The 48,347-nt window shown below is 66.4% G+C and carries 42 protein-coding genes, 1 tRNA gene and 1 riboswitch; of the genes, 26 read left to right on the top strand and 17 right to left on the bottom strand.

Going from position 1 to position 48,347, the window contains the following annotated elements; translation table 11 throughout:
- Window positions 1–479 (bottom strand): contractile injection system protein, VgrG/Pvc8 family (locus IN820_RS12040; RefSeq protein WP_268939452.1); only part of this gene is annotated, 479 nt, incomplete at its 3' end.
- 389 nt (window positions 480–868) lie between these two features.
- Window positions 869–971: riboswitch (guanidine-I (ykkC/yxkD leader) on the top strand.
- A gap of 48 nt (window positions 972–1,019) precedes the next feature.
- Between IN820_RS12040 and IN820_RS12035 the strand changes: the two genes are divergently transcribed.
- Genes IN820_RS12035 through IN820_RS11985 form a run of 11 tightly spaced genes read left to right on the top strand, consistent with a single transcriptional unit; the run spans window position 1,020 to window position 10,227 of the window.
- Window positions 1,020–2,021 carry an ABC transporter substrate-binding protein gene (locus IN820_RS12035; protein ID WP_193681212.1) on the top strand — a complete coding sequence of 334 codons (1,002 nt, stop codon included), beginning with the start codon at window positions 1,020–1,022 and terminating at the stop codon, window positions 2,019–2,021.
- Between the two features lie 44 nt (window positions 2,022–2,065).
- Window positions 2,066–3,088: a fatty acid desaturase family protein gene (locus IN820_RS12030; RefSeq protein ID WP_193681211.1), complete on the top strand. Its 1,023-nt coding sequence runs from the start codon at window positions 2,066–2,068 to the stop codon at window positions 3,086–3,088.
- A gap of 1 nt (window position 3,089) precedes the next feature.
- Window positions 3,090–3,878 (top strand): SDR family NAD(P)-dependent oxidoreductase, encoded by a 789-nt coding sequence (locus tag IN820_RS12025; protein WP_193681210.1) that lies wholly within the window; start codon window positions 3,090–3,092, stop codon window positions 3,876–3,878.
- Complete coding sequence (locus IN820_RS12020; RefSeq protein WP_193681209.1) at window positions 3,878–4,636, top strand: SDR family NAD(P)-dependent oxidoreductase; 759 nt, start codon at window positions 3,878–3,880, stop codon at window positions 4,634–4,636. Before IN820_RS12025 ends, IN820_RS12020 begins: the two co-directional genes overlap by 1 nt.
- Window positions 4,633–5,517 carry a DMT family transporter gene (locus IN820_RS12015; protein ID WP_193681208.1) on the top strand — a complete coding sequence of 295 codons (885 nt, stop codon included), beginning with the start codon at window positions 4,633–4,635 and terminating at the stop codon, window positions 5,515–5,517. The genes IN820_RS12020 and IN820_RS12015 overlap by 4 nt, the downstream gene beginning before the upstream one ends.
- A complete protein-coding gene (locus tag IN820_RS12010) occupies window positions 5,514–6,275 on the top strand; it encodes a creatininase (protein ID WP_193681207.1) in 762 nt (253 codons plus the stop codon). Before IN820_RS12015 ends, IN820_RS12010 begins: the two co-directional genes overlap by 4 nt.
- A complete protein-coding gene (locus IN820_RS12005; protein ID WP_193681206.1) occupies window positions 6,272–6,928 on the top strand; it encodes a cysteine hydrolase family protein in 657 nt (218 codons plus the stop codon). Before IN820_RS12010 ends, IN820_RS12005 begins: the two co-directional genes overlap by 4 nt.
- Window positions 6,925–7,707, top strand: a complete 783-nt coding sequence (locus IN820_RS12000) for an N-acyl homoserine lactonase family protein (RefSeq protein ID WP_193681205.1) — start codon at window positions 6,925–6,927, stop codon at window positions 7,705–7,707. The genes IN820_RS12005 and IN820_RS12000 overlap by 4 nt, the downstream gene beginning before the upstream one ends.
- On the top strand, window positions 7,704–8,513 hold the full coding sequence (locus IN820_RS11995; RefSeq protein WP_193681204.1) for a hypothetical protein: 810 nt from the start codon (window positions 7,704–7,706) through the stop codon (window positions 8,511–8,513). Before IN820_RS12000 ends, IN820_RS11995 begins: the two co-directional genes overlap by 4 nt.
- On the top strand, window positions 8,510–9,385 hold the full coding sequence (locus IN820_RS11990) for an ABC transporter permease (RefSeq protein WP_193681203.1): 876 nt from the start codon (window positions 8,510–8,512) through the stop codon (window positions 9,383–9,385). Before IN820_RS11995 ends, IN820_RS11990 begins: the two co-directional genes overlap by 4 nt.
- Before the next feature lie 2 nt (window positions 9,386–9,387).
- The gene (locus IN820_RS11985) at window positions 9,388–10,227 is read left to right on the top strand and encodes an ABC transporter ATP-binding protein (protein WP_193681202.1); all 840 of its coding nucleotides are present in this window, start codon (window positions 9,388–9,390) and stop codon (window positions 10,225–10,227) included.
- A gap of 21 nt (window positions 10,228–10,248) precedes the next feature.
- On the opposite strand, the gene amt is transcribed toward IN820_RS11985, so the two are convergent.
- Window positions 10,249–13,644 carry an ammonium transporter gene (amt, locus tag IN820_RS11980; RefSeq protein WP_193681201.1) on the bottom strand — a complete coding sequence of 1,132 codons (3,396 nt, stop codon included), beginning with the start codon at window positions 13,642–13,644 and terminating at the stop codon, window positions 10,249–10,251.
- Window positions 13,645–13,841: 197 nt separating this feature from the next.
- A complete protein-coding gene (locus tag IN820_RS11975; protein WP_193681200.1) occupies window positions 13,842–14,867 on the bottom strand; it encodes an alpha/beta fold hydrolase in 1,026 nt (341 codons plus the stop codon).
- 145 nt (window positions 14,868–15,012) lie between these two features.
- Here IN820_RS11975 and glnT point away from each other — a divergent pair, with 145 nt between their 5' ends.
- The 3 genes from glnT to IN820_RS11960 all read left to right on the top strand — a co-directional run bounded on the left by glnT (window position 15,013) and on the right by IN820_RS11960 (window position 18,150).
- Window positions 15,013–16,377 (top strand): type III glutamate--ammonia ligase, encoded by a 1,365-nt coding sequence (gene glnT, locus IN820_RS11970; RefSeq protein ID WP_193681199.1) that lies wholly within the window; start codon window positions 15,013–15,015, stop codon window positions 16,375–16,377.
- 14 nt (window positions 16,378–16,391) lie between these two features.
- The gene (locus IN820_RS11965; protein ID WP_193681198.1) at window positions 16,392–17,459 is read left to right on the top strand and encodes a putative urea ABC transporter substrate-binding protein; all 1,068 of its coding nucleotides are present in this window, start codon (window positions 16,392–16,394) and stop codon (window positions 17,457–17,459) included.
- Between the two features lie 64 nt (window positions 17,460–17,523).
- Complete coding sequence (locus IN820_RS11960) at window positions 17,524–18,150, top strand: TetR family transcriptional regulator (protein ID WP_193681197.1); 627 nt, start codon at window positions 17,524–17,526, stop codon at window positions 18,148–18,150.
- 32 nt (window positions 18,151–18,182) lie between these two features.
- On the opposite strand, the gene IN820_RS11955 is transcribed toward IN820_RS11960, so the two are convergent.
- The 3 genes from IN820_RS11955 to IN820_RS11945 all read right to left on the bottom strand — a co-directional run bounded on the left by IN820_RS11955 (window position 18,183) and on the right by IN820_RS11945 (window position 19,206).
- A complete protein-coding gene (locus IN820_RS11955) occupies window positions 18,183–18,584 on the bottom strand; it encodes a helix-turn-helix domain-containing protein (protein ID WP_193681196.1) in 402 nt (133 codons plus the stop codon).
- A 10-nt stretch (window positions 18,585–18,594) separates the two neighbouring features.
- On the bottom strand, window positions 18,595–18,876 hold the full coding sequence (locus tag IN820_RS11950) for a type II toxin-antitoxin system HigB family toxin (RefSeq protein ID WP_193681195.1): 282 nt from the start codon (window positions 18,874–18,876) through the stop codon (window positions 18,595–18,597).
- Window positions 18,877–19,116: 240 nt separating this feature from the next.
- Window positions 19,117–19,206, bottom strand: a tRNA-Ser gene (locus tag IN820_RS11945).
- 127 nt (window positions 19,207–19,333) lie between these two features.
- Here IN820_RS11945 and IN820_RS11940 point away from each other — a divergent pair.
- From IN820_RS11940 to IN820_RS11910, 7 genes are all read left to right on the top strand, one after another.
- Entirely contained in the window at window positions 19,334–20,002 is a 669-nt protein-coding gene (locus IN820_RS11940; protein WP_038660536.1) for a Bax inhibitor-1/YccA family protein, read from the top strand.
- A gap of 89 nt (window positions 20,003–20,091) precedes the next feature.
- Entirely contained in the window at window positions 20,092–20,484 is a 393-nt protein-coding gene (gene tusD, locus IN820_RS11935; protein WP_193681194.1) for a sulfurtransferase complex subunit TusD, read from the top strand.
- The gene (tusC, locus tag IN820_RS11930; RefSeq protein ID WP_193681193.1) at window positions 20,484–20,843 is read left to right on the top strand and encodes a sulfurtransferase complex subunit TusC; all 360 of its coding nucleotides are present in this window, start codon (window positions 20,484–20,486) and stop codon (window positions 20,841–20,843) included. Before tusD ends, tusC begins: the two co-directional genes overlap by 1 nt.
- Window positions 20,843–21,145, top strand: a complete 303-nt coding sequence (tusB, locus tag IN820_RS11925; RefSeq protein ID WP_193681192.1) for a sulfurtransferase complex subunit TusB — start codon at window positions 20,843–20,845, stop codon at window positions 21,143–21,145. Before tusC ends, tusB begins: the two co-directional genes overlap by 1 nt.
- A complete protein-coding gene (locus IN820_RS11920) occupies window positions 21,142–21,477 on the top strand; it encodes a TusE/DsrC/DsvC family sulfur relay protein (protein WP_193681191.1) in 336 nt (111 codons plus the stop codon). Before tusB ends, IN820_RS11920 begins: the two co-directional genes overlap by 4 nt.
- Window positions 21,474–22,457, top strand: coding sequence for a glycosyl transferase family protein (locus tag IN820_RS11915; protein WP_193681190.1), 984 nt, complete (start codon window positions 21,474–21,476; stop codon window positions 22,455–22,457). Before IN820_RS11920 ends, IN820_RS11915 begins: the two co-directional genes overlap by 4 nt.
- Before the next feature lie 84 nt (window positions 22,458–22,541).
- A complete protein-coding gene (locus IN820_RS11910) occupies window positions 22,542–23,546 on the top strand; it encodes a glutathione S-transferase family protein (RefSeq protein ID WP_193681189.1) in 1,005 nt (334 codons plus the stop codon).
- Window positions 23,547–23,664: 118 nt separating this feature from the next.
- Here the strand turns inward: IN820_RS11910 and nahK are convergent, their stop codons facing one another.
- The 5 genes from nahK to IN820_RS11885 form a co-directional block, all read right to left on the bottom strand.
- Complete coding sequence (nahK, locus tag IN820_RS11905) at window positions 23,665–26,304, bottom strand: hybrid sensor histidine kinase/response regulator NahK/ErcS' (protein ID WP_193681188.1); 2,640 nt, start codon at window positions 26,302–26,304, stop codon at window positions 23,665–23,667.
- Window positions 26,234–27,397: a nitric oxide-sensing protein NosP gene (gene nosP / locus IN820_RS11900; protein WP_193681187.1), complete on the bottom strand. Its 1,164-nt coding sequence runs from the start codon at window positions 27,395–27,397 to the stop codon at window positions 26,234–26,236. Before nosP ends, nahK begins: the two co-directional genes overlap by 71 nt.
- A 401-nt stretch (window positions 27,398–27,798) precedes the next feature.
- Window positions 27,799–28,986, bottom strand: coding sequence for a porin (locus tag IN820_RS11895; RefSeq protein WP_193681186.1), 1,188 nt, complete (start codon window positions 28,984–28,986; stop codon window positions 27,799–27,801).
- A gap of 237 nt (window positions 28,987–29,223) precedes the next feature.
- Window positions 29,224–31,755, bottom strand: a complete 2,532-nt coding sequence (gene pqqF / locus IN820_RS11890) for a pyrroloquinoline quinone biosynthesis protein PqqF (protein WP_193681185.1) — start codon at window positions 31,753–31,755, stop codon at window positions 29,224–29,226.
- 39 nt (window positions 31,756–31,794) lie between these two features.
- The gene (locus IN820_RS11885) at window positions 31,795–32,736 is read right to left on the bottom strand and encodes a MerR family transcriptional regulator (RefSeq protein ID WP_193681184.1); all 942 of its coding nucleotides are present in this window, start codon (window positions 32,734–32,736) and stop codon (window positions 31,795–31,797) included.
- Between the two features lie 156 nt (window positions 32,737–32,892).
- Here IN820_RS11885 and IN820_RS11880 point away from each other — a divergent pair, with 156 nt between their 5' ends.
- Both IN820_RS11880 and IN820_RS11875 read left to right on the top strand, forming a co-directional pair.
- On the top strand, window positions 32,893–33,336 hold the full coding sequence (locus tag IN820_RS11880) for a PAS domain-containing protein (protein ID WP_193681183.1): 444 nt from the start codon (window positions 32,893–32,895) through the stop codon (window positions 33,334–33,336).
- Between the two features lie 125 nt (window positions 33,337–33,461).
- Complete coding sequence (locus IN820_RS11875) at window positions 33,462–36,116, top strand: EAL domain-containing protein (protein WP_193681182.1); 2,655 nt, start codon at window positions 33,462–33,464, stop codon at window positions 36,114–36,116.
- Window positions 36,117–36,295: 179 nt separating this feature from the next.
- Here IN820_RS11875 and hemH read toward each other — a convergent pair whose 3' ends face one another.
- Together hemH and IN820_RS11865 are read right to left on the bottom strand one after the other, a co-directional pair.
- Entirely contained in the window at window positions 36,296–37,321 is a 1,026-nt protein-coding gene (gene hemH, locus IN820_RS11870; protein WP_193681181.1) for a ferrochelatase, read from the bottom strand.
- Between the two features lie 410 nt (window positions 37,322–37,731).
- The gene (locus IN820_RS11865; protein ID WP_193681180.1) at window positions 37,732–38,640 is read right to left on the bottom strand and encodes a TIGR01777 family oxidoreductase; all 909 of its coding nucleotides are present in this window, start codon (window positions 38,638–38,640) and stop codon (window positions 37,732–37,734) included.
- 238 nt (window positions 38,641–38,878) lie between these two features.
- Between IN820_RS11865 and IN820_RS11860 the strand changes: the two genes are divergently transcribed.
- Entirely contained in the window at window positions 38,879–39,838 is a 960-nt protein-coding gene (locus IN820_RS11860) for a YbgA family protein (protein WP_193681179.1), read from the top strand.
- A 97-nt stretch (window positions 39,839–39,935) separates the two neighbouring features.
- The gene (gene phrB / locus IN820_RS11855) at window positions 39,936–41,366 is read left to right on the top strand and encodes a deoxyribodipyrimidine photo-lyase (protein WP_193681178.1); all 1,431 of its coding nucleotides are present in this window, start codon (window positions 39,936–39,938) and stop codon (window positions 41,364–41,366) included.
- A 14-nt stretch (window positions 41,367–41,380) separates the two neighbouring features.
- Here the strand turns inward: phrB and IN820_RS11850 are convergent, their stop codons facing one another.
- Window positions 41,381–42,715, bottom strand: a complete 1,335-nt coding sequence (locus tag IN820_RS11850) for an oxygen-independent coproporphyrinogen III oxidase (RefSeq protein WP_193681177.1) — start codon at window positions 42,713–42,715, stop codon at window positions 41,381–41,383.
- 433 nt (window positions 42,716–43,148) lie between these two features.
- On the opposite strand from IN820_RS11850, the gene IN820_RS11845 reads away from it, so the two are divergent.
- Window positions 43,149–43,925 carry an SIR2 family NAD-dependent protein deacylase gene (locus IN820_RS11845; protein ID WP_193681176.1) on the top strand — a complete coding sequence of 259 codons (777 nt, stop codon included), beginning with the start codon at window positions 43,149–43,151 and terminating at the stop codon, window positions 43,923–43,925.
- 45 nt (window positions 43,926–43,970) lie between these two features.
- Here the strand turns inward: IN820_RS11845 and IN820_RS11840 are convergent, their stop codons facing one another.
- From IN820_RS11840 to IN820_RS22645, 3 genes are all read right to left on the bottom strand, one after another.
- Window positions 43,971–45,920, bottom strand: coding sequence for a DEAD/DEAH box helicase (locus IN820_RS11840; RefSeq protein WP_193681175.1), 1,950 nt, complete (start codon window positions 45,918–45,920; stop codon window positions 43,971–43,973).
- Window positions 45,921–46,088: 168 nt separating this feature from the next.
- Window positions 46,089–48,050: a PhoX family protein gene (locus tag IN820_RS11835; RefSeq protein ID WP_193681174.1), complete on the bottom strand. Its 1,962-nt coding sequence runs from the start codon at window positions 48,048–48,050 to the stop codon at window positions 46,089–46,091.
- Window positions 48,051–48,070: 20 nt separating this feature from the next.
- Window positions 48,071–48,347, bottom strand: a 277-nt coding sequence (locus IN820_RS22645) for an energy transducer TonB (RefSeq protein WP_235989146.1), incomplete at its 5' end; no start/stop codon positions are given.

Below are 48,347 nucleotides of genomic sequence, written 5' to 3'. Positions count from 1 at the left end.
CGCTGGATGAAGTGCAGGTCGGATTCGTCGTACTGCACGCAGTAATCGCGTTCGGGGTAGACGTAGGGGCCGAGCTGGAAGCGGTAGTCGGTGCCGTCGAGCAGGCCATGGTCTTCGAGCACCTCGGCGATGATCTGCGGTGCCGTCAGGTGCTGGAAGATGCGCTGGTCGACGCTCTGGCCGAGGTAGGCGAGGACCGGCCGCAGGCTGATGGCATAGTGGGTCAGGCGTTTGCCCGAGTCGCCCTGTTCGATGCTGTAGATGATGCCGTGCACGCCTTTGCCGGAGGGGCCGAAGGCGAGGTAGGCGGGCTGGTTGATCAGCGCATCGAGGTCCAGGTCGGGACGCTCGCTGACCAGTTCGATGTCGAAGCGATAGGGGTGGTTGAGCGCCTCCCGGCCTTCGAAGGCCACTACCTGCAGATCGGTTTCCTGGTTGGCGATGGCGAAAGTGATATGCGCCTGGTTGGCATCCTGCATGCCTTGGCCTCCTTCCTTGAGTTCGGCGAAGGCCGGAGGGTGAGCGATGATGGCGTTCGGTTCAATCACGGAGGGGCGACAGCATGACTGGGATCACGTTCTTCGGGAGCGGAGGACGCAATGGGCACCCAGCCGAAAATAACCGGCCAGCGCCACCTGACAAGGCAGCCCATCACTGCCAACCGGCACCATCGCGGCGCACCCCTCCCCATTTGTGCGCACACGGCTCATGCCCCGGCGGCGCTACAAAACCGCCTCATCGATCCCAAGCCAATGAATCCAAACGATAAACAGCAAAAAACGAAAAATGGCACGCAACCTGCTCTATCACAGGTGAACGGGATGAGTCGCCTCCGGCACTCATGACGCTTGGCACAATCAGGAGTTGCTTCAAGGAGAACTAGGGTTCCGGCTCACAGGGAGTGGGCGCTGGTCCGAGAGTTCTCCGGTCCCAGGGACGGGACTACACGGAGGGATAAAAGCCCGGGAGACGCGATGTCATCCCGTGCCTGTCATTCCAATGTGTAGGGAAATCACGCCATGTCCACACTGCGCTCGCTGAACAAGACCCTCATTGCTGCCAGCCTCGCGGCTGCCGCTCTGTTCTCGCCGCTGGTCACCCAGGCCGCCGAGAAGCTGAAGATCGGCACCGTCGTCTGGGCCGGTTACGGCCCCTTCTACGTCGCGGACAAGCTCGACCTGTTCAAGCCCCATGGCCTGGACGTCGACCTGCAGTTCTTCAACGACCCGGCACTGATTCCCACCGCCATGGTCAGCCGCGCGCTGGATGGCGGCATGCTCACCTACGACCAGGTGGTCGCCTCGGTGGCCAAGGGCCTCAAGCACCGCGTGGTGATGCCCATCGACTTCTCCAACGGCGGCGACGCCATCGTCGCCGATGCATCGGTTCAGTCCATCGCCGACTTCAAGGGCAAGAAGATCGGCTTCAACCCGCTGTCGCCATCGGATTTCCTGCTGGCCTACGCGCTGCAACAGAACGGCATGAGCGAGAAGGATATCGATGCGGTCAACATGACCCCCGAAGGCATCCCCGGCGCCATGGCCTCGGGCAACCTGCCGATCGGCGTGACCTATGAACCCAACGTCTCGCAGATTCTCTCCATGGGCACTGGCGACAAGTTCAAGGTGGTCTATTCGTCCAAGGATGCGCCGGGCCTGATCACCGACGTGCTGGTCTTCGACGAGGCGGTGATCGCCAGGAAACCCGCCGCCATCAAGGCAATGATCCAGGGCTACCTGGACGGCCTGGCCTACATGCAGGCCCACCCGGACGAGTCAGCCAAGATCATCGGCGAGGTGCTCGGCGTCAGCGCCGAAGAAGCCGTCGAGCAGATGGCCGGCGCCTACAACCTGCCGCTGGAGGAAATGGCCAAAAGCTTCGCACCCGGCGACGACACCCACTCGTTCCACGGCAGCGGCGCGATCATCGCCAAGCTGCTCAAGGACAACGGGCAAATCCCGACCATCCCCGACTTCAGCAAGACCTACGACGCCCAGTTCACCGAAGCGCTCGCCCAGTAAGCCGATGCCAGGCGGGCCGCCGCCCGCCCAGGCTGGAGAACACCATGACCGCCAAACCCCTGTACCGCTATGCCGACGGCCGAGTGCCCAACACGCTGGCCATTCTCTATACCGCATTGGCCTATTTCGGCGGCCTGGCCCTGCTGTTCGCCGCCAACGGCTGGCTGAACGCGCTGGGCACGCTGCTGCTGGCCCACGGCATGATCATCGCCGCCTACCTGATCCACGAGTTCGCCCACGGCGCGATCTTCAGCGTGCCCAAGCACAACGAATGGGCCGGCAACGTTTGCAGCTGGCTGTGCGGCAGCTGCTACGCCGAATTCCAGGACCTGCGCAAGAAGCACATGCGCCATCACGTCGACCGCGCCGACGTGATCACCTTCGATAGCAAAGCGTTTCTCAAGGCGCGCCCGATGTGGCTGCAGAAGCTGGTGCTGGCGCTGGAATGGGCCTACGTGCCGGCGGTCGAGCTGATCATGCACTTCTACGTGATCGCCCTGCCCTTCGTCACCGACAACGAAAAGCATCGCGCCCGCCGGTCAGCGGTCGCCCGCGTGCTGGCGATCCGCATGCTGCTGTTCGCCGGGCTGGCCGCGATTTCGCTCAAGGCGGTGCTGCTCTATGCCGTGGCCTGGATGATCATGCTCAGCGTGCTGCGCTTCGCCGATGCCTACCAGCACACCTATGAAGCCTTCGCCGTGCTGGAAGATGGCGGCAAGCTGCCGGAGGACAAGCGCCGCGACCGCAGCTACGAGCAGCAGAACACCTACAGCAACGTGGTCTCCGAGCGCTGGCCGGCGCTGAACCTGCTGCTGCTCAACTTCTCCTTCCACAACGCCCACCACGAGAAGCCGGTGGCGCCCTGGTACCGCCTGCCCAAGCTGCACGCCGAGCTCTACGGCAGCACCTACAACCAGGTGATCCCGATGCGCAAGCTGCTCGGCAGTTTCCACCGCTACCGCGTGCGCCGCGTGCTGGACGACGACTACGGCGTGGTCGGCCAAGGGCCGGACAAGGCCGACAACTTCTACGGCGCCGTGGGCGTCTCCTTCCTGACGGCGGTGTGACATGCACAAGGCACTGGATTACCGCGGCCGCTGCGTGGTCATCACCGGCGCCGCCGGGGGCATCGGCCGCGGCCTGGCGCAGAGCTTCGCCGCCGCCGGCGCCACGCTGGAACTGCTCGACCGCGATGCCGAGGCGCTCGCCCAGCTCGCCGACGCCCTCGGCGCCGACACGCCGTTGCACTGCACGGCACTCGACCTCGGCGACCGCCAGGCGGTGCAGCAGTATGCCGACGACCTCGCCTGTCGCGGCCTGCAGGCCGACGTGCTGGTCAACAACGCCGGCGTCGAGTACGCCACGCCGCTGGCCGAATGCAGCTTCGAGGCCGACCAGCGCTGGTCGGCCCTGCTGGAGAACAACGTCGGCTCCATGCAGCGCCTGACCCGCGCGCTGTTGCCGCGCCTGCGCGCCGGCGCCAGCGTGATCAACCAGGCCTCGATCTGGGGCCTGAAGGGCGTACCGGGCTTTTCCGCCTATGTGGCGAGCAAGCACGCGGTGGTCGGCCTGACCCGTTCGCTGGCCTGGGAACTGGGCCCGCGGCGCATCCGGGTCAATGCGGTATGCCCCGGCTGGATCGGCACCGACGCGGCGATGCGTTCGCTGCAGGTGATGGCCGACGCCAACGGCCGCAGCGACAGTGCCGAACTGGCGGCGATCCTCGCCAACCAGGCCATCCCTGAGCTGCTGACTCCCGCCGATCTGGGCGGCACCTTCCTCTTTCTCGGATCGCCGCTGGCGGCCGCGCTGACCGGCCAGGCGCTGTCGGTCAGCCATGGCGAGGTGATGCACTGATGGTTGGGCAGGCGCTGCAGGGGCAGGTCGCGCTGGTGACCGGCGCCGCGACCGGCATCGGCCGGGCCACCGCCCTGGCGCTGGCCACCGAGGGCGCGCGGGTGTGGATCAACCATTGCGGACAGCAGGACCTGGCCGAGCAATTGGTCGAGGAAATCATCGCCTATGGTGGCGACGCCTGCGCCGTCGAGGCCGACGTCAGCGATCCGGCCGCGGTGGCGGCGATGTTCGAGACCATCCTCGGCGCCGGCCCGCTGGATATGCTGGTGAACAACGCTGGCGTGATCCTGGAAAAACCCTTTCTCGCCACCGACGAAGCGGACTGGGCCCGGGTACTCGGGGTCGACCTCAGCGCGGTCTACCGCTGCTGCCGCCATGCGCTGGCGCACATGCAACCGCGCCGCAGCGGGGCGATCGTCAACGTCACCTCCGATCTCGGCTTTCTCGGCCGCGAGCACTACGCCGCCTACTGCACGGCCAAGGCGGGTGTCATCGGCCTGACCCGCTCGCTGGCGCGCGAGTTCGCCGCCGACGGCATTCGGGTCAACGGCGTCGCGCCCGGCCCGATCGCCACCGCCATGGTCAGCCCGGAACACATGAGTGAGCAGTGGATGGCCAAGGAGCTGGCGATCCCCATGGCGCGCCTGGGCACCCCGGAGGAAGTGGCCGCCACCATCGTCTTCCTGCTCTCGCCCCGGGCGAGCTATTTCACCGGACAGATGCTCGGGCCCAACGGCGGCTCCTGGATGGGCGCATGACCAGCCTGATGCCGCAAAGCATGCTGGTCGGCGGCGCCGTGATGTGGGGCCTGGGCTGGTTGCCGCTGCAGTTCTTCGCCGCGCGCGGCCTGGCCGGCATGCCGCTGGTGCTGCTGACCTACAGCCTGCTCAGTCTGCTGGCACTGCCGGTGCTCTGGCAGCAACGCCGGGAGTGGGCGAGCCAGTATCGCCACGTGATCACCATGGGCCTGTGCGGCGGCTGGGCCACCGCTGCGCTGGTCACTGCCCTGGCCGAAGGCAACGTGGTACGGGTGATGCTGTTGTTCTACCTGGCTCCGGTCTGGGCGATGCTCGGCGGCTGGCTGCTGCTGGGCGAACGATTCAGTGCTGCGCGGCTCTTCGCCCTGGCGCTGGCGATGCTGGGCATCGCGCTGACCCTGGGCATCGGCGACACGACCCTGGAGCCGCTCGCCGCCAACGACTGGCTGGCGCTATCCGCCGGGCTGGCCTTCAGTCTCAACAACCTGGCGACACGTGCCGCCGACCGGGTGCCGCTGGCGAGCAAGGCGCTGGTCAGCTTCGTCGGCAGCGCGCTGCTCGGCGCGCTCTTCTGCCTGTTGTTGCGACAGGTTCCGCCGCCCATCGATTTCACCCTGGCCTGGCAGCTCGGCCTGTTCGCCCTGATCTGGCTGGTCAGCATGGCCGCGGTGCAGTACGGCCTTACTCATCTGGAGGCCGGTCGCGCCGCCGTGCTGGTGGTGTTCGAGCTGATCGCCGCGGTGCTCTCCTCCGCCTGGTTCGGCAGCCATGCCATCGGCCCTAACGAATGGCTCGGTGCCGCACTGATTACCGCCGCCGCGCTGATCGCCGGCTGGCCCGAACGTCCCGTCCCCGCCGCGATAAGGAGCACCTGCGCATGATCGTGCACATGGACCGACTCAGTTGGGTCGACTACGAACGCCGCGTGCGCGAAGGCGCCGTGGTCCTGCTGCCGTGCGGCGCCACCGAGCAGCACGGCCCGCACCTGCCGCTGGGCACCGACGCGCTGCTGGCCAGCGCGATCAGCGCCGACGTCGCCCGGCAGGTCGGCGGGCTGGTCGCACCGGCGCTGTCCTACGGCTACAAGTCGCAGCCAAAATGCGGCGGCGGCCAGCACTTCTGTGGCACCACCAGCCTGGACGGCGCGACTCTCAGCGCGCTGGTGCGCGACGCGGTGCGCGAATTCCATCGCCATGGCGTGCGCCGCCTGGTGCTGGTGGTCGGCCACTACGAGAACCAGTGGTTCGTCGCCGAAGGCATCCAACTGGCGCTGCGTGAGCTGGGGCCGGATGCCGGCCTCGACGTGATGCGCCTGGAACACTGGGATTTCTGCCGCGAACAGACCCTCACCGATGTCTTCCCCGAGGGCTTTCCGGGCTTCGCCCTGGAGCATGCGGCGGTCATCGAGACCTCGCTGATGCTGCATTACCACCCCAGTCTGGTGGCGCTGGAGCGCATCCCCGACGACGGTCCCGCCGACTTCCCGCCCTACGACATGTACCCCAGCCGCATCGAGTGGGTACCGCCGTCCGGCGTGCTGTCCTCGGCGAAAGGCTCCAGCGCGGCGAAGGGCCAGCGGCTGGCGGAGGATATCGTCGACGGCATCGTCGCCGCGGTGCGCAAGGAGTTCGCCCTGTGAGCGCCGCGACAGGCCTGCAACCGCAGCGCACCGCCCTGCTGGTGATCGACATGCAGCGCGACTTCTGCGCGCTGGGCGGTTACGCCGACCGGGCCGGCATGGACGTGACCCGCCTGCGCGCGCCGATCCCGGCGATCCAGGCGCTGCTGGATCGCGCCCGCGGCCTCGGCATGCTCGTCGTGCATACCCGCGAAGGTCACCGCGCCGATCTCTCCGACCTGCCCGAGCCCAAGCGCCGCCGCGCCGAAGCGACCGGCGCGCCCATCGGCAGCCCCGGCCCGCTCGGGCGCCTGCTGGTCCGTGGCGAATTCGGCCACGGCCTGATCGACGAGCTGCAGCCGCGCGCCGCTGAACCGGTCATCGACAAGCCCGGCTACAGCGCCTTCGCCCACACCGACCTGGAGCTGATCCTGCGCCGGCGCGGCATCGAGCGGCTGATCCTGACCGGGGTGACCACCGAGGTCTGCGTGTCCTCGACGCTACGCCAGGCCATCGACCTGGGTTTCGACTGCCTGACCGTCAGCGACGCCTGCGCCTCGGCCGACCCGCGCCTGCAGGCCGCCGCGCTGGCGATGATCGAGGTCGAAGGCGGTCTGTTCGGCGGCGTGATCGACAGCGCCACCCTGCTGCAGCGCCTGGAGGGTTCGGCATGACCGACGTCCTGCGGCTCTGGCCGCTGCTGACCGCCACGCATCGCTACGACAAGTCGATCTCCACCCGCAACCGCGGGCAGGGCACGCTGATCGACGCACCGATCCTGGCCTTCCTGATCGAGACCCGGCAGGGGCGCGTGCTGTTCGACGTCGGCTGCGACTATGCCAAGCTCAGCGATCCGGCGGCGCGGGCACGCTGGTACGACCCGCTGGAATTTCCCATGGGCCCGCCCGAAATGCGCGAAGACCAACGCCTGCCCGCGCATCTGGCCCGGCATGGCCTGACGCCGGCCGATATCGATCTGGTGTTCCTCAGCCATCTGCATTTCGACCACGCCGGTGGCCTGTGCGAGGTCTGCGGCTGCGACGTGCACGTGCACGAGGCCGAGCTCGCCGCAGCCCGCGCCCAGGCCGACGATGCCTACTTCGCCGACGACTTCGCCGGCGACCATCGCTGGAAGCCGCAGCGCGAGGAATACGAACTGCTGCCGGGGCTGCGGGCGATCAATAGCCCAGGCCACACCGCCGGCCACATGTCACTGCTGATCGAACTGCCGCAGGGCAAACCGGTGATCCTCGCCGGGGACGCCGCCGATCTGAGCGAGAACCTCATCGATGAAGTCGCCCCCGGCCTCTGCTGGCAGGATCGCGACGACCTGGCGCTGGCCAGCATCCGCAAACTCAAGGTGCTGGCCGGCGAGGCCGGTGCCGACGTCTGGCCGAATCACGACATGGCCTTCTGGCGCACCCTCAGACGCTTCCCGGAGTACCACGCATGAAAACCGTACCCGATGCCTACCTCGGCGTGTGGCGCCGACGCCTGCTGACCACCACCGCCGGCCTGCGCGACGAAACCAGCGAGGTCTATTGGCTGCAGACCGCCCGGCTGCACGCCGATGTGCGCCTGCCCCGGCCACAGCCGCTGCCACCGGCCGCCTCCCTGGAAACCTGCAGCCACGCCCAGCAGATGGCGCTGTGCGAACAGGCCGGGTTCGCTGGCGTCACCGACGTCAACGGCGACATCTGCCAGTGGTACCGGCTGATCGACTTCCAGCCGCCGGGCGGCCCTGCCGATATCGGCTGCATGCGCTTCGAAGGCTCCGACCGGCTGCTGGAGGATGGGCTGGATGGCAGTTACCACGAAGTATGGCAACGCGTGCCCGAATCTGACGGGGTCAACTGGGGCATCTGGCTGCAGGCGGCCGAACAGCCCGCGCGCCAGGCCTGCCTGCTGGTCGCGGGCGACTATTTCATGTTCGCCGCCGACCGCCCGCAGCCACTGGCCGCCGGTGCCGGCCACTTGCGCGAGCAACTGGCCGGCGCCAGTCCCGCGCTGCGCCCACAGTGGCTGGCCTGCGAGCTGTCCTTCGGCCGCCATCGCAACGGCGCCACCCCCTGGCAGATCACCCATTCGACGCTGCCGGGACGTGTTGGCGATGCGCTGCTGCCCAGCTATTGGCGCTTCGCCGATCCAGCCAACCTGCCCCGCGAGGATCTCGCCTGCCTGGGCCGCTACACCCCGGCCGCCGGCTGGGTCAGCGCCGCACTTCCCACGCCCACCGCCCCGCAGGAGGTGCCCGCATGACCGTGCAGATCGCCATCGCCCCGTCCGCCGCCAGTCGCACCGCGGAACAGCCGGGCACCCAGGCTCCCGCCCCGCAGCCCCGACACAAGAGCCGTTTCTGGAGCATTCGCGGCGAACTCTCGCGGCGCACTGCCTGGCTGCTCACCGGCGCCGGGCTGAGCCTGCCCTTCGTGCTCTGGTGGCTGTGGACCGCGCTCGGCCTGGCCGACCCGATGTTCATGCCGAGCCCCGGCGCGGTGCTCGAGCGCATCGGCCGCTGGTGGACCGGCGAGGGATTGCTCACCGACATCGGCATCAGCGTCTGGCGGGTGATGGCGGGCTTCGGCGCCTCGGCGCTGATCGCCCTGCCGCTGGGGCTGTACATCGGCACCTATCGCCCGGTGCAGGCCTTTCTCGAGCCGCTCACCGACTTCATCCGCTACATGCCGGCGGTGGCGTTCATTCCGCTGGTGATGCTCTGGGTCGGCATCGACGAGGGCTCCAAGGTGCTGATCATCTTCATCGGCACCTTCTTCCAGATGGTATTGATGGTCGCCGAGGACGTGCGGCGCGTGCCCATGGCGCAGATCGAGGCGGCACAGACCATGGGTGCCAACCGCGGCGAGATCGTCAAGCTGGTGATCCTGCCGTCGGCCAAGCCGGCGCTGCTCGACACCCTGCGCATCACCTGCGGCTGGGCCTGGACCTACCTGGTGGTGGCCGAGCTGGTGGCGGCCAACTCCGGGCTCGGCTACGCCATCCTCAAGGCGCAGCGCTACATGCACACCGACAAGATTTTCGCCGGCATCCTGCTGATCGGCCTGATCGGCCTGTTCACCGACCAGGCCTTTCGCTGGCTGCACCGCCGCGCCTTCCCCTGGATGAGGAAATGACCATGTCCGATAGCAAGATCCGTGTCCGCCAGGTCGGCAAGACCTTCGTCAGCGACCAGCGTGAAGTGCAGGCCCTGGACGCCATCGACCTCGACATCCAGGCCAACGAGTTCGTCACCTTCGTCGGCGCCTCGGGCTGTGGCAAGTCCACCCTGCTGCGCATCATCGCCGGGCTGGAAACCCAGAGCCGTGGCGAGATCCTGCTCGACGGCAAGGCCATCGACGGCCCCGGCGTCGACCGCGCCATGGTCTTCCAGCACTACAGCCTGTACCCCTGGCTGACGGTGATGCAGAACATCAAGTTCTGCCGCCAGCTCAAGGTGATCGGCGACACCGTGCGCAACGACGGCGACGTGGAAACCGCCGCCGGCCGCGCCGACGCGCTGCTCAACCTGATGGGCCTGACGCGCTTCACCGACGCCTACCCCAGCCAGCTCTCCGGTGGCATGCAGCAGCGCGTCGCCATCGCCCGCGCGCTGATGCCCAAGCCCGCCACCCTGCTGATGGACGAGCCGTTCGGCGCGCTGGATGCGCAGACCCGCGAAGTCATGCACGACCTGATCCGCCATGTGCACAAGCTGGAGAAAAGCACCATCCTGTTCGTCACCCACGACGTCGAGGAAGCCATCTACCTGGGCAGCCGCATCGTGCTGATGGCGCCGCGCCCCGGTCGCATCGACTCGATCTACGAGGTGCCGCTGCCGGCCCAGCGCAACCAGGACATGAAGCTCGCGCCGGAATTCACCGCGCTCAAGCGCGAGATCCTCGGCCGCATCCGCGAAACCTCCGGCATGCAGACCGATCTCGACCAGTTGGCCAGGCTCACCGCCGTCGCCGGCTGAAGGCGCGGCGAACCGCCTGCTTCAGCGCGGCATCATCCGCACGCCGGACAGTTCGGTCAGCGGCCGCGGCCGCCCCAGGTGATAGCCCTGCACGAAGTCCACGCCGATCTCCTGCAGGCAGTCGAGGATGGCCTGCGACTCGACGAACTCGGCCACCGTCTGCAGCCCCATCTCGTGGCCGATGGCGTTGATCGAGGCCACCATGGCCCGCGCGATGGGGTCGTGCTCGATGTCGCGGACGAACACGCCGTCGATCTTCAGGTAGTCCACCGGCAGCGTCTTCAGGTAGCCGAAGGACGACAGCCCGGAGCCGAAGTCGTCGAGGGCGAAGCTGCAGCCGGCCGCCTTGAGCTGCTCGATGAATTTCATCGCGCGGCTGAGATTGGCGATGGCCGCCGTTTCGGTGACCTCGAAGCACAGGCATTCGCTGGGTATCCGGTGGCGCTCGATGGCCTCCAGGATGAATTCCAGAAAGCTCTCCTCGCCCAGCGACATCGCCGACAGATTGATCGAATAATGACCGATCGCCCCCTTCTGGCGCCGGCACAGGTCGCCGACCCAGGCGAGGAAGTTGCCCACCACCCAGCGGTCCACCGCCGGTGCCAGGTCGTAGCGCTCGGCCGCCGGCATGAAGGCACCGGGCGGGATGATGCTGCCATCCTCGCCGAGCATCCGCACCAGCACTTCGTAGCGCGGCAGGTCGTCCGGCTGGCGCGACGACACGATCGGCTGCACGTACAGCCGCAGGCGGTCGCCATCCAGCGCCTGGCGCAGGCGGTGGGTCCATTGCATCTCGCCGCGGCGCTCCAGCAGTTGCTGGTCGTCGGCCTGATAGACGTGCACCCGGTTGCGCCCGCCCTCCTTCGCCGCGTAGCAGGCGCTGTCCGCCGCGCCGAGCAGCGGGCCGAGGCTGCGCGCATTGGCGTCGATACCGACCAGGCCGATGCTGGCGCCGATGGCGAAGCTCTTGCCCTCCCAGTTGAAGCGGAACTCGTCCACGGCGCGGCGAATGCCCTCGGCGATCAGCACCGCCTGTTGCAGCGGGCAGTCGAGAAAGAGGATGCCGAACTCGTCGCCACCCAGGCGCGCGAGCACGTCGGTGCTGCGCATGCGGGTCTTCAGCAGGCGTCCCAGCTGACGCAGCAGTTCGTCGCCGGCGGCGTGCCCGCAGGTGTCGTTGACCACCTTGAACTGGTCGAGGTCCATGTAGCAGAGCACGTGCTCACGGCCATCCTCCGGCTGTTCGCGCAGCAGGCGCTCGAGCTGGCGTTCGAAGGCCGAGCGGTTGACCAGGCCGGTGAGGTTGTCGTGGTTGGCCTGGAAGGTCAGCTTGCGCGCCAGCTGGCGGGTGACGGTGACATCGCGGAAAGTCAGCACCATGCCGATGACCGTACCGTCCGAATCGCGGATCGGCGCCAGCGCATCCTGGATCGCGATGCGGGTGTCGTCGCGCCGCTCGAGAATCCCCGGCGGTCGCTCGGTATGGCCGCTGGCATCGCTGCGTCGACGCAGTGCTTCGCCGGTAGCCGTGGGCAGCCGTGCGCCGGACGTCTCGTCGAATACCCGGTAGACCTCTTCCAGCGGTAGATCCTGCGCCTGCTCCTGTTGCCAGCCGGTCAGCTGTTCCGCGCTGGGGTTGAGATAGCGAATGCGCCCCTCGCGATCGGTGGTGATCACGCCATCGCCGATGGACGCCAGGGTGACCTGGGCCAGGCGCTTCTCGGCGAACAGCTGCTCCTCGATGCGCCGCCGCTCGGTGATGTCTCGCACGGTGCATACGTAGACTTCCTGGGCGCCTCCCTGGCTCGCGGTCAGTTCGGCGGCGAACGGTTGGCCGTCGCGGCCGTGCAGCAACAGCTCGCAGGTGACCTCGCCGCCCGTCGGCGGCAGCAGCGAGCCGGACCAGGAAGAGCCGCAGGCGATGAACTGTTGTAGCGGCTGGCCGACGATACGCTCGGCGGGCAGGCCCAGCAGGCGCTCGGCACCGGGATTGCAGCTGGTCAGCACGCCGTCGCCGGTGTAGGTGACGATGCCGTCGCGGATGTCGCGAACGATACTCTGGGTCTTCGCCACAGCACTCTGCAACGCACGGATGACCTTGTTGTACTGCGCGGCGATCTGCCCCACCTCGGTGAACGGCTCGACCTCGACCTCGCGGTGGAACTGGCCCTGGCGCTGGTGCTCGTCCATGGCGCTGAGCAATTCGATCAGTTCGGTGCGCGCGCCGTGTTCGCTGACGTTCAGGCCGATGCGCTCGTGTTCCGGGTCGACCCGCAACGGGTAGTGACGATTGATCATCCGCAGCAGCAGATAGGTCGCGCCGAAGGCCCAGACGGCGCAGGCCAGCATACCCTCGACCTGTACCAGCAACTGCCCGCCACGGTCGAGGCCGGTACCCAGCAACAGCGGGTCGCCGAACAGCCCCACGGCCAGGGTGCCCCAGATGCCGGCGGCCAGGTGCACCGGCACCGCCCCCACCACGTCGTCGATGCGCCAGTGCAGCAGCAACCGCTCGGCCAGGCACATGGTCAGGCTGCCGCCCAGGCCGATCAGGATCGCGGACGGCCCGCTGACGGCATGCGCGCCCGCGGTGATCGCCACCAGCCCGGCGAGCATGCCGTTGAGCGGCAGCACCGGCTCGATATGGCCGTGACGCCACCAGGACACGATCATCGCCGCGACGATACCGGCCATGGCGGCCAGCACCGTATTGACGATGATGCCCGGCACGCGCAGGTCGAACGCCAGCGTGCTGCCACCGTTGAAGCCGAACCAGCCGAACATCAGCAGCAGGCCGCCGAGCATCGCCAGCGGGAGGTTGGAGCCCGGCATGTTGCGGCGCCGCCAGGCCGGATCGAAACGCCCCGAGCGCGGCCCCAGGACCATCACCGTCGCCAGTGCGATCCAGCCGCCAACGCCGTGCACCACGGTGGAGCCGGCGAAATCCACGAAACCGCGCTCGGCCAGCCAGCCCTGCCCTTCACGGAAGACGCCGCCCCAGGCCCAGTGGCCGAACAGCGGGTAGATCAGCCCGGCCGACAGCGCGGCGACGATCAGGTAGGCATTGAAGCGCATCCGCTCCGCCGCGGCGCCGGAGACGATGGTCGCCGCCGTGGTGCAGAACATCGCCTGGAACAGGAAGAACGCCAGCGACCAGCTCTCGTCGATGGCGAAGGAGGTGAAGAACAACCCGCTCCCGGCCAACCCGTTGTGGCTGGCGCCGAACATCAGCGCGAAGCCGAACAACCAGTAGACCATCAGCGCGATGCACAGATCGGCCATGTTCTTGGTCGCGACGTTGATGGCGTTCTTGCTGCGGGTAAGGCCCGCTTCGAGGCAGAGGAAGCCGATCTGCATGTTGAACACCAGGCCGGCGCATAGCACTACCCAGAGGGTATCGATCGAGGCTGTTGGCATCATGTGTCCACGCATGAAAAAGGGATCGCCAAACCGCGCCCCCGGTCGAAGAAGCGGATGGCATTAAGCCACTGCCAGATTCATGCCATGGAATCGGCTATCCGCCAAGCGTAGGTTGGCGCTGGGTGCAGCGAAGCCCAACGATTCATGCCAGGACGCATCCAGTCTGGGCCGTACCCCGCCGCGGGACGAACCGCTCATTGCCTGCCGAGCAACGCCCGCATCGCCGCGAAAATCTGTGCCATGGCCTGTGGGTCGCGTCCCGGGCCGCCGGCGCAATGCCCCCAATCGGACTCCAGCACGCGCAATTCGGCGTTCGGCATCAAGGACGCTTCGTGGCGTGCATCGTCGACGGTGAAATACAGGTCGGTGCTGCCGGGCATCACGATGGTGCGAGCCTGAATGCGCCCCAGCGCCTCGGCCAGCGAGCCACCGCCGAAGCTGTGAGCCGGGTCCGCGCACTGCCAGGTATCCAGCACGCAGAGCAGGTCGTTGGCGTCCTGCTCCAGATGGTCGCGCTCCCAGTAATCGAGCAGTGCTTCGACGCTGGCGAAGCCGAGGCCGCGCCACAGCTCACGACGGAAGAACGCCTGGGAATAGGCCCAGCCGGCATAGGCACGGCCGAACGCCCGCAAGCCCCGTTCGGGCGGCGTGGCGTAACGCCCACCCTGCCAGTCGGCGTCGGCGCAGAGCGCCGCCTTTACTCCTTCGAGAAACACCTGATTATGCGGCCAGCAGCGCGCGGTGCAGCAGAAAGGCAGGATGGCACGCATCCGCTCGGGATAGGCCATCGCCCAATAGAGCGTCTGCATGCCGCCCATGGACCAGCCGGTCACCAGCGCGAGCTGCCAGTCGTCGCCGAACAGGCGGTCGAGCAGTGCCTTCTGCACCCGCACGTTGTCCAGCAGGCTCACACGCGGGAAATCCGCGCCCTGTTGGCCGGGCGCCGCGTTGCTCGGCGAGGTCGACCAGCCAGCCCCCAGCAGGTCGGTCAGCACAATGCAATGTTCGCCGGTGGCGAGCGGACTATCCGCACCAAGCAGGGGCAGGCTGCCCCAATGTGTACCACCGTAGTAGCTCGGAATCAGCACCAGGTTGTCCCGCGCCCGGTTCGGCGTACCCAGCACCTGATAGCAGATGCGTGCATTGCGCAGCCGTTCACCGCCTTCCAGGCTCACCTCGCCCAGTGCGTGGAATTTCTTTTCCTTTCTGATTTCAAGCATCTGCAAGTCTCCTGGACCACTGGACGGGCGCGTCGGCAAGGCCAGCCGCAGCCCGTTTCTATACACGCTGGCATGTATATTGGATGAAGGAATCGTGCCAGCGGTGCCAGCGCATCGCCCCCATGACTCCAAGGAGTGCAAGCCGATGACCAGCTTTCCCCTCTCCTCCGTCGAGGAGCTGAAACAGCAGCTGCAGGACAAGGGCGTGAAATACGCCATGGCCAGCTACGTCGACATCCATGGCGTGATCAAGGGCAAGTTCGTCCCCCTCGCCCACCTAGGCCAGATGCTCCGGGGTTCGGAGCTGTACACCGGGGCGGCGCTGGACGGCGTGCCGCAGGACATCAGCGACAACGAGGTGGCTGCCATGCCGGACCCGGCCAGCGCCACCCAGTGCAGCTGGAACCGCGACCTGGCCTGGTTCGCCAGCGATCTCTACCTCGACGGCAAGCCCTTCGACGCCTGCTCGCGCAGCATCCTCAAACGCCAGACCGAGGCGGCCGCCGCGCTGGGCTATACCTTCAATCTCGGCATCGAGACCGAGTTCTTCCTGTTCAAGGACACCCCGGATGGCGGCTTCGCGCCAATCTCCGCACGTGACGACATGGCCAAGCCCTGCTACGACCCGCGCCTTTTGATGGACAACCTGCCCATCGTCGACGAACTGGTGGAGGCCATGAACGAGATGGGCTGGGGCGTCTACTCCTTCGACCACGAGGACGCCAACGGCCAGTTCGAAACCGACTTCAAGTACACCGACGCCCTCGGCATGGCCGACCGCTTCGTGTTCTTCCGCATGATGGCGGGCGAGATCGCCCGCAAGCACGGCGCCTTCGCCACCTTCATGCCCAAGCCCTCGGCCAACCGCACCGGCAGCGGCGCGCACTACAACATGTCGCTGGCGGACATCGACACCGGCAAGAACCTCTTCGAGGTCGACGGCGATGATCCCTATGGCTGCGGTGTGACGCCGCTGGCCTATCACTTCATCGCCGGGGTGCTGAAGCATGCCAAGGCGATCTGCGCGGTCATCGCGCCGACGGTCAACAGCTACAAGCGGCTGATCCGCAAGGGCGCCATGTCCGGCTCGACCTGGGCGCCGGTGTTCTGCTGCTACGGCAACAACAACCGCACCAACATGCTGCGCATTCCGTCCCAGGGCGGCCGGGTCGAATGCCGCGCGGCCGACATCGGTTGCAACCCTTATCTCGGCGCGGCGATGATCCTCGCCGCCGGCCTCGAAGGCATCCGCGAGCAGCTCGATCCCGGCCAGCCGCACCGCGAGAACATGTACCACTACAGCGAACGGGAAGTGGCGCAGATGGGCATCGAAACCCTGCCGCGCACCCTCGACGAAGCCATCGACGCCTTCGAAGCCGACCCGCTGTCGCGCCAGGTGTTCGGCGATGCGATGTACCAGGCCTTCGTCGAGTTCAAGCGCGACGAATGGAATGCCTACCACACCCATGTTTCCGACTGGGAAATCCAGCGCTACCTGAAGTTTTTCTAAAAGGGAGTCTCACCATGCACGGCAAGATCATGAAAAAGCTGCTCTGCGCCGGGGCCATCGCCCTGACCACCCTCATCCCCCTGGCCCAGGCCGAGGAGAAATCGACCTTCAATCTGGCCTGGACCATCTACGTCGGCTGGATGCCCTGGAAGTACGCCGACGAGTCCGGAATCATGAAGAAGTGGGCGGACAAGTACGGCATCGAAGTGAACATCACCCAGATCAACGACTATGTCGAATCCATCAACCAGTACACCGCCGGCCAGTTCGACGGCGTGGTCGCCACCAGCATGGACGCGCTGTCGATCCCTGCGGCAGGCGGCGTCGACACCACCGCGCTGATCGTCGGCAGCTACTCCAACGGCAACGACGGCCTGGTGATGAAAGGCACCGATGACCTCGAGCAGATCAAGGGTCAGGACGTGCATCTGGTCGAGCTCTCGGTTTCCCACTACATCCTGGCCAAGGCGCTGGACAGCGTCGGCCTCGCCGAGAAGGACGTGAAGGTGGTCAACACCTCCGATGCCGACATCGTCGCCGCCTTCAGCACCAATGACGTGCGCAACGTCGCCACCTGGAGCCCGCTGCTGCAGGAAGTGGCCGCCGCACCCGATGCGCACCAGGTGTTCGACTCGGCCAGCGTGCCGGGCCATGTGAAGGATCTGTTGATCGTCAACAGCGAGACGCTGGCCGACAACCCGGCCTTCGGCAAGGCGGTCACCGGCGCCTGGTACGAAGTGATGGCGATCATGGCCAGCGACACGCCGGAAGGCGCCGAACTGCGCGCCCAGCTCGGCGCCGCGTCCGGCACCGACCAGGCCGGTTACGAGGCCCAGCTGAAGGGCACGCACATGTTCTACACCCCGGCCGAAGCGGTGAGCTTCATCTCCAGCGCGCAGGCCTATGAAGCCGTGGACAGCGTGCGCAAGTTCTCCTTCGACCATGGGCTGCTGGGCGATGGCGCCGATTCGGCGGATTTCGTCGGCATCGCCATGCCGGCCGGCACACTCGGCGACCAGGGCAACCTCAAGCTGCGCTTCGACACCACTTACATGCAGATGGCCGCCGACGGCGCGCTATGAAGGCTTGCCACGCAGCGCCCGCCGACGGCACGCTGCGTGGCCGCTGCGCATTTCGAGGAGCCCCATGCGCCGTACCAAAGAAGACGCCGAACAGACCCGCCTCAAGGTCATCGCCGCGGCACTCGAACTGTTCAGCCGCAATGGCTATTCGAACACCACGCTGGCGATGATCGCCCAGGCCGCCGGCTTCAGCCGCGGCCCGATCTACTGGCACTTCAAGAACAAGGACGAGCTCTACCAGGCGGTGCTGACCTTTTCCCAGGAGCCGCTGGAGCGCCTGATCGAGCGCAGCCGGACGCTGGGCGAGGAGCCGCTCGTCGCCATCGAGCATTTCGTGCGCGAGTGGTTCCGCCTGCTGCTGGAAGACCGCTGGTATCGCCAGTCCTTCGAGATCCTGCTGAACAAGACCGAACTCACCGCGCAGATGGCCAGCACCCTCAAGCGCGAACGCAAGCTGACCCGCGACATGGTGCAACTGCTGGAAGAACTGATCGAACAGGCCCAGCGCGAACGACGCATCGGCGCGCAGCAGCCCCCGCGTTCACTCGCCGTGCTGCTCTACTCCAGCCTGATGGGTATCACCCACACCTGGCTGTTCTCGCCGAAGCTGTTTTCCCTGCGGGAACAGGCCGAGCAGTTGGGCGACGGCCTGTTGGACATGCTGATGGTCAGGACACCCACGCAGTCCTGAAGCGGCGGAGCGCGGGGGCGCGGAAACGAAGATCAAAAGAACACGTCTGCCGGCACGTTGAAGCGCTGCGCCAGCGCCCGAATGTGGCGCACGTTGAGCCGGCGCTTGCCGTTGAGGATTTCCGAAACGACGGACTGGGCGCCAACCTCGGGGAGATCGCTCTGGCTGAGCTGATGCTCGGTCATCAGGAAGCGCAGCACCTCATGCCCAGGCACCTCGGGCAGAGCGTAGTGCATCGCGTCATAGGCAGCGATCAGGTCGCCCATTTGCGAGGCGAGAGCGGCGAGCGGATGGCGTTCCTCGCCACCGATCTCGTCCAGCAGTTCGTCCAGCGCTTCGACCAGAGCGTCATAGTCGGCCTCCGTTTCCGGCGGAGTGAGCAGCGGAGCCACGTAGCGCCAGTGCTCGGTTGCTTGCTTGAGGAGTGCGCTCATATGCACCTCACTACCATTGGTTGCGGTCGTACTCTTTGTGATCGAGGACGGCTCTGATGAAGACTTTCCTGTAGACGTAATCCACCGTGGCTATGAGCCGCAGCTTGTTACCACCGATGTCGAATACGTGCTTGTCACCGACCTTTTCCACGCTGGGAAAGAGCTGCTTCATGGCGGCGAAGTCCTTCGGCTCGACCTTGCTGATCAACCGGTACCAGGCATCCAGTGCGGTGGCTGAGTGGTGCCACTTTTCCTTGGCTTCCCAGATGCGCTTCTGGGTGATGACATGCATGCTCGACGTTCGTATCGCAAATTGCTATGCGGTACGGTATTGCAGTATCGAATATATAGCAAGCTGCTATTCAGCGGCATGAAGGCGCTTCCACTCCATAGCCGCTGCGCGTGGCCGTGATGACATATGGGGGAAAAGCAGGCGTGGGCTCATGAAACCAAACTGGGACCACGCAAACGCCCTTTTCCGCTCCCCAGAAACGCCGAAGGCCCCGGAATACGGGGCCTTCAGGATTGGATATGGCGGAAGCGCAGAGATTCGAACTCTGGGAAGGGTCTCCCCTTCGGCGGTTTTCAAGACCGCTGCCTTCAACCACTCGGCCACACTTCCATTAAAGCGGGCGCAATAGTACCGGATAGAAATACACTGTCAAACACTGATGCTGGGCATCGAACTTGCTTCTGCTATGATCCGGGACAAATCGTCTCAGGCTTGATTTCATCCAAGGAGTGTCGCCATGCACGAACACGAATACGCGCTTAGCCACACGCAGGTCGAACAGCGTGAGGTCAGCAAGGTCCTGCGCAATACCTATGGGCTGCTGGCCATGACCCTCGCCTTCAGCGGCCTGGTCGCCTACATGGCCATGCAGGCCAACGCCGCCTACCCGAACATCTTCGTGGTGCTGATCGGCTTCTACGGACTGTTCTTCCTCACCGCCAAGCTGCGCAATTCGGTGTGGGGGCTGGTATCCACCTTCGCCCTGACCGGCTTCATGGGCTACACCCTCGGGCCGATCCTCAACATGTACCTGGGTCTCGCCAACGGTGGCGAGCTGATCAGCTCGGCGTTGTCGATGACCGCGCTGGTGTTCTTCGGGCTCTCGGCCTACGTGCTGATCACCCGCAAGGACATGAGCTTCCTCAGCGGCTTCATCACTGCCGGTTTCTTCGTATTGATCGGCGCCATGCTGGCCGGCTTCTTCTTCCAGATCACCGGGCTGCAACTGGCGATCAGCGCCGGCTTCGTGCTGTTCTCCTCGGCGTGCATCCTGTTCCAGACCAGCGCCATCATCCACGGCGGCGAGCGCAACTACATCATGGCCACCATCGGCCTGTTCGTTTCGCTGTACAACCTGTTCATCAGCCTGCTGCAGCTGCTGGGCATCTTCGGCGGCGACGACTGATCGGCCCTGCCTGAAACGAGCCCGCTTCGGCGGGCTTTTTCATGCCCGCAGCTGGCGTATCATGTCGGCTGTCTCGCAATGGTGTTCCGATGAAATTCGCAATCGCCCTGTTCGCCTCCCCCCATTCGCCGGCCGCGCGCCGCGCGCTGCGCTTCGCCGAAGCGACACTCGCCGGCGGGCACGAGATCGTCCGGCTGTTCTTCTATCAGGACGGCGTGCACAGCGCCTCGGCGAATGTCGTGGCGGCGCAGGACGAGCCGGATGTGGCCGCCGAATGGAGCCGCTTCGTCAGTGCCAACCGGCTCGACGGCGTGGTGTGCATCGCCGCCGGGCTGCGCCGCGGCGTGCTGGACGAAGGCGAAGCGCAACGCTACCGGCGCCCGGCCGCGAACCTGGCGGCGGGCTGGGAGCTGTCCGGCCTCGGCCAGCTGCACGAAGCGGCGCAACAGGCCGACCGCCTCGTCTGCTTCGGAGGTCACTGATGGCCCGTTCGATGCTCGTCATCAGCCGCCAGGCCCCCTGGTCCGGCCCGTCGGCACGCGAGGCGCTGGATATCGTTCTGGCCGGCGGCGCTTTCGAGCTGCCGTTGGGGCTGCTGTTTCTCGATGACGGCGTGTTCCAGCTCGCCGCCGCCCAGCAGCCGGCGCAACTCGAACAGAAGGACCTGACCGCCAACCTGCAGGCGCTGCCGCTGTTCGGTGTCGAATCGCTCTATGCGGCGCGGCGCAGCCTCGCCGAGCGTGGTCTCGACGAACAGGCGCTGCCACTGTCCGTCGAGGTGCTCGACGATATCGGACTGAGCGCCCTCATCAACCGCTACGACCATGTGATCACGATCTGATGGCGACCCTGCACCTGCTTTCCCACTCCCCGTTCGCCGACGACCGGCTGGCGAGCTGCCTGCCGCTGCTGGGCGCCGACGATGCGCTGTTGCTGAGCGGCGATGCCGTCTACGCGCTACATGCGAACACCCGCCAGCGCCAGGCGCTGGAAAAGTTGCCCGAAACGGTCGCGCTGTTCGCCCTGGAAGAAGACGTCCGGGCCCGGGCGCTGGAGGCCTTGCCCGCCCGGGTCACCCTGGTGGACTACCCCGGCTTCGTCGAGCTGAGCTGTCGCTACGAACGGGTCAACAGCTGGCTATGAATACGTTGTGCGTCGACGGGCGCGCCATCGCCCTGGACCAGGATGGCTTCCTGCTCGACCTGCAGGACTGGAACGAGGCCGTGGCCCAGGCTCTGGCCGAGCGGGAGGGATTGGCGCTCGAAGCCGAGCACTGGGAAATCCTCCGGCTGCTGCGCGAGTTCCATGCCGAGTTCCAGCTCTCGCCCGCCACCCGGCCGCTGATCAAGTACACCGCGTTGAAGCTGGGGCCGGAAAAAGGCAACAGCCTGCACCTCAACCGCCTGTTCAAGGGCACCCCCGCCAAGCTGGCCGCCAAGCTGGCCGGGCTGCCGAAACCGAGCAATTGCCTATGAGCCTCGAAACCCCAGCAGAACACCCCTTCGCCGTCTTCGTGCGCATCCTCGGCAAGGGCAAGCGTGGTGCCCGCGACCTGACCCGTGAAGAAGCCCGCGAGGCCATGGGCATGCTGCTGGACGGCAAGGTCGAGGACGCCCAGCTCGGCGCCTTCCTGATGCTGTTGCGGCACAAGGAGGAAAGCGCCGAGGAACTGGCCGGTTTCACCGAAGCCGTGCGCGAGCGCCTGCCCACCCCTGCCATCGAGATCGACCTGGACTGGCCGAGCTATGCCGGCAAGAAACGCCACCTGCCCTGGTACCTGCTGGCGGCCAAGTGCCTGGCCGCCAACGGCGTCCGCATCCTGCTGCATGGCGGCGGCGCGCATACCGCCGGGCGCATCTATACCGAGCAGCAGCTGGAACTGCTCGGCATCCGCCGCTGCGAGGACTGGGAACAGGCCGCGGCGACGATCGAGCGCGAGCGCATCGCCTTCATCCCCCTCGGCGCCTGGATGCCGGTGCTGCAGCGCATGATCGACATGCGCAACCTGCTCGGCCTGCGCTCGCCGATCCACTCGCTGGCGCGCCTGCTCAACCCGCTGGGCGCCCGCTGCGGCCTGCAGAGCATCTTCCACCCCGGCTACCAGGACACCCACCGCCAGGCCAGCACGCTGCTGGGCGACAACGCCATCGTCATCAAGGGCGAAGGCGGCGAAGTGGAAATGAATCCGGACAACATTTCCCACCTCTACGGCACCCGCGCTGGCGCCGCCTGGGACGAGGAATGGCCGGCGCTGTCCGAGCGCCGCCACGTCAAACCGGCGCAGCTGGACCCGCAGCAGCTGCTCGCGGTCTGGAACGGCACGCAGGAAGACCCTTACGGCGAGTTGGCGGTGGTCGCCACCATGGCCCTCGCCTTGCGCGGCCTGGGGCAGCCGCGGGAAGCGGCATTCGAGCAGGCCCGCCGCTATTGGCAGCAGCGTCATTCATCGATTTAGGCGATAGGATCCACCGACCGTTCGGGTGCATCGATCGAACCATCGTCCCTAGACTGCCTCCTAATGCGTATACGGGAGGACAGCATGGGACTACTCATCGACGGCCAGTGGCATGACCGCTGGTATGAAAGCAGAGACGGAACATTCGAACGTGAACAGGCCAAGCGCCGTCACTGGGTGACAGCCGATGGCGCGCCCGGCCCCGACGGCCAGGGTGGCTTCAAGGCCGAAGCCGGGCGTTATCACCTGTACGTATCGCTGGCCTGCCCCTGGGCGCACCGCACCCTGATCTTGCGCAAGCTGAAGGGGCTGGAAGCGCTGCTCGACGTCTCGGTGGTCAGCTGGCTGATGGCCGAACACGGCTGGACCTTCGACAAGGCCACCGGCTCCAGCGGCGACGCGCTGGACGGCCTCGACTACCTGTACCAGCGCTACACCCGCGATGATCCGAACTATTCCGGCCGGGTCACCGTGCCGGTGCTCTGGGACCGCGAGCGCCAGTGCATCGTCAGCAACGAATCGGCCGAGATCATCCGCATGTTCAACGGCGCATTCGACACGCTCACCGGCTCGCGGCTGGATTTCTATCCCGAGGCCCTGCATGGCGAGATCGATGCGCTCAATGCGCGGATCTATCCGGCGATCAACAATGGCGTCTACCGCGCGGGTTTCGCCACCACGCAGGAAGCCTACGAAGAAGCCTTCGACGAGCTGTTCCGCGAACTCGACTGGCTCGAACAGCGCCTGGGCAAACAGCGCTATCTGGCCGGCGAACACCTGACCGAAGCCGACTGGCGCCTGTTCACCAGCCTGGTTCGCTTCGATGCCGTCTATTTCGGCCACTTCAAGTGCAACCTGCGGCGCATCGCCGATTATCCGAACCTGTCCAACTGGCTGCGCGAGTTGTACCAGTGGCCGGGCGTGGCCGAGACGGTGGATTTCATCCATATCAAAAGCCACTACTACGCCAGCCACCGACAGATCAACGCCAACGGCATCGTCCCGAAAGGCCCGGCCCTGGAACTCGACCGCTCCCATGACCGCGAACACCTGCCGGGACGAGGAATCTGGATGCGATCGGAGGCTTAGAAGTCCAAAGCTTGAGGCTTGAGGCTTGAGGCTTGAGGCTTGAGGCTTGAGGCTTGAGGCTTGAGGCTTGAGGCTTGAGGCTTGAAGCTTGAAGCTCCGACAGCCCCCACCGCTTCAGTCACCCAGCCGTGCCATGGTCGAGCATATGGCACATGGCGGTCTTCAGCTTCATCGGCCGCACCGGCTTGTGCATCAGCGTGTGCCCCAGCTCGCGTACCTGCTGCTTGAGTTCGTTGCTGTAGTTGGCGGTGATCATCAGTGCCGGTAGCGGACTGGCGCGACGCGCATTGACCGAGGCGACCACGTCGATGCCGGTATGGCCATTGTCCAGGTGGTAGTCGGCGATCAGCAGGTCGGCCTCGGCGTGGAAGTTGTCCACCTGCCGCGCCAGGTCTTCCTCGGACAGCGCCGTCACCACCATGCAGCCCCAGCCTTCCAGCAGCGTGCGCATGCCGGCGCAGATCGCCGTGTCGTTATCCAGTACCCACACCCGGGCGCCCTGCAGCCGCTGCAGCAGCAGTTCGGTGGTATTCGGCTCGGCGCGGGCCTTGGGCGCGCGCCGGGCCAGCGGCACCTCGATGGCGAAGCGCGAACCGCGCCCCGGTCGCGAGCCGACCAGGATGCGGTGGCCGAGCATGCGCGCGATCTTCTCGACGATGGCCAGCCCCAGCCCCAGGCCGCGATCCTGGTTCGGCCGCACGCCCTCGCCGCGTTTGAATTCCTGGAAGATTTCCTCGAGCTTGTCCTCGGCGATGCCCACGCCGGTATCCCAGACCTCGATCGACAGGTTTTGCCGGCGCCGACGGCAACCCAGCAGCACGCGCCCTTGCGGCGTATAGCGGATGGCATTGGTCAGCAGGTTGCGCAGGATGCGCGCGAGCAGCTGGATATCGCTGCGCACCAGCGCCGAACAGGGCACGAAGTCCAGCTGCAGGCGCTCGGTGGCGGCGATCTGACGAAACTCCGTGGAAAGATTGTCGAGCAGCTCGCTGACGGCGAACGGGGCGATATCCGGCTTGATCACGCCGGCGTCCAGCTTGGAAATGTCGACCAGCGTGCCAAGCAGGTTTTCCACGTCCTCCAGCGAGTTGCTGATGTTGCGGATCAGCCCGCCGCTGGGTGCCGCCGGCTGTTCCAGCAGCGCGCTGGTGAACAGCCGCGCGGCGTTCAGCGGCTGCAGCAGGTCGTGGCTGACCGCGGCGAGGAACTTGGTCTTCGACAGGTTGGCCAGTTCGGCCTCGCGCTTGGCCTCGCGCAGCCGTGCCTCGACGTGGCTGCGCTCGTCGATCTCGCACAGCAGCTGGTCGTTGAGGCTGGTCAGTTCGGCGGTGCGCTCGCGCACCCGCTGCTCCAGGTTCTGATAGGCCTGGTGCAGCGCCTCGGCGGTGCGCCGGCGGTCGGTGATGTCCTGGATCAGCACGAAGATGCCCGCCACCTCGCCACTGGCCTGCCGGTTCGGCACGTAGGAGCGCAGCATGTAGCGCTGCTGGCCGGCATGGTTGCGCTCGGCCATCTCGAAGCTGACGCTCTCGCCGGACAGCGCGCGGTCGATGTAGGGCTCCAGCTGCCGCCAGTGCTCGCCGCTGTGCACTTCGCGCAGGCTCTGGCCGAGCATGCCGTCGCTCGGCCAGCGGTACCATTGCTCGTAGACCTTGTTGGTGAATTCGTAGGTCAGCTCGGACGAGACATAGGCGATCAGCGCGGGCACGTGGTCGGTGATCAGGCGAATCCAGCGCTCGCTCTCGCGCAGCGCCTCGGCGTGGCGGTAGCGCTCGGTGATGTCGGTGAAGGTGTTGACGAAACCGCCGGTGGGCAGCGCATGGGTGCGGATTTCCAGCATGCGCCCATCGAACAGGCGCTGCTCCAGTTCGCGCACCGGGTGGCCCTTGGCGTCGCGGGTGTTGGGCGTCAGCAGTTTCAGTTCGCTGTCGGCCATGACCTCCGCGAACGGCCGGTGCGCCTCGATCGGCGCCAGCCCGCAGAGTTCGAGGAAGCGCCGGTTCCACAGTTCCAGCGCGCCCTCGCCGCTGACCATCGCCACGCCCTGGGACAGATTGTCCACGGCCCGCTGCAGCAGCCGCGACTTCTGCGCCAGCGCCTGTTCGCGGCGCATGGTTTCGCTGACCTTCACCTCGGTGATGTCGGTGTAGAGGATCACCAGCCCGCCTTCGCGCGTCGGCCGCTCGCTGACCTGAACCCAGCGCCCGCTGTTCAGCCGGTAGACCATCGGCTCGTCGCCCCGGCCGCGGTGTTCCTCGACGATCAACCCGGTGCTCTCGGCCAGCCGACGCACATCCGCCAGTCGCGTGCCGGCATTGATGCGCGCCCGGGTTCGGCTCCACAACGATTTGAAACGTCGATTGAACAGGACGATGCGCTGCTCACGGTCGAACAGCACGAAGGCATCGGAAATGCTCTCGATGGCGTCGACCAGGTGCTGGTGGGCAGTTTCCGCGCGCAGCCGCGCGTCGCTGAGCAACTGGTTGCTGCCCTTGAGCTCGGCCATCGCCTGGCTCAGCGCGTCGGTACGTTCGCGCACCTGCTCGGCCAGTTCCACCGAGTGCTGGAACGCCGCGTAGGAGGCGTCGCGCCCTGCGCCGCTGGACTCGACCCGCTCGATCAGCGCGGCGTTGATGCGCTTGAGCTTGAGGTTCTCGCGCTCGAGCTCGGCCTGACGCGCCAGCAGTTCAGCGACCGCCCCGCCCTCCCGGTCGGCCAATGGCGACACCGGTGAAGGTCTGGTTGATGTGCATGCCATTGAACTGCTCTCCGTAGGTGTTGAAGCCGATCACCTGCTGGCGCCTGAGAACATCCGAAGCCTGTTCGCTGACACCGTTGGCCTCGATCTCCAGACGGCGCAGGAAGCAATCGCAGCCGATGGTCAGCAACGGCGGCCCGAGACGTTGCTCCAGGCGCTGGAACAGCGCTTCGAGGTTGGGCATCAGCGGGCCCGGCTGCATGGCGGTGAGCACGATGCCGTTCTCCACCGCGCAGTAGAAGGTCAGGCTGAGATCGGCGTTGACCTTCTGGATCGAGCGCACGTAGTAGTGCTCGTTGATGCGCACCGCCAGCGGGTGCGCCGCGAACAGGCGATGGTCGAGTTCGGCGACGCGCACGCCGATCAGCCGGGCGTATTCCTCGGCCGCCGGCTCGGCGTTCAGCTCGTAGACCCTGCGGCTGTTGCTGTCGGCCTGGGTCACCACCAGCTTCTCGCCACGCGGCAGGATGTGGTGGGTGGTGAACACCTCGAAATCCAGCCAGGTGTTGACCAGCACCACGATGGCCGCGCCGCTGTGGAAGCGGCCGTCGTGGTACACGTAGGTATCGCTGAAGTGGTTGTCGTCGCCGGCCGAACCGCCAAAATGCGGGATGCTGCCGAATGCCGCGCTGAGCGCGGACAGCACCACTTCCTCGCGACTGGACAGGCCGTCGAGCAGGGTCAGCGCGAAGCTGTGGTCCTTGATCGGCGCCAGCGAATTGCTGCGGCAATCGCGGCCCAGGCGCTCGACCAGTTGCTGGGCCTCGACCAGGCCGAAGCGCTCCATCTCGTCGATCAGTTCGCAGGCGATCGAGAAGCTGCGGTGGTCGAAGCCGATGGCCGTGACGCAACTGCGGCCATAGCCCTGCGCGGTGATCTCGCCGGCGGACGTGCAGCCGACCAGGCGCACCCCGCCGAAATACTGCTGCAGCGCGTCGCCCAGCGCCGGCAGGTCGTATTCGGCCGAACAGAAGAACAGCACGAATCCCAGGTGCGGGTGCATCAGCTGGCGCGCCAGATCCTGCGCCACCGTTTCGGCCAGCCGGGCCTCGGACATCGCCGTGCGGACCACTTCACCTTGTTGTTCGGTCACGCACCGCCCCCCCCCCCGCACCACCTGAATCGGATGACCCTATTCTTGGGCAGGGCATAGGGCGCGAAAATGCTACTTGAGTACCGGAAAAGCCCTGCCTAGGTAGCAACGCGACGCATGATCGCAGGCGCCACCGGCGCGGGCGCGAATGCGGTTCAACCCTTTTGCACGCCCGCTTGCGGACAACCGCGGCGGTTGCTCGCCAGCAACCAGGCTCCTGCCAGAGCGCCACGCAGCGACTTTTGCCTGCGCCCCGGAGGGTGGATGAGCCGCACGGCGTTATCCACCCCACGCCACCCCACGCCATCCTGCGCTCAGCCATGGCGGCTTGCCGGTGAACGGCGAAAAGGCTGGCCCCTTGCGGGGAACCAGCCATTTCGGGATGCAGCGGAGTCCGCGGCTCAGAAACTCAGTGCCGCGCCCACCGCGAAGGTGCGGGTGTCTTCGTCGAGGGTCGAATCGTCACGGCCGGCGATCTCGAACTGGTTCAGTTCGGCCACCAGGGTGAGGTTGTCGTTGATGCTGTGGAACAGCGCCACGCCGCGGGTCTCGTAGTCGGCCGCGCTGCCCAGGCCATTGCCGTCGTCCTTGGTCTTGCCGTAGGACAGCGCCAGGCGGTTCTTGCCGAAGCGGTAGGAACCCTGCAGCAGGTAGCCGTCGCTGTCGACCTCGCGCAACAGCGCCTCGCCGGCGTTGTTGGTGAAGAACGGGTTGATGCCCTCGGCCTGGAAGCCGGACGCGGTCAACGAGAGGTTGCCCATCTTCGCCTGTACGCCATAGCCGAGGCCCTTGGACGTGACCTCGTCGATGCTGCTGTCGGTATTGTCCGAGCTCTGCTGCATGCCGTTGACCCAGGTGTAGAACTGGGTGCCGCCGAGCTCGAACCGGTAGGTCACTTCGGCCTCGAAGCGCGGCGCCTCCTGGTAGGCCTTGTCCAGCGTCGAGCGGGTGTCCTCGGTGGTGTCCACCGGGTCCATGATGCCCGCGGCGATGCGCAGACCGCTCATCTCGGGCGAACGGTAGGTGATCTGCGCGGTCGGGAACGGGTACGGGTAGCCGCTGCCGATGTTGCCGAAGGACACGCCACCGCCGTCCACCAGGCCCAGGCTATCGCTCACCTGGCCATAGCCGCTGAGCATCTCGTCGAGCAGGATGTTGGAGCGGGCGAACAGACCGAAGTCCTTGCCGAACAGCACCTCGCCCCATTGCTCGTTGCCGGCGGTGGCGTAGAACTGGCGGACGTCGATGCCGGTTTCGGTGCCGTTGGTGTCGCTGTCGTTGATCGTCACCCAGAACGAGGAACGGCCGCCCAGCTCGAGGTCGCCGACCTGCCTGGTGAAATTGAAGCCGATCCAGTTGGGCAGAAAGCCCATCTTCACCCGCGACTGCTTGCGATCGAACTGCTCGCCGTCGCGGTCCACGTCGCTGTGCACGTAGAAGGTGTTGAAGTATCCGTCGGTGGAAAACGTGGTGCCGTCCTCGTCGTAGAGCACGATTTCGGCCAGCGCCGATTGGCTCAGGCTCATGGCGACGGCACTGGCCATGGCCAGCGGCAGCAGGGTTGAAACGGCTTTCTTGTTGTTGTGCATGGCGCTCTCCGCGGTATTGACGACAAGCAGTCGTGACGGGAGCGATTATCGAAAGAGGGCCACGGCGCACATACGCTGCGATAGCGGCGAAAGGCTGGCACTTTGGCCGTGGCGACCGTCTTGCATTGGAAGCATTCATCCGCGGGCCGGAGGGGCGGCGCTTAGGTCGTACGTCCAAAGCATCGCGCAGCGTCCCGATCGCCTGGTGAACAACCGGAACGGATCGGCGGTTTCGACCTAGCGCCGTAGCCAGCGGGTATCCGGGGCGGCGGCATTGGCGAGCACGTACCAGCCGCCCTCGGCCTCGCGCAGGGCCTGCAGTTGACGACGGATGTCCTCGGGCTGCAGCGCCGCCATGGCCAGCTCGACCCGGGCCGGATAGTCACTGTCGCAACCTGCCAGCCGGGCCTGCCAGACCTGTTCGGCGCGACCGCGCAGGTCGCCGCGCCGAGCGACGTCGGCGCTCGCAGGAGGAGCATCCGGCCGGGCATCCAGCTCGCGGGCGAACTCAGCGAGAAAGGTTTCGATATGTCCGAGGATCTCACCGGCCGACGCCCTGGGCGACTGCACGGCAAAGATCATTCCGGCCCGCTCACCGAACTGGCGAAAGCCGCAGAACACCGCATAACCGAGCTGCAGCTCGCTGCGCAGACGGCGAAAGAATGCCCCTTCCATCAGCCGCGACAGTTGCCGCCAGGCCGCCTCCACGGAAGCTGCGCGCAGAGGCAACGGGCAGAACAGCAGCAAGGCGGTTTCCCTCGCCGGCTCGCCGAAACCGCACCATACATAGGAGTGGGCGCCAGCGGCATCGGCCTCGGCCGGGGTTGCCTGCGTTTCCGGCATCCCGGGCGTCACGCGCAGTGCATCCTGCAGCGGCCCGCTCAGAGGCGCCGACAGGCCCACGGCCAGGGCATCCCAGCGGGCGTGCCGCCAGGCGTGGGTCAAGGCCGCTTGATCCAAAGGCTGCAAGCCCGCAGCATGCGGAAGGGGATCGAGCAGCAGCGGCAACCGCCGCATCAGTTGGCGCAGGAGCAATTCATCGGCGGATGGCTCCTGCGCCTCGACCGCCAGCCGCTGCCCTTCGTCGAACGCCGAGGCGGGTGGCATGGCCAGCACCTCGAGCAGATCCCGCAATACCACCGGCAGCGCCTCGCCATGGCCGAACAACGCCAGGCACCAGCTGCGCCCATGGTTCTCGAAACGCAGCTCGACGCCAGCCTGCGCAGCGGCCAGGGTGTGGCGCCGCAATGCCGCCTGCAGCACGTGCCAGAGCCCCGCCATCGGCTGACCGTCGTCGAAGCGCCAGCGCACATACAGCGCGCCCTGCCCGCTTGCAGTGTCCGCTTGCAGCCAGCACAGCATCGGCACCAACGGCTCTACGCGCGGCTGCAGCCGACTGTCCAGCCAGCGGTTGCGCTCGGGCAGGCGCCAGTGCCATTGGCGAGGAACCGCGTCCGGCAAGCGATCCGCTGTCAATTGCAGGGGGAACCCGGCGTCTGCGGCGATGATCCGTGGACTCGCGTCGGCGGCTGCCCGGCCGATGCTGAGCACGATCGGCCCCCTGTCGCTCAGTTGCATGCCCAGTGCCCGTAACGCTTGCTGCACCTGATGCGCGTCGGTCGACGGTTGCCAGGCAGCGGGCTCCACCCAGTAGCGCAAGCACGCCAGCGGCTCCTTGCCGAGCAGGCCGCGCCGGCGAATCCGCACGTACTCGTGCCAGAGCTCGGCCCAGGGCGCCTGCCGGGTCAGGAATCCCAGCCAGTCGCGCACCGCCGCGACGATCTGCGCACGCGCCGACAGGCCCTGCCCGGTCAGTTGCAGCTCGACGATGATCACACCCTGCCCGGCATGCCAATAAGGCACGCGCAGCGCCACGGCCTCGCACCATCCTTCGTCGCGCAGCGCAGCGAACAGACTGCCGGAGGCCTGCGAACCGAGCCAGGTGGCCAGCATATCCAGCGCGACGGCCGTGCCATCCGGCAGGCCGTCCAGGACGAACGCCAGGTCGAGGTACGCTCGGGAACCCTCGACCTGCAAGTAAAGAGGTGTAGCATCGGCCGCCTGCAGCGGGATGAGCGGCCTGTAAACCTCCGGCGCGGCCGGCAGCCGGCATTCATCGCTGCGCAGCAGCCCCTGCAGTCGTTCGAGGCTGCATGGCGCAGCGACCAGCAATTCCAGCTGCCCCGCATGGTAGAACCGCTGATGGTAGCCCAGCAGCGCCTGCTGGAACTCGGCGCTCTCGACAGGCAGGGTGTCACGGTGGCCGGCGTGGAAGCCGGCGAAGGGGTGTCGCGCAGCCAGGGCCGTACCGATCGCGGCGTCACAGAGGGTTTCCCGGTCCTTGGCGCGGGCCAGGAACTCCGCCTGCAGCACCTCGCGCTCGCGCAATTGCGCGGCGGGGTCGAGCAGCGGCCGGGCGAGCATGTCGAGCAGACGCTTGAGCGCCTCGGCAAACGCCTCGGCCGGCACCTGGAAGAAATAGTCGGTATGCCGCTCGCGGGTCGAGGCGTTCAACTGGCCGGCACACCCCTGCACGAAGGGCATCAGGCCTTGTGCCGGCGGGTAGGCAGCGCTGCCCAGGAACAGCAGGTGCTCGAGAAAATGCGCCAGGCCTGGATAGGCAGCCGGAGCATCGTGCGCCCCGGCATGCACCCGCACCAGCGCTGCGGCCTGGGCCCCTGGCGGCTGCGCGAGGAACCCCAGCCTCAAGCCATCGGGCAGTACCAGGCGCTGCGGAGGCGAACAGAACTCGAAGCTGGCTGAAGACATGGCGAACACTCGTTATTGCGCAGCCGCTGGTTGCGCCGTTCAGGTATCGGCCTGGCCGGCGAGGAACTGCAGCAGGCGGCGCTGCATCAGGTTGCCGGAACTACCCAGGCAGGCGATCGACGTCCCCGCGAGGCTTTCACCCACTTCGGCCGCCTCGCCCGCCAATGCCAGCGGACAATCCAGGGTGAGCGACAGCTTGTTGAGCTGACACAACTGCACCTCGCCGGGCGGGACGTTGGAAAACAGTACCAGGCCCTTCGGCCGGACCCTGTCGCAGACCAGGGCAAGCTCCCCCAGCGGCTGGCCGATCGGCAGCACGCCGATCGTCACGCTGTCGGCGCTCAGCAGCAATCCTGCGACCAGTAGCTCCAGCTCGCGGCACTGCCCGGGCATCGCCGCCAGCAGCACGGGCTCGCCCGCTGCCATGCGGGCCAGTTGCAGGCGCTGCAGTACCCGGGCGCGCAGGAACGCATCGAGAAACAACCATTCGCTGGTCCGGCCGAATTCGTCCTGGCGCAGCAACAGCTCCTGCCATACGGGCAGCAGTATCTCCTGGAACACGACGGCCAACGGATAGGTGGAAAATATCTGGCCGTAGAGCTGTTCCAGGCGCGCCTCATCGAAGCGACTCACGGCACGGCGCAGCTGGGTCTGCCACTGCCCCCGCTCGCTACTGTCCGCGACGGGCGGCTCCGCCGCCCTGCCAGCGGCGCTGCGAGCCAGGATGTTGCCGACCTTGCTCACCGCCACTCCACGTTCGGTCCAAGCGAGGATGCTGCGTATCGCTTCGACGTCGGCCATCGAATACAGGCGGTGGCCGCTATCGGTACGCGTAGGCCGAACCAACCCGTAGCGGCGTTCCCACGCGCGCAAGGTCACCGGATTGACGCCGGTCAGACGGGACACTTCACGAATGGGGAACAGCTCCTGCTGCTCGAGGGCATTCGAAGCCGGGGGCGACGCGCCGGGAGCGTGGGTCATTGGGCGGCTCGCTGGTGAACGGTGGCGACAGTGTAACCCAGCGTTTCCAGCAGCCTCTACAAACCCTGTACAACCCCGAGAGGCAGTGGGATGCCAGCCCTTTCGCCTTTATCGAGTTGTTCTAGAATGCGTCACATGCCCCCAGGAGGTACCCGCATGATCAACGCCAGGCTGCTGCAATTGGTAATCGAAGCCTCCAACGATGGAATCGTGGTTGCCGAGCAGGAAGGCGACGACAACATCCTCATCTACGCCAACCCGGCCTTCGAGCGGCTGACCGGCTATGCCGCCGACGACATCCTCTACCAGGATTGCCGCTTCCTGCAGGGCAGCGATCGCGACCAGCCCGGGCTGCAGGCCATTCGCGAGGCGATTCGCAACAGGCGGCCCTGCCGCCAGGTGATTCGCAACTACCGCAAGGACGGCAGCGCCTTCTGGAACGAGCTGTCGATTTCCCCGGTATTCAACGAAGGGGATCGGCTGACCTACTTCATTGGCATTCAGAAGGACGTCACGGCAGAAATCGACGCGCTACGACGAGTCGACGAACTGGAAACGGAGGTACGCGATCTCAAGGCGCGGCTCGCCCAGCGCGGGTGATGCCGCCGTTCGCCCCCGCCAGCCTGTCCGACCAAGGGCCGATATACCCCTCTGCGGCCATATGGAATAATGGCGAACCGCCATACAGTCCTGCAGTCGGCGCCGCGGCGCCTTGGAAGATACCCTTGACTACCTACGCCCTTGCAGAAAACGCGGTCATCCTGCTCGCGCTGTGCTGGTTGCTGGCTTTCAATACCCGCGACTGGAACCAGCACCCGAAGCTCTCCGCAAAGTGCCTCGCCGGGCTGTGGTTCGGCAGCGCCTGCATCTTCGGCATGATGATTCCCACCGCCATCCATACCGGTCTGGTATTCGACGCCCGTACCGTGGTGCTGAGCATGGCCGGACTGTTTGGCGGCCCATTGGTCGCCGGCATAGCCGGCGCGATGGCCGCCGGCTATCGCCTTTGGCTGGGCGGCATCGGGACGATACCGGGCCTCGTCAATATCCTGCTGGCGGTCGTGCTCGGCCTCGCCTATCGGCGCGCCTACCGCCACGGCCTGTTGGGCCTCGGTTTCTGGCCACTGCTCGGATTCGGCCTGGTGCTGCATCTCGGCGTCCTGGCGGTACTCATGCTATTGCCGCAGCCCCTGGCATGGGAAACGGTGCGGCAAGCTGCCGTACCGGTGCTGCTGGCGTTGCCGCTGGCCACCGCCGCGCTCGGCCTGCTGCTCAACGACCTGCTCGAACGCAGCCAGACCGAACAGGCCCTGAGGTTCAGCGAAGCACGCCTGCGCGCCATCACCCATGCGATCCCCGACCTGTTGCTGGTCATCGACGAGGACGGCCGCTACGAGGACGTCATCTGCTCCAAACAAAGCCGGCATCATGACGACGCCACCCGGCTACTGGGCCGACACCTGCATGATGTGATGCCCGCGCCCGAGGCACACCGCTTGCTCGCCTTCATTCAGCAGACTCTGCGCAGCGACACGCCTCAACTGATCGAATATACCAAGCAGACCCTGAGCGGCCCGAAGGTATTCGAAGGTCGCGCCTTGCCGCTGGAAACCCCCGCAGGCAGCAAGCGCGCCGTGGTCTGGCTCAGCCGCGACATCACCGAGCGCATCAACTCCGAACTGGAGCGGCGGATCGCGGCGATCGCCTTCGAATCGCAACAGGGCATGCTGATCGCCGATGCCGAGAACCGCATCATCCGCGTCAACCGCGCCTTCACGCTGATCAGCGGCTTCGATGCCGAGGAAGCCGTGGGCCAAACGACCCGGCTGCTGGCTTCGGGCAAGCATGGCCCGGAGTTCTACCGTGCGATGTGGGCCAGCATCGTCAATACCGGTGCCTGGGAAGGCGAGGTCTGGAACCGGCGCAAGAGCGGCGAAATCTACCCCGAGTGGCTGACGATCAGCACGGTGCGCAACGCCCAGGGCGATATCAGCCATTACGTCGCCGCCTTTACCGATATCACCGATCGCAAAGCTGCCGAAGAACATATCCATCAGTTGGCGTTCTATGACCCGCTGACCGACTTGCCCAACCGTCGCCTGCTGCTCGACCGCCTGCAGCAGGCCATGGCCGCCAGCTGCCGCAGCGGCCAGCTCGGTGCGCTAATGTTCATCGACCTGGACAATTTCAAGAACGTCAACGATCTGCACGGCCACCAGACCGGCGATCAGTTGCTGTGTCTGGCTGCCGAGCGCCTTAGCCAGGAGGTCCGCGCCAGCGATACCGTGGCGCGTCTGGGTGGTGACGAATTCGTGGTGATGCTCGAGCGGTTGGGTGCCGATCCCGAACACGCCGCCACGCAGGCCGAACACGTCGGCGTGAAACTGCTGGCCTCGCTGGACAAACCCTACCGCCTGGGCGAGCTGAGCCTGCACAGCAGCGCCAGTATCGGCGTGGTGCTGTTCGGCGAAGACGACAGCCACAGCGAAGAACTGATGAAGCGTGCCGACATGTCGATGTACGAGGCCAAGCTGTCGGGCAAGAACGCCCTGCGCTTCTTCGACCCGCACATGCAACAGGCGGTACAGGAGCGCCTGCGACTGGAAGAGCAGATCCGCGAAGGCCTCAAGGCCGGTGAGTTCGTGCTGCATTTCCAGCCGCAGCTCGAGCAGACCAGGGGCGTAGTCGGGGCCGAGGCGCTGGTACGTTGGCGACACCCGCAACGGGGTCTGCTGACGCCGGGTGCATTCATCGGCCAGGCGGAACGCGCGGGTCTGATACAGGAACTGGATATCGTGGTGCTCAAGCAAGCCTGTGAACAGCTTGCGCGCTGGGCCGGATCACCCCGCTTCGCCGACCTCACCCTGGCGGTCAACCTCAGTGCGCATCTGCTCTATCAGGAGCATTTCGTCGATCGCGTGCTCGAACTGCTGGAGCACAGCGGCGCCAATCCCGCCCGGCTCAAGCTCGAACTCACCGAAACCCTGCTGTTGGACAACATGCCCGAGGCCATCGCCCGGATGAACCAGCTCAAGGAGCATGGCATTCGCTTCTCCATCGACGATTTCGGCACAGGCTATTCATCGATGAGCTACTTGCAGCAACTGCCGCTGGATCAGTTGAAAATCGACCAGGCCTTCGTCCGTGGCCTGCCGGACGATACCAGCAGCCTGACCATCGTGCGCGCCACCTGCGCGCTGGCGGCCGGGCTCGGGCTGGAAGTCATTGCCGAAGGGGTCGAGCTGGAATCACAGCGCGCGCTGCTACTGGCCAATGGCTGTCACCGGTTCCAGGGCTACCTGTTCGGCAAACCCCTGCCGGTGGACGAGTTCGAACATCTGGCCAGCGAGTATGCAACGAGGGAAGCGGTGCCCGGCTGAACCCGTGACGTGCCGAAAAAGGCAGGCAGCCGCGCTGTAGGAGCCCGCTTGCGGGCGATCCGCCGCAACGCCGATGATCGCCGGCAAGGACTCGGCGTCCCCCCGGGCTCCTACGGGCGCGGTGCGCACCTGCGGCTTCTGGAGGAGTGAGCAGAGGCGAGCGCAGGAGCCTCCTACCGTCAAAGCGCCTGCGGCGTTCGCCTGCACAACTGCGCCAAGGCCTTCACCCAGTCCTCATGGGTGTTCAGGCACGGCACCAGCACCAGCTCCTCGCCGCCGGCCTCGATGAATTGCTCGCGGCCGCGATCGCCGATTTCCTCGAGGGTCTCGATGCAGTCGGCAACGAATGCCGGGCACATCACCAGCAGCTTCTTCACGCCCTGCCTGGCCAGTTCGTCCAAACGCGTTTCGGTGTAGGGCTCGATCCACTTGGCCCGCCCCAGGCGCGACTGGAAGGAAACCGACCACTGATCGTCGCGCAAGCCGGCATGCGCCGCAAAGCTGGCGGCGCTGCGCAGGCACTGCGCGCGGTAGCAGCTGGCGAGCACCTCGCCCTCGGCTCGCTGGCAGCAATCGGCGCCTTTCAGGCAGTGCGCACCGGTCGGATCGCTCTTGTGCAGATGGCGCTCGGGCAGGCCGTGGAAACTCAGCAGCAGATGATCGAACCCCTGCTGCAGGTGCGGCCTGGCGCTGGCCACCAGCGCATCGAGGTATTCCGGCTGATCGTAGAACGGCTGCAGAATCGACAACTGCAGGCCCAGGCCGCGCTCGCGGATGACCCGCCGTGCTTCCTGGATGACGGTGGTGGTGGTGCTGTCGGCGAACTGCGGATAGAGCGGTGCCAGGGTCACCTGGCTGATGCCCTGCCCGGCCAGCTTGACCAGCGCCCCCTCGATGGACGGCTCGCCATAGCGCATCGCCAGTTCCACCGGCCCCTGCGTCCAGTGCGGACGCAGCGCATCCTGCAGACGGCGACTGAGCACGATCAGCGGCGAGCCTTCCGGCCACCAGATCGAGGCATAGGCATGTGCCGACTGTTCCGGGCGCTTGACCAGGATCAGCGAAACCAGCAGACGCCGCAGCGGCCACGGCAGATCGACCACATAAGGGTCCATGAGGAACTGGTCGAGATAGCGGCGCACATCGGCTACTTCGGTGGAGGCCGGCGACCCCAGATTGACCAACAACAACGCCTGCTCTGTCATGCACGTTTCCTGACTACTGTTTGATATGCGCCCGGCGCCTGGCGGCAGGCGCGGCTATTTTCACACAAGGGACGAAATTTAGGGTCTGTTGACGTTTCGTTCGCGGCCGCGCCGGAGCCGGTTTTTGCGCGAGGCAAGGCACGAGGAGCGAAGTTTGTTCAGCACTTCCCTGTGCTTCACCCCTTCGGGGCTTGCGCGCAAAAACGCTCCAGGCGTTTTTGTGGTCATTCCAAATAAGCGACGAGAAACGCCGCATCGCGCAAAAACCGGCCCGGCCCGAAGGGTTGCGCGGCAAATGGCGCCATGCGGCGTTGCGGGACTTGGCAAGGGAGCGACCATTGCCGGCGTCCCGCGCCTTGTCTGGCGCCATTTGGCGCGCAACGCGGTTCGCGCTGAAACGCCAACAGACCCTACTGACGGGGCTGCGTCAACAGATCGGCCAGCGCCGCATCCAGATCGCCGAAACGAAAGCGAAAGCCCTCCTCCTGCAAGCGCGCCGGCAGCGCATGCTGGCCACCGAGCAGCAATCCGGCGAGTTCGCCGAGCGTCACTTTCATGACCGCGGCCGGCACCGGCAGCAACAGCGGGCGGTGCAGGCAATGCGCGAGGCTGCGGGCGAAACCGGCATTGCGTACCGGCGCGGGCGCGCAGGCATTGTACGGGCCACTGGCGGCAGGCTGATGCAGAAGAAAATCGATCAGGGCGATTTGATCGTCGATATGGATCCACGGCATCCATTGCCGGCCATTGCCCAGGCGCCCGCCCAGGCCGAGACGAAACAGCGGCAGCAACCGCTGAAGGAAGCCGCCGTCGGACGCCAGCACCAGCCCGGTACGCACCAGCACCACGCGCATGCCCAGCACCGTTGCCTCGACGGCCCGCTCCTCCCAGGCATTGCACAGCTGGCTGGCGAAATCGTTGGTGACCGCCTGGTCCGCCTCGGTCAGGCGATGCTCGCCACCATCGCCATACCATCCCACCGCCGAACCGGAAATCAGCAATGCCGGCTTCTGCTCACGCTTGCCCAGCCAGGCGAGCAACTGCTCGGTGAGCTTCACCCGGCTATCCCACAGCAGCGTCTTGCGCGCCTTGGTCCACGGACGATCGGCGATCGGCGCACCGGCCAGGTTGACGACCGCATCCAGCGGCACCGTGGCGATCTGCTGCAGCTCGCCGATGCCCTGCACCTGTGGCCCGCATAAGCGCGCAACCCGCTGCGGAGTCCGGCTCCAGACCCACAGCCGGTGCCCTTCGGCGTCCCAGCGGCGGCACAGGGCGCGGCCGATCAGTCCGGTACCGCCAGTCAGCAAAATGTTCATGGTGAATGCCTCCCCGCCCGCCCGCTCATCATTGGTTATCTTTAAACAGCATACACTTATACATTGAATTTTTAATGTATAGCTTTTAACGCCACTCGTTCGATACGATAACGCCCAGATCCAGCTTTACCACGGTCAACCACAGTAGAGCCAGCGCAAACAATACTTGTACAGTACTATTTATTCGTACAAGATCAGCAACCATGATGAACAGCTTGCTGTACAAGGCGAGGCCCTCATGAACGCCAAAATCGTCGCACCCAGGATCGGTATCAGCGCTTGCCTGCTCGGACACCCGGTACGCTTCAACGGGGGGCACAAGAAATCCAGCCTTTGCAGCGATACCCTGGCATCGCACGTCGAATTCGTGCCGGTTTGCCCGGAAGTCGCCATTGGCCTGGGCACGCCACGCGAACCCATTCGCCTGGTGGGCGACCCCGAGTCGCCGCGGGCGCTGGGCACGCTACAGCCCGAGCGGGACGTCACCGCGGCGCTCGCCGCCTATGGCCGGCAGGTCGCCGGGCAGTTGCATGACATCAGCGGCTTCATCCTGATGCAGAAATCGCCCTCGTGCGGCATGGAACGCGTGAAGGTCTACCGCAGCGATGGCCATACCCTGCCGGACGGAGGCAGTGGCGTGTTCGCCCGGGCCCTCATCGAAGCGCGTCCGGAACTGCCGGTCGAAGAAGACGGTCGGCTGAACGATGCGGTGCTGCGCGAGAACTTCCTCACCCGCGTCTATGCCTATGCCGAATGGCAGCGCTTGCGGCACGACGGCTTGAGCCGCAAGGCGATCGTCGATTTCCACTCGCGCTACAAGTATCAGCTGATGGCCAATCACCCCTTGCAGTACCAGGTGCTCGGCCGGCTGGTGGCCCGCCTCGCCGAGCATTCGCTGGAGAGCTTCGCCCCGCAGTACTTCGGCCAGCTGATGCAAGCGCTGAAGCAGCCCGCCACCCGCGGCACGCACTGCAACGTGCTGCTGCACCTGAGCGGCTACCTGAAGCACGCCCTGGGCCCGGAGGACCGCCGCGAGATACGCCGGCTCATCGACCAGTACCGTGCCGGGATCGTTCCGCTAGTGGTGCCGCTGACCCTGCTCAGGCACCACCTGCGCCACCACCCCGACCGCTATCTCGCACGCCAGGCCTACCTGCAGCCGCACCCTGAAACACTCAGCCTGCGCAACGGAATCTGAACATGAACGCACCCTGGAACCGCTTGCTGCCGAGCCATGAAAAGCGGCACCCGAGCGGCGTAGATTGCGCGCCCCCGTGCGTCGGGGGGCGCTGGCCATGACCCAGCTGCTGTGGCTGCGCAGCGACCTGCGTGCCAGCGACAACACCGCGCTGACCGCCGCCATGGCCGCGGGCCCGACCGTGGCGATATACCTGATCACGCCAGGCCAGTGGCTGGCGCATGACGATGCCGCCTGCAAGGTGGATTTCTGGCTGCGCAACCTCGCCGAGCTGTCGACAACGCTGCGCGCGCTGAACGTCCCGCTGTTGGTGCGGCACGCAGAGGATTGGCGGGCGGTTCCCGACGTGCTGCTGCGCCTGTGTCGCGAGCATCGCGTGCGCTGCGTACAGTTCAATGACGAATACGGTATCGACGAGCAGCGGCGCGACCAGGCCGTCGCCCAGCGCTTGCAGGAGGCAGGCATCGGCTGCCGGCGTCACCTCGATCAATTGCTGTTCGCCCCCGGCAGCCTGCTCACCCTGGCGGGCGGTTACTTCCAGGTCTTCGGTCAGTTCCGCAAGGCCTGCCATGCGCGCCTCGGCATCGCCCTGCCGGAGTGTGCGTCGTCGCCAGCAGCGCAGGCCGCGCTCCCCATCGCCAGTGATGCGGTTCCGCTCCAGGTTCCCGGTTTCGCACCTCCCGGCGAACGCCTGCGCGGCCTCTGGCCGGCCGGCGAAACCTTCGCCCGTCAACGCCTGGCGCGCTTCGTCGAGGATGGCCTGAGCGACTACCAGCAACGCCGCGACCTGCCCGCGGAGCCCGGCACCAGCCAGCTGTCCCCGTACCTCGCATGCGGCGTGCTTTCGGTGCGCCAGTGTCTGCATGCCGCACTGGCCAGCAATCGCGGCGAGTTCGCGAGCGGCAATCCCGGTGCCGTCAGCTGGATCGACGAGCTGCTCTGGCGCGAGTTCTACAAGCACATTCTGGTGGGCTACCCACGGGTATCGATGCACCGCGCCTTTCGCACCGAGACCGAGGCCCTGCCCTGGCGCCGCGCACCGGACGAGCTGGCCGCCTGGCAGAACGGCCGCACCGGCTTTCCCATCATCGACGCGGCGATGCGCCAGTTGCAGGAGACCGGCTGGATGCACAACCGCCTGCGCATGCTCGCCGCCATGTTCCTCAGCAAGAACCTGCTGATCGACTGGCGCGAAGGCGAGCGCTGGTTCATGCGCCACCTGATAGACGGCGACCTGGCGGCGAACAACGGCGGTTGGCAATGGTGCGCCTCCAGCGGCACCGATGCGGTGCCCTATTTCCGCTTGTTCAACCCGCTCAGTCAGTCGCGGCGCTTCGATCCGCAAGGACTTTTCCTACGTCACTGGCTGCCGGAACTGCACAGCCTGAGCCCGCGCGACATCCATGATCCGGCCGTGCTCGGCGGCCTGTTCGCCCTGGCCGACTACCCGCAGCCGATCGTCGACCTGGGCATGAGCCGGGCGCGGGTGCTGGAAGCCTTCCGCAACCTGCAGAAGGTCCCCGCGTGAACGCTTGCCATTGGTCAGCGCAGCCAGCCGCGGCCGCCCGAGTCCCCTATTGCGGCGGCCGTTGGCCGATTGAAGGCGGCACAGACCGCCGCGACCAGCAAACGTCCACGTGGCGGGATTTCCAGCCGGTCCTCGTCCAGCAGGATCAGGCCCTCGGCGTGCAACTGCCGCAGCCGCGGCCAATGTTGCGCATGGCGCTGGCGCACATCCACGCCGGTTTGCGCGGCGAGTGCGGCGAAGTCCAGCTGGAAGTCGCACAACAGTCTGCCGAAGATCGCGCGGCGCAGCCTGTCGACGCCCGCCGGACGCACACCGCGGCTGCACGGCAGTTGCCCCTGGTCGATCGAGCGCAGGTAGGCCCGGACGTCGCTGGCGTTCTGGGAAAACAGATCGCCCAGCCGGCTGAGCGCAGCGACGCCCAGGCCGAGGTGATCGCAGCCCCCGCGCTCGGCGTAGCCACTGACGTCGTGATCGAGCGTGCCGGTCTCCTGCGCCATCGCCAGATCGTCGTGCGGCAACACGAACTTGCCCAGACCGATGTAGCGATAGCCCGCGGCGGCGAGCTGCTCGACGCCATGGCGATACATGGCCAGGCTATCCGCGGGCGCTGCCAGTCCAAGCCGCGCGCCGTTGGCCGGCGCGCCCTGCAGCGCATCGCGGTAATCGAACAGCGTCACCCGGTCGGGCGCCAACTCGATGATCGTCGCCAGCTTCCGCGCAAACGTGAGTGGTGTCTGCCAGGAGCGGCCATAGCCCAGGTCGACGTTCACCGAACGGTAGTGCAGCGCATGCGCCGCCTCGATGACCGCACGGATACGCGCCGAGCTGCGAAAGTATTCCACCGTCCCGCCGTCGTCCGCACGCAGATCGGGAACGCTGACACTGAGGTGATTGAAGCCCAGCTCGTGCAGCGCGCCGACCAGTGACCAATCGGCGTAGGCCAGCTCGACCTCGGCGGTGAAACTGGCGACACCGGGCTCGGCGAAGCGGAAACGAGATTCGAGCAGAGCGACCAGGCGGCGCAGCTCGTCGATGCTCAGGGCGCCGGCGCTCAGTTGCAGCCGCTCGACCGGCTGCAACGTCCCGACGTGACAGCCGAGCTGTTCGATTTCTCGCTCCAGCCGTCGCAGATAAGCCGTCAGCTCGTCGTGCGGCAGCGCGGCACCGGGCAGACGGATGGCAAGGGAAAGCGGGCGTTGGGCTTTGCGGCTGTCGCGCAATGCACGTAGCAGATCCAGTGGCGCGATCCGGTCGTTGAAATCGCCAGTCGTCGGATAGCCGCACTGCAGTTGCCCGACCTGTCCGTAGCGTTTTACCAGGCTGTCGTCCCAGATCACTGAGCCAAGCATAAGGAGCCCCTCCGGCATCGACTATCGCTTTACGTTGGCATCATCCGGCTGCGGCAGCGGGTGGCTTTGACGCCCGTCAAGTACGGAGCGAATGGGGCGCGGGAACGGCCGAATGGTCTTGATAGGCGCAGCCGGCGTGCATTCGATAGCATCATCCAGCAACTACTAGCGGCCTGTTTGGTTAGTTTGTTAACTCACTGGGCATTATGTTGTGGAGCCAGCTTGCTGGCGATCATCGGCGATGGTGGTCGGGATCGCCAGCAAGGACCAGGTGCCCCCAAGCCCTTGCGCTCGAAAGGCTCTTGCGCTTTTCCCGAGTCGAGGCAACGTATGAATAAACGAACTCCCAAGACAGACCCTAAGGGCTGCATGGTTTGGAAAGTGCTCGGCATGGTGCTATTGATAACCGCCTTTCCTCTCACAGGAGCCGGCCGTGATCCCATCCTCGCTGCTTACCGCCCTGCGCTCGGCGCGTCGCCTGGTGGTTTTCACCGGTGCCGGCGTCTCCGCCGAAAGCGGCATCCCGACCTTCCGTGATGCACTGACCGGCCTCTGGCAACGCTTCGACCCCGCCGCGCTGGCCACGCCCGAAGCCTTTCGCCGGGACCCGGCGCTGGTCTGGGGCTGGTATGAATGGCGCCGGATGAAAGTGCTGCAGGCGCAGCCGAACCCGGCGCACCATGCCATCGCCGAACTGGCCCGGCACGTTGCCGAATTCACCCTGATCACGCAGAACGTCGATGACCTGCACGAGCGCGCCGGCAGCGACGCGGTGATCCATCTTCACGGCAGCCTGCAGCAGCCGCGTTGCTTCGCCTGCGCACGCTCGTCGACCACACCGCTCGCAGTCCCGAACGAGCCCGAAGACGGGCGCCGCGTGGAACCGCCGCGCTGCACGCATTGCGGTGGGCGCCTGCGACCCGGCGTGGTGTGGTTCGGCGAGAGCCTGCCGGCCACGGCGCTGAACGCCGCGTTCGACGCCGCGCGCCAATGCGACCTGCTGATTTCGGTCGGCACCTCGGGTGTGGTCTATCCGGCGGCGGAAGTGCCCCACCTCGCCTGGACGTCAGGTGCAGTCGTGGTGCATATCAACCCGCAGGCGGCTGCACGACAGGCGGAACGGGAGTTCGTCCTGCGCGGCCCGGCCGGCGAAGAACTGCCGGAACTGCTGCGCCAGGCATTCGGTCGGGCGCTGGGCGCACGCGGGTAGGGTGGCGCTGAGCGCAGCGAAGCCCAACAGGCACGGGGAGCGGCGTCAATCGCGCGCCGCCAGCACCCGTGCCGCGCCCTGGGGCTTGCGGGTGAACCACAGCACGCGGCTGACGCCGCGGGTGATCGCCACATAGGCCAGGCGCAGGCTCTCGTCGGCCATCGCCTGGTCGTAGCTGTTGCGGAAGAACCCCGAATAGGCATACAGCGCATTGCGCAACGGATGCGGCTCCGGCGGCAGGATGTCATCGACGATGATCGCCACTTCCGCCTGCAGGCCCTTGGCGCGGTGGATGGTATAGGCCTTGACCGGCACCTTGTGGTCCAGCTGCGCCTGGATCTGCCGCAGCGGCTCGTTACGCCGGCTCAGCACCAGCACCGCGGTGCGCTCGCTGCTCTGGCGCGCGGCGACATGCGTGCACTGTGCCTGGATCTCCCTGATGAGCTCCGGCAGGCGGGTTTGCATATCGAAGCGCGTCACCAACTTCACGCCGTGATCGCCCGGCTGCATCGATTTGCTGGCCTTGCTGGTCTTGGCCTGCTTGAACGCGACGCCGGCCAGTACCGCCTCGCCGTCACGAATCACCGGTTCGATGGAGCGGTAGTTGGTTTCCAGCATCAGCACTGCGCTTTTCTTCGCCGCCCCCTTGCGCGGGAAGTAGCGGTCGAAGTCCATGAACAGCTCCGGCGAACTGCCGCGCCAGCCGTAGATCGACTGCCAGTCGTCGCCGATGGCCATCAGGCTCGGCGCATCGCCCTGTCGCGCCAGCTGGCGGTGCAGCGCCTGCAGCCACTGGACGATCTGCGGGGAGATGTCCTGGAACTCGTCGATCAGCAGATGGCTGAATGGCGCCAGGCTCGTCGTCGCGATCGCCTCTGCGCCACTGGCAAGGCGTTCGGTGAGTTGCTGGAAGGCCGCGTTGAAGGTCAGCAGGCCACGCTCGTGCAGGCACGCCTCGAAGTGCCGCTGGAACGGCACCAGCGCCTCGACGAACAGCCGCTCAGGCGGCGAACAGGACAGCGCCGCGGTGTCGATCCGATCGACACGGATGCCGATGCTCTCGATGAATCCGGCCTGGGCATGAAAGGCCTCGTACAACGGCAGCGAGGCGAATTCACCGGCCAGCCTGAACGCGTCCAGCGGCGCTTTGGGCGCTGCACGTTTGCCTTTGGCCGAAACAGGCGCGGGCAGTCCGAGCAGGCGGTGTACGCGGTCGCGAAAATCGGCATCCTCGGCATAGCAGCGCTGATAGGCCTGCTTGAGCAGGCGCTGCTGGGCGGGACGCAGGCGCGTAGCGGTCAGCGCATTGTCCGGCTCGCTGGCCGAGGCATGCTTGTCATCCAGCTGTTCGAACCACACCGGCCTGTCCAGCACATCGCGGGCCAGCACCGCCATGGCGGAATGGAAGGTGCGCACGCACTGGCGCGCCTGCGCCGCGTCGAACCGATAGTTCCAGAAGGCCAGTACCGCGATCAGCTGTTCGCGCAATTGCGCGCAGGAGGCATTGGTGAAGGAGATCACCGTCAGGCGCCCGGGCTCGATGCCCAGGTGGCAGAGCATGAACACCACGCGCAGCAGCAAGGTGGTCGACTTGCCCGATCCCGCGCCGGCGAAGATCCGCGTCACCGGGCTGCGACCGAGAATCATCGCCCATTGCTCTTGCGAGGGGGCGTTGACGATTCCGGCCGTCACCGCCTGCGCGACTCGCTCGCGCATGGCCTGGACCTGCGCTTCGTCGATCGGCAGTTGCGCCGTCGCGTAGATACCCTCGGCGGCGGGCTTGCGTCGCTTGGCGGCAGGTTTGCGCGCCGGCTTCTTCGCGTTCGTCTTGCCCTTCGCCTTGGCCGCTCTGCCGCTCCCTTGCTGCGTCCCCACGTCGGGCCAGCGACGGAACACCCGCTCGTCCTCGTCGCGCAGATAGGCCGTGGTGCGGGGAAAACAACGCGCCAGCGCCCCCGTGACGAGGGATGTGTAGCGCTTGACGGCAGAGAACATGCAACGACCCAGGGCATTAGGTATGTCGTTGATATGGTAAATGTTTTTCCTGCGGCGCGGCGATGATTCAAGCCCCAAGAGCATAGGGCGGGTGAAACCCGCGCGGACGATGCCCGGGCCAACGCCGAAGCGGCGGGTTGCAACCCGCCCTACGCCTGCGACAGCCGCTCAGGTGCCGATCACCCCGCCATCATCCTTGGTGACCAACAGCGTGGACGAGCGTGGGCGGGTCTTGCCGTCGCTGGCGGGGAAGCTCAGTTCCGGGTGCTGCACGTTGATCCACATGGCGCGGTAGTCCGGGCTCCAGGTGATGCCGGTGATCTCGCACCCGCGCGGCCCGACCAGGAAGCGGCGCACCTGGCGGGTGACGGGATCGGCGCAGAGCAACTGGTTGGTGCCCATCGCCTGCATCGCCGGTTCGTCGTCACCGTAGTCGGTCTCGATCCACAGCCGCCCTTCGCCATCGAAGGCGAGGCCATCCGGCGACGAAAAACAGTCGCCCTCGACCGTGCCGATAAAGTTCGCCGCCAGCGGCTGGTCCGCGGCATCACGCGCGCCCCGCGGCTCGCCGGCGAGCAGGAATATTTCCCACTGGAAACGCGTGGCCGTGGGATCGCCGCCCTCTTCCCGCCAGCGCACGATCTGCCCGTGCAGGTTGTGCGGGCGCGGATTGGCCTTGTCCAGCGGCTGCTTGCTGCCGCGCTCGTCGTTGTTGGTCAGGGTGACGTAGACCTCGCGGCTGTGCGGATGTACCGCAACCCATTCCGGGCGGTCCATCGGCGTCGCGCCGACCCGGTCCGCCGCGGAGCGGGCATTGAGCAGCACTTCGGCCTGGCCGGGGAAACCGTTCTCGGCGGTCAGGCCGTTGCGTCCATGCACCAGCGCCAGCCACTCGCCACTGCCATCGGCGTCGAAACGCGCGACGTAGAGCGTACCGCTGTCGAGCAGGCGGCGATTGGTCTGGTCCGCGCCAGACACGTAGCGACCGGCGGGCACGAACTTGTAGACGTACTCGCCCTTGGTGTCGTCGCCGGAATAGAAGGCCATGCGGCCGTCCTCGCCCAGCGACAGCACCGAGCATTCACGGCAGTAGCGGCCCAGCGCGGTACGCTTGACCGGCGTGCTCGCCGGATCGAAGGGGTCGATCTCCACCACCCAGCCGAAGCGGTGCGGCTCGTGCACATGGCCGCCATGCGGCTGTTGCGGGTCCGGCGTGGCGTCGAAGCGCGGGTCGGCGGTCTCCCAGCCGTAGTTCTTGCTCAGGCCGCTGCCGGCGATGCCGTAGCGATTGTGCGAGACGCGCGCGGCCAGGTCGTCGGGGTCGTGGTTGACGAAGTAGTTGTGCCAGTTCTCCTCGCAGGCGAGGTAGGTGCCCCAGGGCGTGAAACCGCTGGAGCAGTTGTTCAGCGTGCCGAGCACCTCGAGGCCGCTGGGGTCGGCGGCGGTCTTCATCAGCGCGTGGCCGGCCAGCGGCCCGGCCAGCGTCATCGGCGTCAGGGTCGAGATGCGCCGGTTGTAGCGCGACGGCAGTACGCGCTGCCACTGGCCCTGTGCATCCTTGCGGAGCTCGATGACGCTCACGCCGTGGGCCGCCTGCTCCTTGCGCACCTCGGCCAGCGGGCGCTTGCCGTCGACCAGGCTCATGCCGTGCGGATGCAGCGGCGGGTTGACGTATTCATGGTTGATGACCAGCAGGCCGTGGTCTTCGGGCGCGTCCGGAAACGGGAAGAAATGCATGCCATCGTGGTTGTCGCCGGCCTGCATGAGCTGCGCCTGCCAGTCGTCGCTGGCATCCGGCTTCCAGGCCGGCGCATCGGCCAGCACCGGGTCGCCCCATGAGAAGAACACCCGCGCGCGGTAGCCGGGCGCGACCTGCACGCTGTCGAACGCCGGGTCGAGCTGCGGCGGAATCGCCTCGAAACCCAGCAACGATCCGCGTTGCGCCACGGCATTGCAGGCCGACAGGCCGCCGCCGAGGAACGCCAGCCCGGCGAGGCCCAGGCTGCCCTTGAGCAGGCCGCGGCGACGCGGGTCGACCAGTTCCTGCAGCGGGGCGTTGCCGCTGGGGTTGATCGCCTGGTCGTCATGCGCCGCGAGGTTGGCGTGAAAATCGTTGAAATCCTGTTTCATGTAGAGCGGGTCCTGTCTCGTCACTCGATGCGGTAGTGGAAGGTGTTGCGCACGTCGGGCACCGCCACGGCGCGCCCGTCGACGATGCGCGGCTGGTAGCGGAAGGTCTTCGCGGCGACCAGCGAGGGCCGGATGAACAACGGATGGCAGTCGCCCACCACCTTCGGCGATTCGACGCGGCCCTGCGGATCGACCCTGTAGCTCACCGTGCACTCACCCTGCAGGCCCATGTCCAGCGCCCGCTGCGGGTAGCTCGGCGGCTGCTTGGCGATCGGCAGGTATTGCCGGCTCGCCGCC

The organism is Pseudomonas lopnurensis (assembly GCF_015070855.1).
GTDB lineage: Bacteria > Pseudomonadota > Gammaproteobacteria > Pseudomonadales > Pseudomonadaceae > Stutzerimonas > Stutzerimonas lopnurensis.
The sequence above is the reverse complement of the archived record's forward strand: the minus strand, read 5'-3'. Positions and strand labels throughout refer to the sequence as shown.

Bases quoted from the DNA above. Each gene is read 5' to 3' on its own strand.
- IN820_RS12035 (WP_193681212.1), top strand. From the start codon at position 1,020: ATGTCCACACTGCGCTCGCTGAACAAGACCCTCATTGCTGCCAGCCTC.
- IN820_RS12030 (WP_193681211.1), top strand. From the start codon at position 2,066: ATGACCGCCAAACCCCTGTACCGCTATGCCGACGGCCGAGTGCCCAAC.
- IN820_RS12025 (WP_193681210.1), top strand. From the start codon at position 3,090: ATGCACAAGGCACTGGATTACCGCGGCCGCTGCGTGGTCATCACCGGC.
- IN820_RS12020 (WP_193681209.1), top strand. From the start codon at position 3,878: ATGGTTGGGCAGGCGCTGCAGGGGCAGGTCGCGCTGGTGACCGGCGCC.
- IN820_RS12015 (WP_193681208.1), top strand. From the start codon at position 4,633: ATGACCAGCCTGATGCCGCAAAGCATGCTGGTCGGCGGCGCCGTGATG.
- IN820_RS12010 (WP_193681207.1), top strand. From the start codon at position 5,514: ATGATCGTGCACATGGACCGACTCAGTTGGGTCGACTACGAACGCCGC.
- IN820_RS12000 (WP_193681205.1), top strand. From the start codon at position 6,925: ATGACCGACGTCCTGCGGCTCTGGCCGCTGCTGACCGCCACGCATCGC.
- IN820_RS11995 (WP_193681204.1), top strand. From the start codon at position 7,704: ATGAAAACCGTACCCGATGCCTACCTCGGCGTGTGGCGCCGACGCCTG.
- IN820_RS11990 (WP_193681203.1), top strand. From the start codon at position 8,510: ATGACCGTGCAGATCGCCATCGCCCCGTCCGCCGCCAGTCGCACCGCG.
- IN820_RS11985 (WP_193681202.1), top strand. From the start codon at position 9,388: ATGTCCGATAGCAAGATCCGTGTCCGCCAGGTCGGCAAGACCTTCGTC.
- amt (WP_193681201.1), bottom strand. From the start codon at position 13,644: ATGCCAACAGCCTCGATCGATACCCTCTGGGTAGTGCTATGCGCCGGC.
- IN820_RS11975 (WP_193681200.1), bottom strand. From the start codon at position 14,867: ATGCTTGAAATCAGAAAGGAAAAGAAATTCCACGCACTGGGCGAGGTG.
- glnT (WP_193681199.1), top strand. From the start codon at position 15,013: ATGACCAGCTTTCCCCTCTCCTCCGTCGAGGAGCTGAAACAGCAGCTG.
- IN820_RS11965 (WP_193681198.1), top strand. From the start codon at position 16,392: ATGCACGGCAAGATCATGAAAAAGCTGCTCTGCGCCGGGGCCATCGCC.
- IN820_RS11960 (WP_193681197.1), top strand. From the start codon at position 17,524: ATGCGCCGTACCAAAGAAGACGCCGAACAGACCCGCCTCAAGGTCATC.
- IN820_RS11955 (WP_193681196.1), bottom strand. From the start codon at position 18,584: ATGAGCGCACTCCTCAAGCAAGCAACCGAGCACTGGCGCTACGTGGCT.
- IN820_RS11950 (WP_193681195.1), bottom strand. From the start codon at position 18,876: ATGCATGTCATCACCCAGAAGCGCATCTGGGAAGCCAAGGAAAAGTGG.
- IN820_RS11940 (WP_038660536.1), top strand. From the start codon at position 19,334: ATGCACGAACACGAATACGCGCTTAGCCACACGCAGGTCGAACAGCGT.
- tusD (WP_193681194.1), top strand. From the start codon at position 20,092: ATGAAATTCGCAATCGCCCTGTTCGCCTCCCCCCATTCGCCGGCCGCG.
- tusC (WP_193681193.1), top strand. From the start codon at position 20,484: ATGGCCCGTTCGATGCTCGTCATCAGCCGCCAGGCCCCCTGGTCCGGC.
- tusB (WP_193681192.1), top strand. From the start codon at position 20,843: ATGGCGACCCTGCACCTGCTTTCCCACTCCCCGTTCGCCGACGACCGG.
- IN820_RS11920 (WP_193681191.1), top strand. From the start codon at position 21,142: ATGAATACGTTGTGCGTCGACGGGCGCGCCATCGCCCTGGACCAGGAT.
- IN820_RS11915 (WP_193681190.1), top strand. From the start codon at position 21,474: ATGAGCCTCGAAACCCCAGCAGAACACCCCTTCGCCGTCTTCGTGCGC.
- IN820_RS11910 (WP_193681189.1), top strand. From the start codon at position 22,542: ATGGGACTACTCATCGACGGCCAGTGGCATGACCGCTGGTATGAAAGC.
- nahK (WP_193681188.1), bottom strand. From the start codon at position 26,304: ATGGCATGCACATCAACCAGACCTTCACCGGTGTCGCCATTGGCCGAC.
- IN820_RS11895 (WP_193681186.1), bottom strand. From the start codon at position 28,986: ATGCACAACAACAAGAAAGCCGTTTCAACCCTGCTGCCGCTGGCCATG.
- pqqF (WP_193681185.1), bottom strand. From the start codon at position 31,755: ATGTCTTCAGCCAGCTTCGAGTTCTGTTCGCCTCCGCAGCGCCTGGTA.
- IN820_RS11885 (WP_193681184.1), bottom strand. From the start codon at position 32,736: ATGACCCACGCTCCCGGCGCGTCGCCCCCGGCTTCGAATGCCCTCGAG.
- IN820_RS11880 (WP_193681183.1), top strand. From the start codon at position 32,893: ATGATCAACGCCAGGCTGCTGCAATTGGTAATCGAAGCCTCCAACGAT.
- hemH (WP_193681181.1), bottom strand. From the start codon at position 37,321: ATGACAGAGCAGGCGTTGTTGTTGGTCAATCTGGGGTCGCCGGCCTCC.
- IN820_RS11865 (WP_193681180.1), bottom strand. From the start codon at position 38,640: ATGAACATTTTGCTGACTGGCGGTACCGGACTGATCGGCCGCGCCCTG.
- IN820_RS11860 (WP_193681179.1), top strand. From the start codon at position 38,879: ATGAACGCCAAAATCGTCGCACCCAGGATCGGTATCAGCGCTTGCCTG.
- phrB (WP_193681178.1), top strand. From the start codon at position 39,936: ATGACCCAGCTGCTGTGGCTGCGCAGCGACCTGCGTGCCAGCGACAAC.
- IN820_RS11850 (WP_193681177.1), bottom strand. From the start codon at position 42,715: ATGCTTGGCTCAGTGATCTGGGACGACAGCCTGGTAAAACGCTACGGA.
- IN820_RS11840 (WP_193681175.1), bottom strand. From the start codon at position 45,920: ATGTTCTCTGCCGTCAAGCGCTACACATCCCTCGTCACGGGGGCGCTG.
- IN820_RS11835 (WP_193681174.1), bottom strand. From the start codon at position 48,050: ATGAAACAGGATTTCAACGATTTTCACGCCAACCTCGCGGCGCATGAC.